This is a genomic window from Thermodesulforhabdaceae bacterium (assembly GCA_037482015.1).
Lineage (GTDB): Bacteria > Desulfobacterota > Syntrophobacteria > Syntrophobacterales > Thermodesulforhabdaceae > JAOACS01.
In genome coordinates, this window is sequence record JBBFKT010000009.1 from 1 (window position 1) to 57671 (window position 57671).

Here is a 57671-nt window from a genome sequence, read left to right on the forward strand (position 1 = left end):
CATAATTTCAATAAGTTAGACTTCCCAAAAGAGGCAAAAATGCCATTTTCGCCACAAAAAGTGGCGAACTTGGGTTAATGTAGTGTCAGAAGAATTATCTTTTATCCTTGGAAAAGCTACTCCATTGGAATAATATCACGCTGCTATGTTTATCAGAAAAGCTAGAAAAATAGACCGAACCACAGGGATCAGATACGTCTATTACCAGCTGGCCGAGAAGTAAAAAGTAAAGGCACGTTAACGCTCAAGCTCACCGGCGGGAGTGGAGCGAAGCGGAATCCCCGTCCGGTGCAACGTCTGGTTTGGCGTCTGATTCCGCCCATCTCTTATTGCTCAAAAATCCAAACGGGCTGAGAGCAGGTAGAAGCCAAAGCAAATCCCACCAGTTGAACCCAAGAGCCTCGATGCCACCAAATGACCAGTCTGCCCAGGCAACTGCAATGAAAAATAAGCCATAGGGTGCAAGCATTAGTTTCCAATACGGTGTTGACGGATGCCGCCATGGCGCATAGTAAAGCACTGCGACAACAGCAGCCCCGGTCAAAGCTATCCCAACGACACCCTGCGCAAATTTTTGCCGGTAAAAAAATAGGCCTGCCAGGATAAGAACCCAGATGAAACCTCCTGCCCAACCGGCAATCCATCCAGCCTTTTCCCCTGTTCTTTTTTTGGTCATAAGCGCCTCCCTGTGATATTACAACGTGCGGTTACCGACGTGCGCCATTGCGTGTTCTGCAAACTTTCAATAACCTCCTTCAAGGCGAACGGAAAACTGCATCCATTCTATCACCGGGCAACCGTTCGCTGTTGGCTGAAGTTTGAATTCAATAATAGTCAGCGCCCCCCGACCAAAACGCTGAATCTTGTCCACTTCTTCAGCCTCCACCGCATGGGTCACACCCGGTCCGCCAATACTTTTGCCGACTTCAGGAGAGAAGATAAATTCTCTCGGATTGGTAGGGCCAGCCTCAGCAAGATACTCCCTCATTGTGCACTCGGAAGGATTTTCGGACAGATGCCAGCCCTCAATATACCTTGGATTGGGGACAAAGTGAAAAGGCGGGGTCAGCCGTGCCAGGTTTTCATCTCGTCCATGTTCTTTGATGACAATTTCCCATCCGCCCTGCATGGGTTCAAGGACGAATACAAACTGCTCGCCGAATGGGCGCTCAAACCGTTCGCCTTGTGACACCTTACCTGTGAATGTTGTATGAAAGCGCGAATAGCGAATTTTATTTTTCAATTCATCCAGTGGCATCCTTTTCAGCTCAGATTGCTTTCCATTGATGCTGCCAATCACTTCCCCTTTTTCCACCTGAAGCCAATATTCTCCACAATGAGAAAGTGCCCAGCCATCTCCAGGCTTTGAACCTGGCCCATTGAGCGCTAAAATCCATTCACTCTCAGGCGGAAAACCCTCCAGCGTGGGGCGGCACTGCATTCCATCTCCCATCTGTACCACCATTTCTGAATCAAGCAATCCCCCTTTTAATGTTTCCAGAACGCGAACATCCATGGTCGGAGATTGCCTGGAATGATGGCGAATAATCCTGCCATGGATTATCAGAGGCGCATCCTTTGATACCGTGAGAAAAGGGCCGTTCCATGAGCAGGAACATGCATGGGCAGTAATAGGATACCAAAGACCGGCTCCAACCATGAGACACCATAGGGCTAATTTTTTCATCTCATGGCCTCCCTTGACCATCCAGATAGACAAATGTCTGTGATTCCAGATCGTCAGCGATGCAAGAAATAAGGGAATTGGTTGATAATCTGGCCTCGTCCAGCGCCTTCCGATACCGCTTTGCAAGGATTGGCCAGAGATCTTTTTCGTGTTTAGCCCGTGCGGCCTTATATCCCGCTCTGAGCCGATGGGCTTTGAAAAGGATAAGAAATGGGGCGATTGCTGTGCCGGAGTGTTTTTTTAGCCAATTGTCCGCAAAATTTGCCTCACTCACAGGACCTTCACTCATCCCTTCCCACTCAGCCATCAGGGGCACCGCATTGGCGAAAGCTTCCGCCTCTTTTCGAACATTCTGGCCAAGAATGGCAACCATCTGCTCGATGAGATTACGTCTTCTTACAAGCAAAGCTTTCTCGGGATTGGAAGGGGATCGAACGTCCAGAGATGAGGAAATTGGGTAATGGTCGCGAGATAATTCCGAAGGCAAGGCAGGCCTTCCTTCGGATAACTCGCTTGATTCAATTCCTTTGCCGGTCGCAGGCCAGTGAAAACAACATCTGAAAGCGAGGGGGCATTAGGCAGTTGCGTTTCAGCGCAGCCGCACCACCTGCTGCTCAAAACAGTCGCACAAACCGCAACACATAGATAAAGGAACAAAGATTTCATCAACTCCCCTGTCCTACATACACCACGCTCATACTTATGTCGCCCAATGATCAAGCTTAGCGGCGAGCGTTAGCCCGTCCGCTGGAGCGCTATGTTGGGCATTTACCCTTTTATTTTTCTTCGCTTCCGATAAAACGATATATGGCTGCACCAAGCAAACCGCCGACAATTGGTGCTACCCAAAAAAGCCAAAGCTGCGAAATTGCCCAATCACCCACAAACACCGCAACCCCGGTGCTACGAGCTGGATTCACAGATGTGTTTGTTACGGGAATGGAAATCAGATGGATGAGGGTCAGGCACAAGCCGATGGCAATAGGAGCAAGCCCCTGTGGCGCTCGTTTATCCGTGGCACCAAGAATGACAAGAAGAAACATCATGGTCATGACAACTTCGGTTATCAGTGCCGAAAGCATACTGTACCCACCGGGTGAATGAACTCCGTAACCATTTGAAGCAAACCCAGCAGAAAGCGTAAAGTCAGCCTTACCACTGGCAATGAGATACAAAACACCACCAGCTACAATGGCACCCAGAACTTGCGCAATAATGTAAGGTATTAATTCTTTAGCAGGAAATCGACCGCCAGCCCAGAGACCAAACGAGACAGCCGGATTGAGGTGGCATCCTGATATGTGCCCGATGGCGAAGGCCATCGTGAGCACAGTTAAACCAAAGGCCAGGGAAACACCAAGGAGACCAATACCGACATTAGGAAATGCAGCAGCCAACACAGCACTGCCACATCCACCAAGAACCAACCAAAATATACCAAAGAACTCTGCGACATACTTCTTCATGATTTTCTCCTTTGTTTGTGTTAATTACAATGCCCAACATTTGAGCTCATGAGCAGGGCATACGTGCGGATCTAGCGTAGCGGAATGCGTGCGGGTGAACTGTCTACTGGAGCGAGCTGTTCTGTTTCTGTTCCCCTATTTGGTTTACACTTTTTGCATGGATACCTGCCTTAAGATATCCTAATGACCTCTATATTCTTTTGTATGGATTGTCATTTACTAAGGACCCCACTCTCTAGCTTATTATATTAAACTTTATATTGACTCAGCCTCAACAGAAAAATGAATCTGTCATCGGTTCAAATTATCACAACCAGAAAACCGAAAATTATCCCCAAGGGAAGGAACATATGACTGACTGACGAACAAATATTGCTTCACTGGTTTGATGATCCAAATAAAATAATCGATCATACCCTTAGCTCCGCAAATGTCATAGTGGTAGTGTTGAGGCAAGCATGCAGCAATCGATTAAAAAGTTGGGATTCCCAAAATCTACGGTTAGTTTTGTAACAGAATTCTGCGAGGTATTTTCCAGAGTGTTTTGAACTTATTCCATGGTGTACACCTCTAAGTATCCCTTTGACGTTTTCTATCATGGTATGGACCCATGGAAGAAGCTTTGACGCTTGAGAACCTTTGCCTACTACAATCTTTTCATGGGCCTTGATCTTTTTACCCAGAATCCCATAAAAACACCAACCATCTGATCGCAGTCTGGTATCCAAATCCAAATTTTTCCACATGGTTTTTAAGATCTCCTCCCCACTAACCCTATTAACTAAAGACATCTTCACGTAACCTGTTCTATCACCTTTGTTTTCTACCGCAATAACCACTTTGCTCTTTCCAACCACTCATCTCCCTCGTTTCTCGGGTTTGGATGGACCAAGATAGCTGTCATCCATCTCCACAAGCCCTCCAAGCTTATAGCGACTATCCCTTTCCTCCATGGCCTTAATGATCTTATGTCCCATAACCTATACCGTCTTGCAACTCTTTATTTCTAACATCCTCCTGATAGACATCATCGAGATCCCGCTTTTTGGCCGAGACATAAGAAAAATCATCCAGAACCATTTCCTTAAAGGTATCCTTGTCTTGTGAAATATTGTCCCTGCCGTAACTGATACCTGATACTTACACCCCTTGCACTGATATAATTCTCTCGTACTATGATATGAGTATTCAGTATTCCCACATCTGGGACACTTATATCCATCTGGCCACCTGAGTCTAAATAGGTGCTCTTTACAAGCATCTTCAGTGGCAAACATCTCTTGAAACCTTATAATATCCATAGATTCTTGTTCCATGTAACTGGCTATCCTTTGTTTTTTTCCTTTATACTAAAAAGACAGACCTACAACAAAACAATCGAATACCCAATTTTCGAACACCCTCTTTTACCTATTGACACTTCAATAGATGGAGCATATAAAAATAACGAAATGATCGCGGGGTGGAGCAGTAAGGTAGCTCGTCGGGCTCATAACCCGAAGGTCGGAGGTTCAAATCCTCCCCCCGCTACCAAAAAGGGAAAGTTAAGCCAGTTAACATCGAGTTAACTGGCTTTTTTATTTTGTTCTATCGGTGCCAGTTTTAAGTAACTTTTCCAGAATCATGTAATCGGCTGGGGAAAGATTGTAATTTGATACTTCTTCCGGAAACACCCACTTGTAAGCTCCATGACTGTTAAGTTTAATATCTCCTGCTTTCCATACGCACCGATAAGCCTGGAGCTTTATAGATATATGGGGATAGGCATAAACTCCTTCAACAAGCAAATCACCTACATCAACAATAATATTCAGTTCTTCTTGAAGTTCACGCATGAGAGATATCTGTGGAGTTTCACCGGGTCGGACCTTACCTCCTGGAAATTCCCAGGTGTTAAACAGAGGATCATCAGGATTTGACCGTTGAGCGATAAGCACCTTGCCGTCTTTTTCAATTACCCCAGCAACTACCAGAACAACATCCAGCATGATTCTTCCCTCAAACATAAGCCAGATCTAAGACAACAATCCAGTAAATTATAATACCAACCCGTAAATTATAATACCAAACTCTGACTTGCCTAGAATTCACAAAATCGTCTTATCTACTAAAAAAAAAATTCACAAAATCCATTCAAAAAGGCTTGAATTCTAAAAATAATTAGTTTATGTATTGCACCAGGATGGCGTTGGTCGCCTTCTCCTAACCCCTCCTGGCCCTGTTCGGCTTTCCCCCTCCAGCCGGACAGGGTTTTAATATTTTAACGCTCAACATAGGCTACGGGAAAAATTGACGTCACTGGAGAATTTCCTACTGAATAAATTTCAAGAGGCGCCCGCTGATATACAGAATCCATAGCATTGCCAAACCAGGTGATGGTTTTGGTTACAGATGATTCATTGAGTCTGGAAAGAAAATTCAGCGCTTTTGAATTGGGGTTCCATACTATTCCAAAAAAGGAAGCTGTAGTAAGAGTAGATAAGCTTTCGACAAAAAATTCTCGAGCAACAGTGCCATTGCTATCTATATTGACGACCTTTGCTACTACAGCACCATTCCTTTGCACTTCCAAAACACCGCAGAGCCTTAAGTTGTTAACCATCCCAACACACACTTGCATTCCTAACGTCCCATTACTTCTTTCCAAAGCGTTTTGAAGGGCTACACCCCAAGAATTTGATTCAAAAAGAGTTTCAACTTTACACATATATCCATTTATAGAATCAACAAACTGATTTGTGGTGCAGTAAAAGTAACCTTCGTTAACATACGGGTTACCCGATTTGATTTGCCATAGATTGAGATCAACCGAACTTCCCGAAAAATTGTCATAAATTAATCCGACTTCGCCAAGATCGTAGATTTCTAGCAATGTTACACCATCATTCTTACCTTTTCCCGAGACAACCACTGTATAACTACCAGGCTCAAATAGCTGAATTATAGCTGATTCTCGAGGGTCAGATGGAGCTAGACCGGAACTCACAATTTCCGCTGAATTGGGGCTACTTGCCCAATCATCATTGCTAACCAAGAGATCACTTCCGCGATAAACTGAAATCACGGGATCGAGCAACTTTTTCTCAAAAACAGATGGAAGAGATGGACCTTGAACTCTTATCAACATCTTATGAGTTTTGTTATTTACCACAAATCCTTCAATGGTGACTTCGTTACCATCTCCAACCACGTAAGATCTAACTGAATAATTAAGAAGATCTACAGCAAAAACTGTTGTGACCTTCCCAAGTAAAAACGCTATTAACATCCCCAAAAAAACCAAAGATTTTCTCTTCATGGGAGCCTCCAAATAGGCTAGACGTTAACAAACCAGATCAAAAACCGAAACGATACTATATCGTTACGGTTCTTTTAGTTTGTACAATCACCAAAAACTTATAGGTAAAGAGGCAGGATAAGAATAAGAAAAGGCGAAATGAATTTATAACTGGTTATTAACTACAATTCCGGCACCATTCCCTGGAGTTCTTCCATACTAAAGACAGGACCGTCAGCGCATACAAATTTTTCTCCCATATTACATCGTCCACATATTCCAATTCCGCACTTCATCCTTTTTTCCAGAGTAGTGTAAATTTGCCAATCTTCAAAACCAAGCTCTCTCAAGCCAAAAAGTACAAATTTAATCATTATTGGAGGACCACACACAATAGCTATCCGATTGTTAGGAGATGGTGCTTCTTCGGACAATACTGTTGGAACAAAGCCCACCCGATGCGTCCAACCTGGAGCTTCAGCATCAACCGTCAACACAACATCAACACCTTTTTTTTGCCAGTTGGGGATTTCGTAGCGATAACACAAATCCTGAGGCGATCTGGCACCGTAAATAAGCGATATCTCGCCGTAATCCTTTCGATTTTCAAGCATAAAAAGAAGAAGAGTTCTTAAAGGTGCCATACCGATTCCACCGGCAATAAAAATAATATTTTTGGCCTGCATCGCTTCGTAGGGGAAACCGTTCCCAAGAGGACCTCTTACTCCCACAGGATCGCCGGGCACCAGTTGATGAATCTTTTGAGTCACCTCCCCTGCCCTCATAACACTAAACTGCAGATAATCTTTACAGGTTGGGGGAGAATTGATGACAAAGGTCGCTTCTCCCACACCAAAAACGGACAATTGAGCTACCTGACCTGGACGAAAATCAAAGGCTTGCATCTTTTCCGTATTCTCAAGCACTATCCGGAAGGTTTTAATAGTCGGTGTTTCCGTAATAACTTCAACAACCCTTCCCAATTCAGGAAGATAAGGATTAACTGCAGACGCAAGCATTGCTATGCACCTCCTTAACTCGTTCAACTGCGCTCCTGATATCTATTGAAACAGGACAGGATCTAATACATCTCCCACATCCGCAACAGGCAATGACTCCGCCATACCTCAAAGGAAAATAGCAAAATTTATGACCAAGCCGATTACGATATCGTTCAAGCTTTGTAGGTCTTGGATTATGTCCACTGGCCTCCTGAGTATACTGATGAAACATGCAGGAATCCCATGAACGCAAACGTTCCCCCTTAAGCCCCTGAATTTCATCAGTTATAGTAAAGCAATAGCAGGTAGGACATACATAAGTGCAAACACCACAACTCAAGCAAGATTCGGCAATATCGCGCCAGACTCCCATGTTTTGAAACTGACCCTTGACAGCTTCCACACTTCCCGAAACGTCCAGTGAACCAATTATTCTATTTTTAGCTTCTTCCTGAATACGCTGAGCATCCCGCGACTGCTCTTCAGAAGGGGGATCGCACTCACAAAGTGAAATCACTTCTTTAGCTCTGTCATTTAGACCTTCCAAGACAAAACCTTCACTTGTAGAAGTAATCCTAATATCGCTACCTTCCATATCTCCGGGGCCACCACCAACAGATGAACAGAAACAGGCATCATCGGCATCCTGACAGACCAAAGTGGCAAAAAGAGTGTTTTCTCTACGGCTTTTGTAATAAACATCCAAATAGAGCCCCCGCAGGAATACCCAGTCGCAAATCACAAATCCTCGAACATCGCAGGGACGAGCGCCAAATACTAGGGTCTTTTCCGCATTGATCGTTTCTTTTAGAATCAAATCCTGTTTGGAGGGATCATCAGAGTTTTTGACATATTCATATTGAAACAAGGTTTCCCCCTGAGGGAGAATTACGCTTTTAGGGGGCATAGTACTCTGGCGAGTAAAAAAAGGCTCACTCTCGATTGTAAAAGGTCTAAACTCGACCGTCCATCCATTACTCGAAGAAGAAAGAACGGGCACCCAGACTCTAAAATGCTTAGAGAGCCGCTCAAGCACCTCATTGAGTTTTTCTTGTGGGATAAAAATCTTTTCCTCGATCTTTTTTTTAGCTTTCTTCGCAGGCGTCATAGCGTCTTCACCCTGTCCATTTGCTATCTTTATATACCAGCTTCATGAGGGTTGAAAGTAAGTAGAGGCGGAACGGCTTGAGGATCAAGACCAGCCTCATAGGAAAAAAGACGAAGGTTTATCTCATTAAGCTTTTCTTTGATAAACATTACTGGAATCCCCACAGGGCATACTCGCTCACATTCTCCACATTCGGTGCACCTTCCCGCAAGATGAAGTGCATGAATGCTGTGAAAGATAAAAATATCTTTGATCGTGGGCCTTTGAGTAACCCACTTGGGATCTCGCCTTTCGGCAATACACCAGTCCTGACATATACAGAGAGGGCAAGCATTGCGACAGGCGTAACATCGAACACACCGGGAGAGAACATCTATCCAGAAATTCCGTCGTTCTTCAAGGGACTTTTGTTCAAATTGTGCTACATTTCTATAAAGTTCACTTTTATCGATCCGCGGAGTTACAGTTTCACCAATTAAAACATCGTAAATAACGGGGTTCGGATAAGCACATCTAAGACATCGCCGAAGTAAAACACTTTCAATCGACATTTGTTCTAAACCACCGGAGTGTTCAATTCTAAGAATTCCATCCTCAATGTGGGCGTTAAACACAGTCGTTGTATTGCCTATTTTCTTCATAACTAGTCGCCAGTCTATCGTGCCCTGGCAAGGAACACCTATTATCAAAAGTCTATCACGGTCTAAGAAATGCTCCTGAATAAGCGCCACAAGAGAGCGACTATCGCAACCTTTAACACATACTGCTACTTTTTTACCCTCGCCAGCTATAACAGCAGGGTTTTTTACAAGGTATCCAGTAAGGTTCTGAACGCAGAAAGGATTCCAGACGAGCCTGGAGATATCTTTTTCGCTACGGACAACAACAGGTTTTATCCGTAAAGGGTTAAACCCTCTTTCCCATCCTAATACCACATCAACCTGGGGCATAACATTACGTAACACTTCGTGGAGTTTCTCGGTAATTTCGTTCCACATAATTTTCAATAAGCCTCCACAGAATTCTCCGTTTTAGTTTTTGTTCCTACGCCAGGATTCCTGCCTAGCTCGTGAATTCGTTGAGAAAACTCCGTTACTACTTCCTGCCACCTTTGACCTTCCGACGCAGAAACCCAGGTATAATGAAAGCGATCAGCATCAATCCCCAAAAAAGGAAGAAACTCTTTTAGAACCTCAAGTCGCCTACGAGCATAGAAATTTCCTACAGCATAATGGCAATCTTTTGGATGACAACCAGAAACCAATACTCCATCTATTCCTGAAATCAGAGCTTTCAAAACAAAAAGCGGATCCATTCTTCCCGTGCATGGGATACGAATAACCCTTAAATCCGTTGGTTGCTTAAGTCTGGATACTCCAGCAGTGTCGGCTCCACCGTAAGAACACCAATTACACAAAAAACCAATGATCTTCATTTCGTTTGCTGATGTTGTGCTTTTTTCTTCCATAAAGCTCTTCCCTGAAAACTTAGCTTAGTATTGGCTGTTCTAAGCACATAGTTCTTCAATTTCCGCGAGAATCTGGTTATCGGTAGCATGTTGTAGCTGAATAGCCTTTGGTGGACATGTAGCATTACAGAGTCCACATCCCTGACATACTGTTGCAAGAACTTCTGCTTTTTTTATGCCACCTTTAAGTTCTTTCCAGCGGATTGCTCCATAGGGGCAGACTTCTATACACTTACCACAGGCGATACAGGCTCGCTCATTCACTGACGCCACCTGAGGACTTGTTTCTATGGTATCCCTTGCAAAAAGTGCTAGCACTTTTGAGGCCGCAGCGCTTCCCTGAGCAACCGAAGCAGGAATATCCTTTGGACCCTGGCAGGCTCCGGCAAGATAGATCCCAGCCGTGTTGGTTTCTACAGGTCTTAGCTTGGGATGATTTTCCATAAAGAAGCCATATTGATCGTAGGAAATATGCAACTTCTCAGCCAGTTCTCTCGCTCCTTTGCTGGCTTCAATGCCTGTAGCCAAAACCACCAGGTCAGCTTCTACCTCGATCTGAACCCCAAGCAAGGTATCCATACCTTGAACAACAAGTCTATCGCCTTTGGGATAAATCTTCCCTACTCTACCTCTGATATACTGCACACCGTATTCTTCCTGAGCCCTTCTTACAAACTCATCGTAATTTTTCCCTGGAGCTCGAATATCCATGTAAAAAACATAGCAACGAGAATCCGGAATATGATCCTTTGTGAGGATCGCCTGCTTGGCTATATACATACAACACACGCCGGAACAGTATGGTCTTCCTACAGAAGCATCTCTAGATCCAACGCATGCAATAAAAACAACATCTTTTGGCTCTTTCCCATCGGATGGCCGCTTGATGTGCCCTCCAAAGGGTCCCGATGCGCTCAGTATTCGTTCATACTGAATCCCGGTTATTACATCTCGATACTGTCCGGCACCATATTCTCCGTAAGCAGAGGGATCAAAAAGATCATAACCTGTTGCTACAATTATCGCTCCCACTTCTTCCGTCACAACTTCATCGGTCATATCATACCGGATAGCTTTAGCAGGGCAGACCTTAGAGCATATTCCACATTTTCCTTTGGTAAAATGAAGACAATACTTAGGATTTATGGTTGCTTTCTTAGGAATGGCTTGAGGGAAAGGAATGCTTATGGCACGGGTAAAAGAAAGCTCCTCGTTGAATTCGTCCAAAACCTTCCGTGATGGGCATTTCTCCATGCAGACTCCACAGCCCGTGCACGCCGTCCAATCCACATAGGTAGCTTTCTTACGGATTTTGACAGTAAAATTTCCTACGTATCCGGAAACCGATTCAATCTCACTGTAAGCATAGAGTGTTATATTTTCTTTTTGAGCAACATCCACCATTTTGGGTCCCAGGATACAGGATGAGCAATCTATGGTGGGGAAGGTCTTATCGAGTTGGGCCATTTTGCCGCCGATGGACGCTTTCCGTTCTACAAGCACCACCTGAAGTCCTGCATCAGCACAGTCCAGAGCTGCCTGTATGCCGGCAACTCCCCCTCCAATGATCATAACTCTCTTATTGATAGCTACTCGAGACGGGAAAAGAGGCTGATTGAAACGGAGCTTTGCCACAGCCATTCTCACAAGCTCGATAGCTTTCTTCGTGTTCGCTTCACGATCATTGCTGATCCAGGATACATGCTCACGAATATTCGCCATCTCGAACATGTATCGGTTAAGACCAGCTTTTTCTACCGCTCTGCGAAAGGTGGGTTCATGCATTCTGGGGGAACAGGCTGCAACCACCACCCCTTGTAGATTGTAAGCTTCTATAGCTCGCTGAATCTCCTGCTGCCCCGGCTCAGAACAGGTATATACGTAAGTTGTAGAGTAAACCACATCAGGAAGTCTTCTTGCTGCTTCAGCGACTCGTTCTGTATCTACCGTTGAGGCGATATTTGTTCCGCACTGACAGACAAAAACACCTATACGCATAGCATCTCTCTACACTTTTTTATGTTTGCTTTTCTAAGACAAAATTTTCTTTTCCCTTACGACTCATTTCAAACAGGAAGTTAGGCTTCACAGCCAGCCTATGTAAACCAAGCTTTTTAGGTTCTATCCCTAAAGCCAATCCTATTATCTGGGTAATATAAATAACTGGGATTTCGAAAGATTCTTTACGATAGCGTTCAACCTGTCCTTGACGCAGGTCAAGATTCTGCTGGCAAAGAGGACAAGCCACAGCAATAGCATCGGCTTTAAGATCTTGCGCCATTTTTAGAATCCGTCCTGTAAGTTTTCCCACAATGTCCTTTCTCAACACCCCGTAGGTCGCTCCGCAACACTCGGTTTTAAAAGGAAAGTGTGGAACTTTAGCACCGACCGCTCCTAATAATCGATCCATAGACGTGGGCTGTTCAGGATCGTCAAATTCGGCAAACTTAGGAGGACGAGTAAGAAGACATCCGTAATAAGGCACAACTGTTATGCCTTCCAAGGGGAAAACAACATTTCTCTCTATTTCATCAACGCCGATATCTTCTATTAAAAACTGAACTATTGAAACCGCCTTTATTCTGCCTTCGAAGGGCATGTTGAGGATGCGAAGGAAATCTTCTTTTTTGGTGGGATCTCGAAATGCCTCCAGAGATCCTTTAAGAGCCTTAAGGCAACCAGGACATGGAGTCATCACCTTATCAAATCCTACCGATTCAGCAATAGCAAGGTTTCTTCCAGAAAGAGCGGCAGAAAGAAGTGGTTCGTAGATGTGAGCGGGAGTTGATCCACAGCAGTTCCAGTCAGGGATTTCTCGAAGAGAGATTCCAAAAACTTTACAAATTTCCCGCACCGACTCATCAAATTCCTTAGCAGTTCCTTCAATTGAACAACCAGGGTAATAGGCTATTTCACGAAACATCTTTTTATCTTCCCCATTGCTCATAATGACGAAAAAGTCCTTAACCCAAATCTAGCCTTTATGAGCCATTTTTTGGTGTTGCCAGGATTCAAACCGATCGAATATAGCCGCAACTTCCTTTCGTCCTTTGATAATAGAAGGCAACAAATGAAGCTTTCTAGCTTTGAAGACCTTGGGAGCCAGCTCCATATCGTTTGTAAGGCGACCCGTTCGTAAATTCACGATAGGCAATAACCCTGTTTCGAAAACTCGTCCGAAAGTCTTTACCGACTTCAAAAATTCTTCGTAGAAAACCTCTACATCTTTAATGGATATGATTCCTTCTCTAAGGGACATCACTCGCAGGGCTTCCATCACTCGAGTAACCTCTATGTTGCACGGGCACCTTGTTGAACAGGCCGTACAAGCAGCACAAAGCCATATAGAACGAGACGAGAGAACAGCAGCCTTTTGACCAAGCTGAATAAGGCGCATAATCTGATTTACTGGATAGTCGTAAACGAAGGTATAATTACAGCTAGCACTGCAGTTCCCACATTGATAGCATTTGCTAATTTGCTGCCCGCTTTCTTCTTCAACCAGCCGAATAAAGTGCTCATCGAAGGTATTATTAAGCGTCAGAGTTCGTAGTCGTTCCATTGACATTATCCTTTTTCGTCTTAAGTGCTACTGCCATCATAGCCAAAGTCTATAAGAAGCTGCTGATATTCATACTTCAGGCGCTGATACATTCTGGCATTCTCAAGCGCAAAGGCGCACTGCTGAGCTATTGCCTGAGCAAACTCTACTTCATCTTCGGAAAAAGGTGGTCTTTCGCCTGCCATAACTCTAAGCACGCCTATTACTTTACCGCGCACCATAAGAGGTATGGACAGGATACGCCTGATGCCAGTCTCAACTACTTCCGCTCGATACTGGATGCGAGGATCAGTAAAAACGTCATCTATGATTACCGTCCGTCCCGCCATGTTTTCAGCGATGCTTCTGTGAGCATCTACAGGACCCTTGTGTAGAAACTCTTCGCTCAAACCGTAGGCTTGAGCCACGTAAAGCTGTTGAGTTTTTGGATCAAGGAGACGAACTACACAACCAATGGCATTAAGGAGTTCTGTTGTTTTCGTAACAACAAGATGAAGAACTTTGTTAACGTTAAGGGAAGAATTAATTGCGGCGCTTACTTCCTGGAAGCTTTTGAGATATTGACGTTCTTTTAGAATGCATCGATCTCGCTCAAGTTGCTGATAAAAAGCATAAATAACCATGGAAGCAAGAGTTTCAACCAGGAGCAGATCGTCTTTAGAAAATTCTCGAGGTGTTGGTGCAAAAAGCGCCACCATTCCCCGCATTTCCTGCCCTATTTCTATAGGGACAACACTAATAGCATGGATCCCTTCAATAAGAAGTTGTTCTTGTTCGGGAATTTCTTCTGCTTCCTTAACGTTAGGAAAACAGATGGTCATATCAGGAAGATGGAAACAAACGCTCTTTTTAGATTTGGACGGTTCCCCTAAAAGGAAATATTCGCTAAGTCCATAACTTCCTAAAATTTCGAGCTTTTCACTCCCGTTACGTCTTGCTTTAATAAAACATCCCCTTAAGCCCAAAGTTTCCGTTATTCTTTTAGAAACTAGATAGGCAACGCTATAGATATCAGCAAGATCACACAAAGATCGACTTACCTCTGAAACAAGGCTCAAGTAACCCTTCATAGAACCTTTCTCCTCTTTCTAAGAGAAGATCACCCAAAAGAGGGTTTCTTCTCATCTGTCTAGTTTCTCAACAGGTCTTGATACTCATTTTTACAAAGTAAAGCAAGAGACAATTTTACTTTTTACTTCAAGTTTTATATTCCCTTAAAGTGACAAATGTTTTTTAACTCACACTTTCTTTCTAACCCGAGATATAGGCTACATAAAAAGCCTTTCTTTATTCTCCTCCCTGATCGGAGTTGCGAATAAATTCTTCATGAAGTTGTCTAAGTTTTGTCTTCTCCTTCCAATCCTGATAGGTTTTCAGAATACACCGCTTTTGCCAAGCAGGATGAACAAGGTATAAACCGGTATGGGACATAAAATCGCTCAAAAGTTCTTCGAGAAGGCGCTTCACATCGCTCTCCGCGATAAAGTTTCTATCCTTTTCGTAAGAAAAAACATACTCATTCCCAAAGGCTTTAACAAACTCATCATAAGCGTCATCAGGATCATTATAACCATCAAAAAATTCTTTTTTAACCCCAATTGGCACCTCCACACGCAAGCACACATACCATCGATCCCCAGCCACATGCTTAGACTTATCGTAACAATAGACTCTTAAGCCATTTGACAAAGTCACAGTTTTCATCAAGCGAGGTTCACTCATGCACATCTCCTCCCGTTTAGTCTCTCGAACTAGTATTTCAATTCTATTGTCCAACCGGCTCCATTCTTCTATAATCCTTTACGCAGCTTCAGTCACCATAGTAAAACCATCAGTCAAGAAAGGATTTTATCATGTTTTTCCTGCCTTTCATGATCCTGTTCTTCTTCATCTTCATGTTTATACTCTTTGTGCTGTTTTTTCTTGTTAAATGGGGAATCATTTACATTGCCTTTGAGAAACTGGGCATATCGCCGGATTTGTTATTCCTGCTTTTATTTATCTCTATGATTGGAAGCGCTATAAATATTCCCGTGGGCAGAATACGCTCAGAATACGAGCAGGCCTATCCGGAAATAATATCATTTTTCGGCATTCGGTATCGTTTGCCACCCATCAGAAAACCACAAGAAACGATCGTAGCGATAAATGTGGGAGGAGCTCTTATACCGACTTTGCTTTCTCTGTATTTATGGAGTCAGACTCCAGCTTTTATCAATGTTCTTATAGCCACGGCTATTGTAACAATAGTTGTAAATAAGCTTGCTCGCCCAGTAGTTGGAGTAGGCATAGCTATTCCTATGTTTATACCACCCATAGTAGCCGCTCTTTGCGCCTTAATTCTATCTCCCGATTGGGCTCCAAAAACAGCTTACGTAAGCGGCACTATTGGAACTCTGTTAGGAGCCGATATTTTGAATCTTCCCAAAGTGAGAAAACTAGGTGCACCGGTTGTTTCAATCGGGGGAGCGGGAACTTTCGATGGAATCTTTCTCACGGGTATTATTGCTGTGCTCCTCGCTTGAAACTGATTCGGGAGCAAAAAGGGGAAGTAATCTTCTAGCGATCCTTTTCAATTCAGGATCTCGACAGGACTTGATAAATTTTTGAGCTTCCTCGGAAAGTTCATACTTCTTTGGCTTAGATTTTTTCCTTCTTTTAGGTTTAGAGATTTTTGAATTCTCCTGGTGAGTTAATACGCTTGATGGAGTCTCCTGAGGAAGTTCCCCCACCTTGAATACAATTTTTGTAACAGGTTCTAATCCAACTCGCTGATCATTAACCCGCTGAAGGATTTCTTCTTTATGGAGATCTAGGTGATGCTTCCATATGCTGTCGTAAACATGAACAGTTAAAACACCTTTCTTGAATTTCACCGGTCTCGCTCGCGAAGCCACCTGAGATCCCACCACACTTTCCCAATCACTCACAGGACTAGTCGGAAGGATCTTTCTTTCGGAAAGCACCTTTTGAATTATGAAACCAATCGGTTCCATCTTGGTCAAATCTCATTTACGAAGTGTATTACTGGCAGAAACTTTTATAATCTGCTCCAGCTTCTCGATTTTCTCGTTTAGCTTTGCAAGAAGATTTTGAATTTCTTCAATACCTCGAACCTGGGAAGTCTCCAACCTAGGCAGAACTTCGTCATAAACCAGGTTATCAAGGTGCATCAAATAAAGTTGAACAAATCGATTAGCAACAAAACCAAATCCTATAACCACAAGGCCGAAATAAAAAATATGAACGAAAATTCTGAAACTGGAAGAAAAGTATGTCCAGAGGTTATTAACCGCAGACTGGCCACTAACAATCGTTGTCGTGTATTTGTAAAACACAAACAGACTAAGAAACCACGATGTAAGAACCGAAACAGCGACAAAGAATTTTACCAGCTTCCATGGAAAAGTTAGCATACGGCGGTCGCCTTCTGCCAGAAATCGTTGCCGCTGATCAAAGAGCGCTATAGACGGCAGGCTATTTTGGCTTTTTGGGCTATTTGAAAGCAAGCAAGCAACACGTCTAAAGGGGTGAAGTAAAGTTCTGAAGCCGTCTGTAACGGGGACAGCGGTTATATGGTCAGTGTCGTTATATTTATTTATGGTTCGACTCACAAATAAGCACCCTAACCATTGAGAAAAAGCCCATAGTGCCTGTAAAGCTCCTGCTACGAGACCAGTGCCAAGGAAAAACATAATTAAAAACCCCCAGGGGGACTTTTGCCTTATCCAGGAAAAATCCCACCACAGGGTCTTTTTGCCTAACGAAAGCCAACCTAAATTGGACGTTGCCAGGAAATGTCCCAGCAAGGCACCAATAACAAAAGCGATGGTCAGTCCCAGAAGACCTTCAACCAGAAGGTAAGTATAGTAGCGTCGGATTGAAAAGTTCATTTCTTCTTTCCAGGCAGTTTTTAATTCTTTCTAGCACAAATCCAACAACCATAACATAAAGGGCGAAAAATTCTTTCGCCCTTTATATATCATGATAACCTTCTGGTTAAAAGGTATCTTTTAAGTTCAGCCTAGCTTGGCCTACTCTCTACCTGTCATCTCCTTTGGGATACGGCCTGTTTTAATACATTCTGACCTAAGTCTGCGTCCCACAATTCTTTCCACCATTCGTCCGATGTTCAACACACGATCGACATCGACACCAGTGTCAATCCCCATTTCATCCATCATCACAACCATATCTTCTGTGGACACGAGTCCAACAATAGAAGGATCTCGGTAATAATATTCTCCTGTTCCGCCCACTGGCACTCCATCCACAAAGTTTGCCGGCTGTCCTCCAATGCCTCCCATGGTGGATTCGAACCTGATAACACCAGCAAGAAGAGCTGCCAGCACATTAGCCAATCCCCAGCCTCTGGTGGTGTGGAAGTGAGCAATGTGTTTCATAGGATCTGGAATAGCATCAAGCAACATAGAAAAATACTCGTAAACTCTATCAGGTGAGGCGGAACCATCATGGTCAGCATGCTCAACGTCGTCTGCTCCCATATCTAGCCATCTTTTAGTAAATTCGATAGCCTTTTTCATTTCAGTGCGCCCAGTAATGGGACATCCCCATATGGTGCTGACTGTGCCGTTTATTTTCATTCCCGCATCTTTTACCTTCGGGAACCACTCTTCGCACATCTTCCAGTATTCGTCCAGCGTAGTACCGGAATTTACCTTATGATGAGCTTCACTCGTGGAAACCATGACCAGAATTCTATCCGGTCCCCATCCTTCCTGTCTTGCTTTTATAGCTCTTTCGATAGCTTGTTCTCGAATCGTAACGGTTGTAATTTCCACTTCCGGAAGCAAATGTTTAACTCTCTTGCTATTTCTTAGCCTCTTAAGAAGTTCCTCTGCATCCTTAAACTGAGGCATTCGCTTTGGATTACCAAGATTTGTCAACTCAATGTGTTTGAATCCTGCAAGAATGAGTTCTTCTGCAACCCAGAGCTTAGCATCGGTGGGGATGAATTTTTCTTCGTGCTGGAAGCCATCTCGAACGGTAATGTCCCCAATCACAACCTTTTTTGGATAATTCAACTTGGCCATAGTTTACCCTCCTAAAATCTAAGATTACCGAAAGACGGTTCGCCGATCGGTTTCAACAGGCTCACCTCAAAGGCGAAAGCGAGCCAATCTCTAATTTCTCTAAATTTTAAGACTCTATCGTTTAACAGGCGAGCACCACAGAAGAAGGGATGAGCTTCCCCATCGTATTTTTCGATCATCTTTTCTCTAAAAGCCTGCTTTTCTCCTTCTGTCATGGGGTTGCCTTCAGATTCTCTTTTACGCTCTTCGATCGACAGTAACACCTCCGCCGCCGATCTACCGCTCATAACCGATGTTCTAGCTCGCATTGTAGAAAAGAGAAAGTGGGGGCGATAGGCTCGACCACACATACCGTAGTTTGCAGCTCCATTATCGGGACCTATAACAAGTTGAATGCGAGGAACCTGAGCGCATGAAACCGCTCGCACCATATCAGCTCCGTATTTACCAATTCCCATGTGCTCCGATTCTGAACCAACCATGTAACCGGGCGAACTTTGGATGAACAAAAGGGGTATTTTCTCGTAGCTACATCGAATAATCCACTCTGTCGCTTTCCTTGCCGCTTCAACAAAGATAATACCAAGTCCATTTGCAGCGATTACTCCAACGGGAATACCTCTTATGCGAATCTTTCCCGTAACAATGTTATCGCCGCGGCCGGGAGCATAGTTTTTCTTGTATTCGACAAAATGGCTGTCATCCGCTATTGCCTGGATAAAAGCCCGCACATTGATGCCCTGATGAATTTTGGCAGGAAGAATTTCGTAAATAGTTTCAACAGGCACACGTGGAGGTGTCTCTTCATAGCGGTGAACGTGGATTTTTTGAGGCGGCTCCATCGAAAGAATTTCCCTTACTTTTTCAACAGCCTCATCCTGAGTGCGACAAAAGTAATCGGCACCACCAGAAATTTGAGTATGGACTCGAGCTCCACCCAAATCTTCTGCCGATATAACCTCTCCCGTTGCCGCTTTTACAAGGGGTGGTCCCCCAAGGAAGGAATAGGCAAGCTTATCTATCATTACCGCCTGACAAGCCATAAAGACTATGTAGGCTCCTCCTGCGGTGTTGCCTCCCGTGCTGAGGGTAATCTGCTTAAGTCCCTTAGCGGACATTCTCGCCATGTTGTAAAACATCGATCCAAAATGACCGTCATCGGGGAAGACATCCGCCTGCATGGGAAGGTAAGCTCCACCTGAATCGGCAATATACACGCAGTTTAAACCACACTGTTCAGCTATTGCTTGGGCTCTCATATGTTTTTTCAGAGTGATCGGGAAATAGGTGCCAGCCTTTACTCTACTGTCGTTTGCAATAATCATAGTCCAATTACCGTGGATCTTTCCAATGCCGGTCACAATACCACCACAGGGGACATCTTCCACATCGGGATAATTCATTCCAAATCCAGCTATAACTCCCAGTTCGTAAAACTCCGTTCCTTCGTCTATAAGCTTTTGTATGAGCTGGCGCACCGGTTGTTTGCCCTGCTTCGCAAGCCGCTGAACAGCAGCTTCTCCGCCGGGCCACATAGCCCGATACATTAACTCATCAAGCTTTAGCTCTTCCTCCTCCCAGAAGCGCCTGTTCTCAGCTCTTTCTTCCGGCGTCATATAGGATCACTCCTTTATACGGATAAAATTTTCGGCGTGAGCGACCGCATCTAAAAAATCTCTCACTTTAATTTCATAAGGAGATAGCATGCTGCATAGTAGCGCGTATCAGCAACAAAGGTGATAAGTGAGAGACTCAAAGCAAAAACTCAGCATATACTCACTACTTACCCTTATAAACCGGTTTCCGCTTTTCCTGAAAGGCTTTCAACCCTTCTAATCGGTCTTCAGTTGGAATCGTAATCCAGTATGCGTTTGATTCGATAGCAAGTCCTGTATGAATATCTACTTCAAGCCCGTAATTTATGGCGTATTTTGCCTGTTGGATAGCGATAGGACCAGTTTCACAAATCATAGCCGCCATAGAAAGACATTCTTCAATAAGTTTTTCTGGGGGACATATTTTATTGACTAGCCCAATCTGGAGAGCCTCCTGAGCATCCACGCGGCGACCGGTAAAAATCAACTCTTTAGCCTTGCCTCGACCCACAAGCCTGGGAAGACGCTGAGTGCCACCTGCTCCCGGGATAATAGCAAGACGGGTCTCTGTAAGTCCCATAGTTGCAGTGGTGGATGCGATGCGAATATCACAAGCAAGAGCCAGCTCAGTGCCGCCTCCAAGAGCAATACCATTCACGGCAGCAATAACCGGTTTGCTCATAAATTCAATGAAAGTAAAAAGATTCCTTATAGTGAAAATAAATTCTCTCACCTGATCTTCCGTGAGAGTAGCCCGTTCTTTCAGGTCAGCGCCAGCACAAAAAGCCTTATCCCCCGCCCCCGTAATGATCACTACTCGCACATCTCGATCAAAATGAAGAGCTTCCACTTTTTCCTTCAAAGCCCTCAACATAGGGAAATTAAAAGAGTTCATCACCTCGGGACGGTTTAGAGTAAGAATTACAACCTGATCTCTTCTTTCTTCCAACACTAAAGGTTGTTCCATCATTTGCCCCCTTCTTTTAACAATTGAAAAATCTTGGGCATAACGCTACTTCACATCAGAAAGAAGAATTAACGCTGAGCCTTTCTAGCAAAGGCTTCTCTTGTAAGTTCGCGAGCTACAATGATACGGCGGATTTCATTTGTTCCAGCGCCGATTTCGTAAAGTTTTGCATCTCGCCACAGATTTTGAACAGGGAACTCAAGACAGTAGCCATAACCGCCATGAATCTGAACAGCCTGATTACAAACCCATGTGGCGGTTTCCGAAGCAAAAAGAACTGCCGATGCAGCCATCTTGGTAAGTTCCGTTCCTTTACCACCTCGAGGAGATTTCTGAGCAAGATCGGCGGCACGATAGACAAGAAGCCTCGCTGCTTCGGTCCTGGCATACATATCAGCCAACTTCTGCTGGATCATCTGGAAATTTGCGATAAGCTGCCCGAATTGTTCTCGTTCTACAGCATACTGAATCGCATATTCCAGAGCCTGTTCAGCCATACCGATGCTTCCACCGGCGAGCACAATTCGTTCTACGTCAAGTCCGCTGGTCATAACATGAACTCCCATATTCTCCTGCCCCACAAGATTTTCCGCCGGAACTTCGCAGTTATCAAAAACCAACTCGCCTGTTGGCGATCCCCGCATGCCGCACTTTCGGATCTTTCTCGAAACAGAAAAACCGGGAAAATCTTTTTCTACAATAAAAGCTGAAATGCCCTTTGCTCCCAGTTCTGGTTGAGTCTTTGCATAAACAAGAAAGATATCCGCCACGGGACCATTGGTGATGAAGATCTTGGTGCCGTTAAGAATATATTTATCGCCCTTTTTAACCGCTCTAGTCCTGATGCTCATGGCATCTGAACCAGCGTTTGGTTCGGTTAGAGCAAGGGCTCCTATCTTTTCGCCTCGAATCATGGGAGGTAGATACTTTTCTTTGAGATACTCATTGGCGTTACGGTGAATGTTGTGAGCACAGAGATTGGAGTGAGCTGCATAAGTCATAGCAAGACCAGGAGCAAAACGGCTCATCTGCTCCACAACAAGCGTCTGAGTCAAAACGTCGCTTCCTAAACCACCATATTTTTCATCAATGGTTATTCCTAAAATGCCAATTTCTGCGCATTTCTTGAAGAAATCGGGTGGAAACCAATCTTCTTCGTCAACCTTCTCCTGAATAGGGGCAAGCTCTTTAAGAGCCCATTTATAAACCATGTCTCTCATCATCTTTTGTTCTTCGGTCAACTCGAAATCCATTTCATTTTCCTCCCTTTTCTGGAAACCTGTTCATCTAAAAGAACATCAAGATACCAAGCTTAGATTCGCCTTTAGACAGAAGGAAAAACCTAAAACCCGAAATACAATTGTCACTTAGATTTCTAAAAGAAAGCGGGTTGCCTGTCAATGATATAATCAAATTATTTTTGATAATCTAAAATCCCCAAAACAAGCTAAAGCTGAAATAAGGGGATTAGAAGAAAGGTTTGAATCGATGCAAACTAAGTCGGCTGAGGTTTTTTCAAAAAAAGGGACGCTGCCGAGTAAAGACAGTCCGTCCCAATTTTCATCGTCTTTTTTACCGCATTGTCGAGCAGTGCAGGAAGTCCACCTTTTTCATCTGGGCTAAACCCAAAAACTCTTTTCCAGACTGAACTATTTTCCATGCAAAGATATACGCACACATCTGGAGCAAAAGATCGAATCCGATCCAGCATAAACCGATAAAGTTTTACTCGAATGTCCACAAAATACCGCTTTTTCCCATCGGGGCTAGAAACAAATTCGCCGCTTATGAGTCTCCACCTGGGTTTATTGCTTAAAACTTTCTCTTTCAATTCCGGCATAAACCTGAAAGCTCCCAGGCTGATATAGACTATTCGATCCGGGGGAATATTTTCAAAAAGCCTTTTTACTGTGAAATCATATTCGTCCTCCCAACCCGGGAAGAAAAACAAGGGATCAAAGTGAAAACCAAGAAAATAACCCCAATCCAAACACTTAAGGGCCGCATCAAGGCGTTGATCAAGAGTAGCGGCTTTTTCTTCCTCGTGAATTGAAATGGATGGAGCGTTCAAAGACCAGCTAACTATGGTGTGTCCACTATGATCAAGGTGTTTCAGTCGATCAACGAAAAGGGTTTTTGTCTTGAGTTCCAGCACGGCATTGGGCTGGCGGGCAAAAAAAGGGACAACTTGTTCGGAATATCCAATCCAGGGATCGAGAAGAAGTGAATCCGTAAACTCCCCAGTTCCAACTCGAAATAACGTATTTCGGTGCTGGTTTAAAATTTTTCCCACTTCATCAAACATTTCATCTAAGTTCCCGAATATTTTAAGGTAAGGCTGGTTCAGGTAGGCTTGAAGAATGCAGTAGGTGCAATTTAGAGAACAATTTTCAGCAAAATGAAGAATGGTGTAACCACAACAGTGGTAGAATCTGGTAGCCGGGCAGGATCTCAAAAACCGTCCTTTAAACCTGACAACCAGCAAAGTTCTAGAAGGGTCTTTGGGTGTGATATATTTCCAGTCTAATTCGGAAGGGATAACGTGAAAATCGGCTGAAGGTAGAGTCTTATGCAGTTCTCTTAATAAGGGACTTTCAAGGACCGGCTCTTCTACAAAAATTTCATCGTAAGACTGGTTATTCTCGGTCGCCATAGCACATGATTTTCAGGACTTCCGGAGTGATTTTTTCGCTTATGGCTTTAAATTTAGTCATCAAATCTTCAGGCTTGGTGAAACTAATCTTAACCTCCCAATCGTCTCCCTCAAACTGGTCTGGCGGTGTAAAGACAACTCCTTGGGGAAGTTTAAGAGATTCGACAAACTGTCGGAAGCTGGCTTCTCTTGCGGCCAAATGTGGAAAAAGGCGATTTTTGAAAAAGTTTCTAATACGTTCGGTTTTCTGTCTGGCATTAAGAGTAGTGTCAAAGATAATAGACGTAATTTCTGAAGATGTTAGAACATCAGCCGGTGATATATTTTGCTGTCGAGCCATGTCTTCAAGATAATCCAGAATTTCCCGCTGAAGACTTACTGAACATTGAATCTGATTAAACATTCTGAGAACTTCCCTTTTTGACCTTTCATCCCAAAGAGACAGTCTTATAGCCACTTTATCATCAATGATTCCAGTGCGTATTGCCTGTCGAAAATCCTCCGATGCTGTAGCAATTGCTGTAAGACGTTTGTGTAAGTCAGGCTTAAGAGGTAACCTCAAGATCGGAAAGAATAACTGTTCTACTTCCCGAACTGAGTAAAACTGCAAGAGTTTTTTTACAATTACGGCCTTTTCTTCAAGATTAAGGGGTCTTTCTGAAATTTTTATCAGTATTCTTGCCCTGAGTAGGTCTTCTCTGGGGGTTGAAATTGGAAAAACGATGCAAGGAACATGTATAAGACTCTTATTTTTAGCCCACTCCCAGCGAACATAACCGTCAACAAGAGCGTAACAATCTGGTTGTTCTTCTAAAACCCACAGGTGAGCCTGAATTCCAGCCAATTCTAGTATTCCAGAAAGGCGGTTATCCGGCGGAGGGGCGATGTAAAAATAGTCGGAAAAAGCGATCTGACCTAGCGTTAAAAGCTTTATAGAAGAACCCTTCATCTAAGTTTGGCCAAGATCTTGTTAACCAGCGAACTGCAGGCTCTGGAAAGTGCTTGTAAATCTCCTTCTGTAATTTCATTTGCAGCAGCCATAATCTTGCCAGATTCTACATCAATCAGTCTTACATCGATTCTCATAGTGTTTCCTAAACGGCTAACCGATCCCGTAAGTATGGCTTCAGCTCCTACCATACGACCTATTTCGCGAGCTTTTCCTTCTTCTACAATCCCGGTCTGACCAAGTTCAAGTTCTTTCATAACCTTTTCAAGTAGACTTCGTTCCACGATACTAAAACGACCACTATCCACAGCTGCCGTTGTAAGGAATTCAGCTATCATGCGCCCCATGGGATCCTGACGTCCCGATCTTTCTAGAAAGTCCAGTTCAAGCACTGCAAGCTTTATAGGTTCTCTTTCCGGCTTTGTTGACTCTACCTGTTTAGATCCTGATGTTGATGAAGCCGTTTCCACTGGCCTGGATGATTCTACATCTTGGACAGGCTGTGCTTGAACAGTCTCTTTATCTTGAGAAAAAACCTTCTGAGACTCTTCGGATTTTATGGAACCGATGTTTACCAACTCAACTCGCCTGTTTTGAGCTCGTCCCCAGGATGTATCATTAGAAGCCACAGGTCTAGACGATCCAAAGCCTTTCGTTTCCAGTCGATTTGGGTCAATACTAAAACGCTCTACGAGGTATTTCTTAACACTTTCTGCACGCTTCATGGAAAGTTCAAGGTTATAGGCATCACTTCCAACGTTATCAGTGTGTCCTTCTATGAGTATCTTTGAATCTCTAAGGTTTGGGTCATTCAAAGCTCGAGCAATTTCTTCTAACTGGCGATGTGATTTTGGCGATATGTTTGCACTGTTCGTAGCAAAATGGATTTTTATAGGAATGCTTGGAGCTGCACTAACACCTCGGGTTTTTTTAGTAAGGGCTTCTGTAATGGCCTGAGCAGTTACAAGCTGGGATGATTCATCAGCATCACCAGGCTCCTCCGCTTGTTTTTCCTGAGGCTTAAGTTTAGTTTCGCAGTCTTTAAGATTTCCTTCAATCAAGGATACATAATTTGTCACATCAGGATATTTTTTCTGCACTTCCTTAGAACTCGCAAGATCGAGAAACCGCCGATAAGCTTTGATCGCTTCAGCGTATTGTTGCCTTTTCCTATAAATATCCCCAACACCGGCTAGAGGATGAGGAAAGTCTGGTTTTAATTCCGAAGCTTTACGATATGCGTTAAGGGCTTCATCTAGAAGGCCTTTTTCTTCAAGAGCAAGTCCCAGGTTGTTGTATGCTTCTTCCATATCGGGACAGACTTCTATCGCTTTTTTTAGAAGACGTATCCGCTCATCAATGTTTGTTACATTTAAACTCTCAATAAAGAGGCGTTTACCCTCATCACATCCTGCCCAGACAATATCAGACCAAAGCAAAAAGATTGCAAACAAACAAATTAAAATCGTCAGTCTGATACGGATTTTTATAGTTTTTTCCGAGACCGTTTTCAACATCCTCATATAAGTATAACCCTCTCTCTTAATTTAAGTTTTATCAACCAAAACAATTGGAAAGTCCGGGACATTATCTGGCATTTGAAAAATTGGAGTTTGATTTCCATTCGTCAATGTGGCCACTGTTTCCATTATGTGATAATAAAGCATGGCAACAGTAACCTTACCTGACTTAATAGTGGGCATCTTTCCCGAAAGACCTTCAATCAACGCTTTTGTGAAAGCACCATTACCCCATTCAGGAGCTTCAAAAGATTTTTGAGTTTTAGAAGAAGAAGCAAATACTACGACCCCGTTTTCCGCTCTTATAAGTTGATTAACCACCCCTGAAACATCGCTTGTAACTCCCACACCTACACCCCTTGTTTTTTTATCTTTTAGAATATTAGCTGAGTAACAGGCGTCTAAAAACAGAATAACCTTTCCATTTATTGAAGCCAAGGTTTCTTGAATTGAGTGAGCTGAGACGCCAGTTGCCATTAGTCTTTCCGGATCACCATTAACTGGCATGAAATAATAAACCTGGTTAAGATTATCAGTAAGCCCATGACCAGCAAGAAATATCATTGCAACATCTGTAGGTTTGGTACTTTTCCTTATCCATTCCAATCCATCCAAAATATTTTCCCTGGTTGCTTGTTCGTCCACAATAACTTTCGTAATAACATCCTTATATAGCCTTCCTTTTTGACTTTCTATTGTTTTAGCAAAATCCATAGCATCCTTTGCCGGGAAAATAAGTTGCATGTTTTCTTTTTGATATTTGCTAACTCCAACCGCCAGCACATACAAGTTGGGCATAATAATAAATTTACCGTCCTCTTTTGCCTTTTCCTCAAGAGGGGGCTTGGTTTCTAATGACCTAGATTTTTGAACCGCTTCAGTATCAGAAGGAACATCGGCTTTAGCAACTAGAGTCTCCTCAGGGGTTCCGTATCGCACTCTAACTATAGACGCTTCACTTGCTCCGTGTTTATTCATAGCGACTACAGATATTAGCGAATCCTGTGGAGGAATTGGCAGTGTAAGCTCTTGAACAACCTCCTTCCCAGCAGCCCACTCTCCTTCTTCAATTTTCGCAGGTCTTCCGTCAATCATTACCCTTATGGCTTTTACTGGTGCATCAGCCGAAGATTTCAAAGAAAGCTTAAGGTTTATTTCTTTTGCATCAGTCTTATAATCTTTGGGTGGACTTAAGATACGAACAACAGGAGGTAGAATCTCTGACGGTTTAACGATATCCTTATCGGCTTTCTTTCCCCATTCCTTTTCGGCATACTTTAGAGCTTCACGCTCATCCAGTGTTTTAAGTATAGCTAAAGACAAGTCTGGGCGATAATAAGTTGATCGGAATCTCGATATAGGGAAGAAATCAGCTTCCTTATTAGGACCACGATTAATATGCCATCCAATGTATTGTTCTGCTCCAGCGGAAGCGTCGTAATATCCGGAAGGAGTCCACAACACCCATTGTTCAGTGTGAGGAACAATAAAAAGGCTCAGCACTAAAGCGCCATCTCTTAACCTGTGCCATCTTATAGTGCCGTCGGTGTAGGCAGCTACAACAAGCCTTCTATCCTGAGAAATGTTAACTGCACGGACAGGGGAAGGCGTAGTGAATTTCCATTTCTGGGAACCGTTTCCATCAAAAAGTCTAAGAGACCAATCGCCTCCCAACACAAATCCTTGCATATCCGGGCTTATAGCCATACAGTAAATTCGCTCATTAGGATCTAAGGCTATAGGCTTATTCTTGAAAAGAGGCTTGTCGCTATTTTTCCAGTTTGTAATAGGAAGCCCTTTGGTTATCGGAGGCTTAAACGCATCAAGTTTTTTAGGGTTAATTTCCAAATACCGGTCGTTTATAGAAAAAAGGCCCTTATAATTTGATCCTGACCAGAAAAAACCAAAGGCTATTTCAGAACCATCAGAATTTATGAGAAATTCTTCTTGTTTGTCTCTAAAGTCAGCAGTAACCGGGGGGTTGAAAAATTTAATAGTGTCGTCTCTGCCTATTTTTCCTATGGAAGGATCACCTGAAACAAAAACTAGCTGATTATTGGGAAGGCTTCTTAAACTAAGAATTGTATCTCGACTGTCTGTAGAAATATCCTTAAAAGCCCCTTTGCCCCCGTTTTCCCAGCACCGAACAGGATTTATACCGTTTTGTAAGCTCCAGCGTCCGGCGGCACAGAGCCTACCATTGCTTAGCCAGGCAACACTACTCAGGTTTCCATTTGATATACCCTGAACCGATGGCGAAAATTCCAGTTTTAGATTATCCCCCGAAAAAACATCCACTTTGGGAGAATCCGTATAACCCACAGCAATAAGAGAACCGTTCTGATTGAAAGAAACAGAAAAGGGACCACGTCCTGGTGTTTTTTGCTTCGCAATAAGTGAAAAGTCTTTTCTATAAAGCCGTATAAAGCCATCATCAGAAACTGTTACAAGTCTTCCCTGGCGGTCAAAATCTACACCATAAACAGAACCACCATACTGGAAGTCTTCAAAAACAATACTGTAATCTTCAGCGTTGTAGATTCGTATGCCTTGATTCTTTGCAAGACCCACAGCAAGGTATTTACCATCGGGGGAATAGGCTAGATCCAGCACCGGCTGAGGAAGACCGCCAAGACGGCGTAACATAATCCCAGAATGCCAATCAAAAACATAAACAGAAAACTTCCCATCCCACTGTTTGCCTGTAAATCCGCCACAAGCAACCTGTTTTCCATCGGAAGACATAGCAACGGCGTAAATTTTTCCTTCGTTCCCTTCACCGATGGGGGGATGAAGCGTAGCTCGCAAATCACCGGTAGCACCATCCCAGACCTTTACTGTCTGGTCATAGGAAGCTGTAACAAGATAGGTTCCCAAAGGATCCGATTTTACTTTTCTAATACTTGCAGTATGAACAGGCGCCTGAATTTTCAAAACAGGTTCAGACGAAGACTGCGAAGGAGCCTGTTCAGCCAGGGAAATCCCAACAGCAGCAAAACAGGCAAAAAATAACCCAAATAACAAGGCTATTCTTCTGTTCACTAATAACTTAATTACTCTATTCATACCCCAATCACCCTATTATAGATTTTCAAGGTTTGATGAAGGTTTAGCCGTTCCCCCTTCTGGTGTTTCCTTGGGATGGGAAGGACCTGAAGGCTCGTGACGTCCTTCAATGGATGGGAGTTTTTCTTGCTTTTCCTCAGAAGAAAGGGATCTCCCCGATGGTTCCTTACTTTCCTTACTGATCAGGGATGATCCCTTTTGACAGTACTCCTGGTAAATCTCGCCAATAAGACTGTCAGACTGCTTTTCCAAGGCACTAATAACCGCTCTTGATGGCTCTAACCCAGCACTCTTTCCCGACCATACCTTTGACGAAATAGCTTGACCTGTTTTGGCATCAAGGAGTTTTAAACTGAGGGTCACATAAACTGACTTAAGATTTGTCTGGAGCCCTTCCATAGAGCGAACTCTAGCGGTAAGCTGGCCGGCCAAAAGAAGATCAGCACCAAGTTTTTCAGAAAGGGTCACCGCTCCAACTGTATCACCTCTAAGAATCAGTTGTTTTTCCTGTTCAGGGATTATTTTCTCCACCGTTGCCTGATCGATAATTTGAAGTCCACAGTTCAATAACTTTGATTCGAGCAAAGCTCCAACATCCTTCACAACTTCAGAAGTAACATCCGGGGAACCGCTTCCCAAAATCACAGCGACTTTTTTATTTAAAAGTTCAGCAGGACATTGCCCTTGACAATAACCTGCAACAACCAAACTAAAGAAAACTCCAACTGATATACACAGCCAGAAAATTATCTTATGCCCACCAAATCGAACCATATCGACCTCAGTTGACTAAAAACATGTTAGTTTATATTAACCCTATCACTCAAGCGGAACTTTTTCTACAGTATCGCTAGTAACCTCTTCCTTTTTAGTCTTGGGATCAATTTTGTATGTGCGAACTCTAACTGGTCTAACCTTTTTCCCACCAGGTTCTTCTATAATTTTACCCTGATCTACGGGTTCCGCAACTACCTTTTCAGTTTGATCTTCTTTAACAATAACAATGGGCTTATTTTGAAGTGCCGCTTCACGCATAGCCTGATTTCGTTTTTCGATAGCCCAGGCGGTCAAAGCTCCAAGAGCCGCACCAGCCACAGCACCAATAGCTGCTCCTTTTTTACCTCCCACCATGTATCCGATTAATCCACCAGTAAGGGCTCCCACAGCGCCTCCGGTAACTGCTGCCTGTTGTTGCTGTTGACCTTCGGGTGTGGTTGCGCATCCAACCGTCACCGAAATAAAAGCCACCACAACAATTAGAGAAACAATCCTTCTGAACACCATAAGCATACCTCCCATTTTACATGCTATTATTTCACCTAAAAGAAGCCCCGATACGTTCTACAAAAAAATTTATAAGTCCAAAACGCTTTTATATTTCTCTGTTAGTTCTGGACTTTTTATGACTTCTTTAACTCTTTCGGTGCTTACATTAACAAGTTGAGTTGGCACTCCTTCATCTATTTTTTCTTTTGAAAGGGCTCTTTCTTTTTCTACCTTAATTTTTACTATATCCCCCCGCTCTTCATGAATAACGAAGGTTTTTGTGCCGTATTTTTCGTTAAGCGATTTAAGAACAACTCCCTCGAGTATGTCTGAAAGATGCTCCCTAGGCCCAGCAAATTCTACTTCAAAAACAGTATCCCCATTAGCCAAAAATTCCCTAAATGTTACGTTCAAAACCGATCTTATTCCTAAGAGCTCTTTCTTAAGCATCTTAGCAAGCTCACGATCAGGAATACCTGAAAAAGTAAGAATTACATCGTGGGAAGGTCGCATAATATAATCTTTAAAGATATCCTGGCTAAAAACATCACCTACTCTTTTACCAACATCCATTATAGCTTCATCATCATCGTTATACATAACCCCTTGCTGGGGACGAAAATTTTCCGAAAATATAATTTCAGAGGAGTGGTTATCAACAGCTTCGATTGACCAGGCAGTAAGCAGAGTAGTTTGCACTTCAAGCCCGCTAGCTAATTTTACCTTTTGAGATTTTTTAATTTTTATAAGCCCGTTTATGGAAATATCACTTGGTTTTTTAGCTATTTGAGTAGCGGCTTCACGGGTAAGCCCCTGGGCAATTAGGAGCTTAGCTCTTTCCTGTTGTTCTCTAGAGGCTTCTTCTTCGGAGATAACTTTATATCCGAAGTTTTTCAGCCGATTTGCAATTTCTCTATTGCACACATCGCACGGAACCTTATCACCGTAAGAATCAGGCGATATTATATACAATCCTACAGAAAAAGTAGGATTGCCTTTTTCCTTTATTATGGCAACGCGTTCCATCTTAGAAAGAGACGAAAGAGCCTGACGTATGGGTGATGCTAAGACTTCAGCCTTTATCCACACATGGTAAAAACCATCGGGTTGAACACCACCATTTACTATGGTGATGATCTTTGTAATTGCTCCCTCGCTTTTAGAAATTACTTGATCTCTAACCAAAGTATAATTTTCTACAATGGTCTGTGAAGAAACATAGCACCCTACAGCTTTTTCGATAGCCTGTCGCTTAGCATCTCTTAATGCTTCATCGTAGGCTAAAGTCTTATCTTTGTAAAAATTAGGATCAGAAAGCCCTTCAGCAGATACAACAATTGTTGCAGGTTTTAAGGATGATTCTGCCGCACTGGCATCATCGGCGAACGGCACCACAGATAGATTTATCAATATGCAGATCCCAAGTATACTGAATAAAATTAAACTGCGTTTTAACATTACATTCTCTCCCACAACGTATTCAACTTTTCCCACCTTAAACTGGGGGCACGTAATTAAACCGCACCCCCAGAAAAGTATGGGCACATAAATAGAGTCTTATTCTTTCTTTTCAGGAAGAGGACTTACAGTAGGGGGAGATGACGGCACAGCCGGCGGCGCTGGCTTGCCTTTAAGTTCATTATCCGTTCCAGTAGGAACGGGCAACGAACGATACTCGGTTCTATCTATTTTCGTTCCTCCGGTAGCCCCTTGAGAGGTTTTAAGTTCATCTGTTTGAGCACCTCTACCTATAACTTCAACAACATTGGGTCCTTCGTATCTAATTCGCTGTCCGAGAATATCTTTAACTTTTCTCACATCAAGCTGAAGTCTCACAAAGGCATTACCAGATTCATCCCACCCCCAGCCTCTGTCTGGGCTATCTATGTCAACATTGGGAATGTAAGCTCCATAAACTGCTGCAAGAACCTTTGAACGGTTGATGTCTTTTGTGAGAATAAAGTTTTCCGCTTCGCTCACACTCATAATACGTTCACCCACAATTTTAGCAGCCATTTCGTCGTAAGCATTAAGAAGAGCAGCACGAAGAGCCATAAGAGGAGGTTTTGACTCAGGCGTCATTGTCCCAAATCCATAAGCATGAACTCTCACATTCTTAAAAGACATCCGCTCTCCTGCTACGTTTATAACATCCCCCAGATCTATGTAACCCGTGCAGAAGGCAATATCCTTATCCTTATCGTAAATCATTTTTTCCACGTGAATGCCCTTTATTAGGGCTCCAGCCTTTTCCTGGATCCTGTAAGCTGCTTCTTCTGTAAGTCCAAATTGACCTTCACTTTTCACCTTATAGCCGATGACCATTTCAACAATATTTCTTTTAAGATCCTGTTCTGCCATCTTTTCTGACATAAGCTGGCGATTACCAGCCCACAATGTGGAACATACGAAAAATCCAAAAACTACCAACACTAAACCCTTCAAAAGTAATTTTTTCATCGTTATTTTCCTCCCTGAGATTTACCTGATAACCATTGCCAAAATCTATCCCACCATCCAGATGTTTCCTCCTTAGGCGTTTCTTCTCTGGGGGGAGTTTCTACTTTTTCCTCTGAATTGGATACCTTACCTGGCGAACCGCTAATCTGTTGCTTTTCCTTTTCCAATTGACCAGCATCTTGGCTTTCGCTTTTCGGTGTCTCAAAGCGAAATTTTTCTGAAGAAACAACCCCTCCTGAAATATCAATAGTGCCCGTAGTCCAATAGGGAGAAGGGTTTCTCGGGCGAAAAATTTCCTGGAATTCCCTAGCCACTCTATCATCTTCTGTAGTTCTCACTTTAGACATATTAACTGAGTTCTTATCAGAATTAGAGGGGCTTGAATCAGGCGACCTGGAATAAACCTTAACATTATCAATTACAATATCTAAATCACCAGATGGCAGGGGCTTAACTCTAGCATTAAATTCAATCGTGCCATACTGAGGAAGCTTTCCCTCCTGCTTGAGTTTCATAACTATTTTTTCTGTAATTTGCTTTTTGTGTTTTGCCCATTCGTCCATAAGCTCTTTTTGATCAGCCGAAACTCCCCCAACCCAAGCAAGAGAAGAAAACCCCACCACCATTACGACCAAGAAAATCAACTTATTTACTCTGATTAGCAGATTCACTGCTTTTTCCCTCTCTATAATTTTGCATCCAAGCAAAAAGACTAAAACTCTTCAGGTCTAATAGCCTTACCACCTCCCTGGAATGTTTTAAGCTTTTTGACAGCGCCGCCAGGTTCAGTAGTTCCACTAGGAGGTCTGCCACCCGGACCGCAAATAGCCTTCGCTCGCTTCAATCCGTCCTGAGCAGGGTAAAAGTTGGAATTTATAGAAAGAGCTCGCTCAAACATCTCTTTAGCTTTAGGACACTGACGCTCTGCAAGATAAATTTCTCCCAATTTGGCATAAATTTCGGGTGAAACAGAACCAAGGTTTACAGCCATTTCGAGTTCTGGTTTTGCTTCCGGAAAACGATTCAGCTTAAACAAAAGAAGACCCAAGGCTTCATGTGATCCCAGATGTCGTGGATTAGTTCGAATGGCATCACGATAGGCGGCTTCTGCTTTGTCAAACATATTCTTCTTTTCATAAGCTTGTCCCAGATAGTAATAGGCTTCCGTATAATTCGGGTTCATACTTACGGCCGCCTGAAATTCAGAAATAGCACTGTCAAAATAGCCATCTTTAAAGTAGGAAAGTCCGCTCCTGAAGTGATCTTCTGCTGTAGGCATAGGAGGCGTTACGGGAGGCGGTGGTGGAGCACATGAAGCAAGCCATATAAGGCAAACCGCCATAAAAGTTAATTTTCCTAAACTAGTTCTCATCGCTTTCCTCCTTCTCATTATTTTTACTCCAAACTCGCTTAAGCACTTCCCACAAAAATACCCATCCCTGAAGCAGGATATATCCAACAAGCGGGAATATAAGTGCACCTACCCATATTCCCTGGTGCGTCAATGACACAGTGTATAGTAAAGAAACATTGGAAGGCGTAGCATTCCAAAGTCGTATAAGATCCACGAGAAGAACTAAAGGTGTAAAGCAAACAGCAACTATTGAGAGTTCTATACAAAAAAGATAAAAGATGAGAAACTTTAGAATAAGCCAATCAACAAATATAAGCGATTGGTTTTCGACATTAACATTCTTAAATTCAACTTCTATATTTTCGGGATAAATCATAATTGAAGACCATTGGTAGAATAAGAAAGCAGCAATAATTCCACAAAGTAAAACAGGCGGATTACCCATCAGAATACTCCATATTAACCCTCCCAGTAAGGAAACCAGACACAAGCCAAAAATCACCGATCCAATAGCAGTTCTTAGTAAGTCAGGCATAAACAGACTTTTCCGAAAGACTTGAACTTTTCCAATAAAATCAATCGAGTTTTTCCAGGTTAGAAATAGGAGAACATAAAGAATAACCAGAATAAATAGAACTAATACAGGATCTAATCGTCTTAATCGAACAGCAAAAGATAAAAGTAAAATTATATTTAGAAAAGATATTAGAATCCCGGCATAAAACAACAAGGGAGAAGATCTATAAAGGAGTGAGACCCAGATTTTTTCCTTTCGAACCATAAGCATAGAAAGTATGTGATATGCCTTTTGAATCACCGGATTATACCAGGCATCTTGCATCATTCACTCCAATAAGGGTAAATAATACGCATCACTTTACAGTGAACCTACATTTATTGATTTAATTTCTAACCAAAATAAACCATTAAGTCAATTCAAAAAGGGAGGGTGTTTGAAAACTCCCTTTATGGGATGGCAAAGTGATATAAGCCATAGAAAACGCAGGGATGATACTCAACTTGGAAGACCTTTTTAGACGTAGGTAGTTAAGAAAAGACTCAATATGTGATTCGCCAGATAAATGTAAGGCTATTCATGCGTCGCCCCTACAACTTGTGAGCCTATTGCCAGTACACCCCTGCATGGAAAAAATTCGAACACTCTTATTCAAAAAGAGGGGAATCAAGAACTCTCCTTTATCTGGACAGGCAGGAGCATGTTGAAAGGTGTCCCTAAATATATAGTTGATAATTCAAAACACTTTCAGTTTATCCGAAATTAGAACACTCTTTTTTGAATAAGGCTGTTATAATCAGTCAGTTAATTTTGGAGTAAGATATAAACATGCTCCAAAATTTTTTGCCTATTTTTTCGGAAATTCAGAAAAGTAATTACCCATTATCCTTTTACTTCCCACGAATCAGCCGACTTGAAATCCAGGACAACACAAGAATGTCCTTACAAGATCAAACTTCAACTAATTGCTCAGAACTCCAATTCCCAACCAGACGGTGGTTGATCTTAAGGTGATCTAAAATTCTTGCTACGACGAAATTCACCAGATCATCAATTGACGATGGTTTGTGATAAAAACCTGGCATCGCCGGTAGAATAACGGCCCCTAGTCTGGCACATCTTAGCATATTTTCAAGATGTCCTTCGTGAAGGGGTGTTTCCCTAGGAACCAGGACAAGAGTTCGTTTCTCCTTGAGACATACATCGGCGGTTCGATGGATTAGATTTCTCCCATTTCCCCAGGCGATGGCGCCCAAAGTTGCCATCGTGCATGGAGCAATAACCATAGCCTTCAATGGAGTTGATCCACTAGCAAACGGAGCCAAAAAATCATTCTCACCGTAGAAACGGACTCCAGGTGGTAAATCATCCTTTAGCGAAACACCGGTTTCAAGGTGGTAAACAAACAACCCCGCATCAGACGCCATAACCGTAAGTATTAGTTCATCCTGTTTTACAAGTTCTTTAATAAGCCTTTGAGCATAAGGCGCACCGCTGGCTCCCGTCACAGCCACAACAACATTATATTTCGTCACTGGATCCCTCCTCAAAAGACCTTTTAATGGCTTCACGAACAGTAACGCCCTCATGAACAACAAGAGTTATTGCTCGCAGGAATGCCTTAGGATGCTCATGCTGAAAAACGTTCCGCCCCACAGCCACACCACTTGCTCCCGCTTCTATTGCTCGCTCAACGCTTTCCAGAAACGCCACCGGGTCTTCCGCCTTACTACCGCCGGCAATTATCACCGGCACAGGCACGCTCTTTGTGATCCGCTCGAGATTTTTAAAAGACGAAGGCATGGCTGTCTTCACTATATCGGCTCCCAGTTCTGCTGCAAGTCTTACCGCATGAGCAATAGCCTTGTCATGCTCCGAACCTGCAGGTGCATACCGTCCCCTTACATAAATCATTACCAATAAAGGCATTTGCCATCGAGCACATTCACTACCAATAACTCCAAGATCTTTCAGCATATCCGGTTCAAAATCGTTGCCTAGATTAATATGACACGATACCCCGTCGGCTCCTCTGACGATTGCCTCCTCTACACTTCCAACAAGCACCTTATGGTGGACGCTTGTGCCAAGCTGAGTGCTACCCGAAAGATGCATAAATACTCCAGGAAGATAACCTGTCGTTTTCGCCAGAAGTTTCATCATCCCTTTGTGAAGAACCACAGTATCAGCACCGCCGTCGATCCCATACTGAAGACACTTTGTCATATCTTCAATCCCTAGCACCGGCCCACAAGTTACTCCATGATCCAGCGGAAAAACCACGACACGACCTGTGCGGGGATTTAGAATGCGCTTAAGTCTGAGCTTTCCTCCCAGATTCATACTGGCTCCTTTCCATGCTAAAAGGCATTTTCTCAGGGAGACCTTTCGGAAAAGTCATGGAAGGCAAATTGTCAAGCATCCCTTCCTGGTAGAGCAAGCCATAATAGCGGTTTAGTGCTTCAAGCATGTCACTACCAAGGTCATAGATAAGGTGTTGGAAGTAAAGCTTGAGTTCTTTTTTAGTCAGAAAAGTTGTTCGAGCGGCCTGTGAACACACAAGATCAAGATGTTTGGTTCCCCAGGCTTTGGCTTTAAGAAGACTTTCAACAGAGTTGGCAACCTTTTCAGATTCTAAATCCTTTCTGCACACCCACAAAGCAAATACAAAGGGAAGCCCTGTCCATTTATACCACAAATCTCCGAGATCCCACGTATAAGGGAAATTTCCGCGTTTTGCCCAGTATAGAGCTTCATCACCTATGGCAAGATAGGCATCAGGATATTCTTTGTGGCGAGTCTGCCAAAGCGGCCTTGCCATGCTCGCAAAAACACATCGAATTCGATATGCCCTGGAAAGCATAAGTTTCAGCAACGCAACAGATGTGTGGGACTGGGGAGTTAGATGAACAATTCGCCCATCCAGCTCATCCAAAGGAAATTTGGAAAACAAGAGCACACTTTTTACAGCTCCTCTGCATGAAATGCTTAAATCGGGAAGAACCCTATACCGATCAGAATGCCTGGCATACTCTACAGATGAAACCACACTCACATCTAGCTTTCCACAGGCCATTAACTCGTTAAGTTCCGCAGGGGAGCCATAAACAAAGGACAGACCATGTTTTATTGTTCCCTGCTCCAGAGGATAGTAAATAGGCAAGACATTCAGATAACCGATTCTCCCTACCTTTACTGTGCTGGAATCCATGAAAATGCTCCTTTCAGCCCGTTGTAGATAACTTCTTCTGAAAGTTCACCAGCGGGAATCCCGGGTGATATATTCACGGCAAGCACTCTTCCCTTAAAACCAACTTCCACGAATGGCGCCTTAGATTTCATGAAAAATCGATGTCCTTCCCCCGTCATAGCTTTAAGCACCAAATGAGGATCAAAAATCGAGAAGTGCTCCAGTAAAAACACTGCTTCTTCAAAAACATTAAGACTTGGGGAACTGGCAAGACTATCAGTTCCAAGAAGAAACGGAATGCGACGCTTCAGAATTTCCACTGGAGAGATATTCCCCACTCCAAGCTCATGATTGCTTCTTGGACACAAACAGACCATGCACCGTCTTTTACTTATTATGTCCCATTCGTCTTCACTCAGATGAACACAATGAACTAGAAGAGTCTGTTCATCAAGAATTCTAAGGTTGTCTAGATACCTTATAGGGGAAACACCAAGTGGTTGCCACTCGTCGTCCCACTTGCCAAGTTCTTCTAGAAATTCTTTCCAAGGTCCCTGTCCTTTCTCGATGAGCCTTCGCTCTCCCTCATTTTCCCCTACATGTATAGAGAAAACTCGTCCTCGCCTGCGACACCAATCCTTCGTTTTTTTTATGAGATAAGCCGACGTAGAATAGACAGCGTGGGAGACTATGCTGAATTGTCCTACCCAGGAATTTCCTTCATATCCGAAGATCGGGCGGCGCATTGTCCCAAAAACCTGCTTGATTAAACTTACCGTAAAACCAATCCATTCCCAAAAAAGATAACGCCAGGGCAAAGTTCTGGAATCAATATTCCTTGAAATTTTTACCAGAGGCACGTTGGAAACATCTCCCACTATTGTGGTGCCACTCCCAACACACGCTACTGCAGCATCAACAAAAGCCTTTTTGATTTCTTCCCACGATAAAGCACTTCGGCGCAGCGTAAGCTCACGAACCCAGGTGATGTAATCTCCTGACGGGATATTTCTATAAAGTCCGGATAAGGCGGAAAGTTCGAGATGAGTATGAGCGTTTACCAAACCAGGTATTATGGCTCTACCATCGAAATCTAGTACATTTCCTTTGCAGAAGCTACTTTTTCCACGATTTACATCTACCACCACACCTTGAGACAAATCCCACACAACGCAAGCATTTTCTATCCATCGTCCATCTTTACCAAGAACCCATGGAACTCTTACGGTAAGGAAGTTCTCAGTCGATCCACTCATAAGCCATTGTCCTTTGCTTGGGAACAAAGCCAGCTTCTCGGATGATGCGATGCATTTCCTCAAGAGACATTCTGAATCTTACTCCAGCCGCTGCAACCACATTTTCTTCAATCATGGTGGAACCAAAGTCGTTTGCACCAAAGAACAAAGCCGCTTGAGCCACATGAGGACCCATGGTGACCCAGGAAGCCTGAAGGTTGTCGAAGTTATCCAGGATAATACGGGAGATAGCAAGAAGCCTCAAATAGTCAATACTCATAGCCTGTTTGGTCTTGCCCTCTAGAGCAGTATTCCTGGGCTGAAAAGTCCATGGAATAAACGCCGTAAAGCCCCTTGTTTTATCCTGAAGCTCACGAAGCTTAATAAGGTGTTCAATACGATGTTCTGGCCTCTCCACATGTCCAAACATCATCGTGGCGGTGGTTCTAAGCCCCTGACGGTGAGCTTCTTCCATAACTGCAAGCCACTCTTCAGCAGTGCACTTACGAGGTGAAACCACACGGCGGACTTCATCAACCAGAATTTCAGCTCCCCCTCCCGGTATAGAATTGAGTCCAGATGCTTTAAGTCTTGAAATGACTTCCGAAATACTGAGCCGCTCTTTGTTAGCGAAAAAAACAATTTCAGGTGGAGAAAAGGCGTGAATATGAATCTTGGGAAAAGATGTTTTAATAAACGAGAGCATATCTTCGTAGAATGAAAGCGATAGATTTGGGTTATGACCTCCCTGAAGAAGTATTTGAGTCCCTCCAAGGCTTAGAGTTTCTTCGATTTTGCGATAGAGTTCCTCCTTTGTAATAACGTAAGCGTCTGGATCTTCGGAAGATCGGTAAAAGGCGCAAAACTTACACCCGGAGGCACACACATTGGTATAGTTTATATTGCGATCCACTACGTAGGTCACATAAGGATGCGGGTGTTTATTCAGGCGGATATTGTGAGCAAGTCTCCCAAGAGTAAAAAGATCTGCTTTGTTGTAAAGCACCAGGGCCTCATCTGAGAAAATGCGCTCTCCTTTTTCAACTCTATGAATAATATCTTCTAAGCTTCCATTGCTCTTTGAAACCCATGGTCGGCAATTTTTTGGTAGAGTTGTTTCTTCGGCTACACGGTTTTTAGAGCAGGACTCAAAAAATTTTCTGCCTTTATTATTGTGGAGATGTCGAAACAAACCATCGCGTTCAACCGGATCTAAACCTGCCGAACGGATGATTTCTTCAAGCTCTTCTCTTGTCAGGCACTCTTCTGATTCAGCTCCTGCCATGTGAGCTATTTTTTCTTCAACAACGGTTCCATCGAGATCGTCGGCACCGAAGTAAAGCGCAAGCTGAGCTAGTTTTACGGTGAGCATGATCCAGTAAGCTTTTATGTGAGGCACATTATCTAATAGGAGACGGCTCACGGCTATTGTTCTCAATATATCAACTCCTGTCGGGGAAGAAACAGTCTTTAAGGGCGAAAGCTTTGACTGGTAAGGAAGTAGAATAAAGCATGTAAAACCGCCAGTTTCGTCCTGAAGCTTTCGAATATCTAGAATATGATCGACTCGATCTTCGATCGATTCTATATGTCCAAAAAGCATTGTGGCATTGGTTTTAATGCCTCGTTTGTGAGCTAGACGATGGACTTCAAGCCATCTATCGCCGCTTATTTTATTCGGGCATATTTGCCGCCGCACACGATCTGCAAAGATTTCAGCCCCTCCACCGGGCATCATATCCAGACCGGCTTTACGAAATCGATCAAGTATCTCTTCTACTGATGCGTTCTCAAGTTTGGCTATATGATCGATTTCAACAGCAGTAAAAGCCTTGATAACAGCTTGCGGCCGAAGGCTTCTGGCAACACGTAGAATATCTTCGTAATAAGTCATGGGAAAATATGGATGACACCCGCCAACAATATGAATCTCTTTAACTACTGGAGAAGTTTCTTCTTCAAGCTTGCGACGTATTTCATCAATTGTAAATTCAAAAGCGCCTGGATGTCCTGGTGGTTTTCCGAAGGCGCAAAATCGACAGCCGTTAAGGCACACGTTGGAATAGTTTATATGGCGATTTACAACATAAAACACTTGATCGTCATGTAAATCGGTTTTTACTTTATGAGCCAGAGTTCCAAGGGTTAACAAATTGGCATGGCAAAAAAGTCGTATTCCGTCGTCTCGATTTAACCTCTCACCCGACTCGATCTTTTTAACGATGTCATCAATTAGATTTTCCATTGTAGGCATACCTCTTTACATTAAGGGAAAAATTTTTGTCTTCACTGTTCATTAGCACAGAAAACTCCTGTTTCACTTTCACAGGATTTGTTAAACATTCCGGCGCCGACGCTAGCGAGTCCTTTTTCCAGGATAGATATAAGTTGTTCGACTTTACGTGCGAGTTCTTCTCGCGGCGCTCTGTATATGCCCGCTTCCACGTCCCAAAAGGCGACAGTGTAAGCCTGTAGAAAGCGATCGAGCATGGAATCGATGAAAAAGACGACAAAGTCTATGTCCAGATCGTTACGCAATTCTCCTCTAGAAATGGCGTCATCCACAAGCGGTTTTAGATAATCTGCCGATAAAAGATGAACTTTTTTAAGCAACTCCTCTCTCAAAGGAAAATTCTCATGAAAGATCATCTTGAGATAAAGCCGGTATATATTGGGATGTTGTTCTACGAAATCGATTCCTGCCCAGAGAATGGATTTTACGCGCTGAAAAAAGGGTAGATTTTTCGTATTTTCCCGAACTCCCCTGAGTCTATTTTTAGCCAACTCCACAGCATAATCGAATATAAATGCGAAAAATTTTTCTTTCGAACCAAAGTATTGAAATATAGAACCCTTAGCTATCCCAAGACGACTTACTAAACGATTTATGCTAGCCTGGTGAAATCCATGATCGGCAAACTCTTCAATGGAAACCTGGATAATGCGTTCTTTTTTTTCTAAGGGCAACCGATCAAATACGTCACGATTAGGCTTGGTCATTAGAGGTCTCCCCGGTGTTTTTATAATTATGACCACATGGTCATTATAAGAAAGTCTCACACTATCAGTCAATCTAAATTGAGGATTTTTAAAAATTCTTCCTTTAGGCTCAATTAACCCAAGAAAAATTGTTTTCACAACTCAAAAAGCGGATAAGTATTTGCAAAATAGATCTAGACGAAAGAGGCTCATTAAGGATAAATGAGGAATCGAAAGGCAAGTTCTAGTTACGGGTGTTGTTAAGACTAATTGTGGATCGGTAACCATTGTTAAAAGCTACATAGGAGCAGGCTTTATTGAAGGTCTTCTACAAAAGAAAGCGTTTCTGGATATCACTTGCTGTCGGTTTCGCAATTATATGGTACATGTTCCACAAAGCTGATTTTAGCCTTATTTACAAAAACTTGAGAGACCTCAGCATACCATGGGCTACGATTTCCTTTATCTGCTCTGTGCTTAGTTATTGTTGCATCGCAGGAGTGCTTCACTGCCTTGTTGTCGCTTCAGGTCACTTCCTCAGACTTCGGGATATATTCAACATTTCTCTTATATCTACGGTGGCTAATTATGCTCTTCATGCGGCTGGCTTGAGTGGGCTAGCAATAAAGATCTATCTTATGCTGAGAAAAAACATTCCCCCGCCTCATACTCTTTCCATATCGATTGTCCACGGCTTTTTCACTGTGGCTATTGCAAAATTCTTCATAGTGGTTGGCATAGTAGTGTTTTACAGCCATTACACAATAGAAACGGCAAGAAAAGGATCAGTAGAATGGACAATTGCCTTTTTGGGAGCAGGGCTTTTTATAACTCTGGTCTGGGTAGGGCTTTTTATAGCCACAAAAACTGTTCGTCATGCTACCTGGAAGGGGTTCATGGCTCTCTATAACTTATTTAGTAGAAAGATCGCCTGGCTTGCCAAGAAAAAGGATCAACTGGAGACAGCCTTTGCAAGCTTTGATGAAAGCGTCAGTCTAATAGTTGCAGACGGCCGTCGGCTTGCTCAAGCCTCTGCTTATGCTATAATTGATTGGGTATTAATGTTCGAATGCATGAGAACAGCCTTTCTCGCCGTTCATTCTCACGTAAACTTTGACGTGCTGGTTATGGGTTTCTGCGTCAGCCTTTTCATTTCAAGTGTATCCATAGTACCAGGCGGAGTGGGCTTAATGGAAGGATCTATGGTAAGCGTGTTCTATTATTTCGGTGTCGAATATGAAAAAAGTCTCATAGCCGTCATGTTATACCGAGTTTTCTACTACTTTATCCCCTTTGTAACCGGTGCAATCCTGTTTCTTGTTCACTTCTATTCGCCTTCCGAAAAGCTAATGAATGAGTTAGACCAGATTTCAAAACATCGATAACCATAACTATGGCAGAAGAAACTATAATCACCGTATACGAATGTCGGTGGAACGATCGGGAAGTGTTTCCTCCTGAACCCTCTCATCCTGCCTACAAAGGCATGTATAGGGAAGGAAAATGGTGCTATTTTTTCTTTTCGGAAACGGCAGATGAATACTTCAATTTATGGCTTAAGACTCAAGCACGGCAATCTATTGAGAATTGCCAGAGACTTAGCTTCCCGCTCAGTTCATGGCAGGAATTTTCTAGCACGCTTAGAGTGGGAAGTTTTCTCATAGTTTCATCTTCATCGGCAGAAGTAGAAACAACAGGGAATACAATAAAACTTCTCCCATCAATTTCCTTTGGATCCGGGACCCATCCTTCAACTAAAGCATGTCTTATGGCTATGGAAAAAGTCTTTTCAGAGTCGAAGCCGGATGTGGTTATGGATCTGGGAACCGGTTCTGGAATACTAGCTTTTGGAGCATTACTCTTAGGGGCGAACAAAGTAATAGCATCCGACATTAGCCATCTTGCTATAAAAGAAGCTCGAAAAAACTCCTTTATCAACAACCTTCACGAAAAGCTTCAATTTATTGTCTCAGATGGTCTTTCAGCAGTGGATACAACCAAGATCTCTCTGGTGGTTATGAACCTTGAATGGCCATCTCTGGAAACCGTATTTCGAAACAGTTCATGGTGGTCCTGTGATCGAATCGTCGTTTGTGGTTTTCCTAGTTTCTGCTGGCAGCATCTTTTAAGGAGACTGGAATTAAGTCTTTTCTTCGTTGAAGATCTTTCGTGGGTAGAAGAATGGGGAGCAGCCATTATATCCCAACATCTGCCGCCCTATTCTTCTCCACAAGCGCAATCTTAAGCCACGGCTGCAACAGGGGATCTTTGAACTACAACCCCTTTTGCGGAAAGCACAACCTCGTTAACCTCTATTTTTCTACCGGCATCTTCCACTGCCTTTCTTACGACCCCTGTAAGTCCCGAACAGCAAGGAACCTCCATACGGAAAACCTCTATATGTTCGATTGACGGATGAGCCTTCAAGATGGAAGCAAGTTTTTGCCTATATTCTCCAAGGTCGTCAAACTTAGGACAACCAATGAGAAGCACTCCACCGCCAAAAGGTCCGAGAAACCTTTCATGAAACCGAGTGCAAGAAGCAGGAGCACAATCGGCAACAATAAATAGGCGATGATCATTAAAAAAGGGAGCATTCGGCGAAACAAGCCTTATCTTCACAGGCCAATTTTTTACCATCGAGGACGTCAGAGACTGAACATGACTCGAAGGACAACCACAGGGCAGTGTTTTGCTTGAACATTCCTGTATAGCTTGTTCTAGAGCTTTCTTAACTTTTAAATGTTTTTCGACTTCCTCAGGGTCAAAATCCTCAGCTTCTCGTTCAACTATTGTTATGGCTCCCTGAGGACATTGACCAATACAGGCGCCCAAACCGTCGCAATAGCTTTCCGAAATTAGTTTTGCTTTGCCATTTACTATAGCTATAGCTCCTTCAGCGCAAGCTATAGCGCATTGTCCACACCCGTCACAGCGTTCTTCATCTATCTCGATAATTTTTCTCATCACTTTCATAGTTAATCCCCTTTCTGGTGTTGTTATTGGCGATTATGGTTAATCACTTTTGATACAATCTTTTTTCCCAAGTCTGTAAAAAGCTCAGGCGGAGTAAGATGTGGCTGGCGTCTGAGTTCTTCTTCAAACCTGGCAATAGCAACAGCATCGGCGAATGCTGCTTCCGTTGAAGAAAGATCTTTCGGGGGTTTATTCTGGCTAAGTATGAGAGATTCAACCTCTTTTATGAGATCTTCTCTTGCACCAAGATTCATCAGAAGTTTTCCCGCCTCCTCGGCGCTTTCCTCCGGACCAGAGCTTTCTCCTCCAATTTCTGCCGGCAATTCATGAAGGTAGGCTGCAATAATCACAGCCGGATTATCAAGCCTGTATTCTCTGAAGATTTCTTCTGCATACCGAGCCGCTTTAATCGCACGTGATACAGCTCTGAAATTTTTTCCCAACCGCTTCTTAGCTTCTATTGCGACTCGATCCTTTAGAAAGGATTCTCGCTTTGCGATAAGCTCAGGCGAAAGGCTTCCAAGACATTCTTCTGCAAAACGACAATAGGCAGCGCATCCAAAATCCATCTTCGGATTGACAAATCGAAAACCACAGCGAGAGCAGCGTCTGGACGGCTCATCTTTAAAAAATTCCACTATGGTTCCACATTGAGGACAGGGAGCTTCAAATATTGCTTCTGTCCCCCAAAACCTGCTATCTTGTCCTGGGCACTTCATGGTAAAACTCCTTATGTTAGATCCATTCTCGTTCTCACATGTCACATTAATCATTGATTGAGGCAAACGCCTTGATTCAGATCAAAAACTTACTTATTTTCTTCGATCCCATGTGAAAAAGGATTTTTTAATGAAGTCGAAGCATCCAAAAATCGCTTTTCTTTCTTCTGAAATTAGTCCTCACACAGGATGGGGAAGATATACGAGGGAGTTTTGCCTAGCTCTCTATAAGAAAAAAATCCCCTTTGAACTTCATTTACCAGTAAACCTAAAAAATTCTAACCACAGAGAGGAAACCAGCTTACGAATATATTACACCCTTCCGCCTTTTGCTAAATCCTTCCGATGGAAGCCATGGTATCTAATTAACTTTATAAGACAATGCGCGAGGATAAACCTCGGTAGGACCCAATACGTCCACAGTCTTATCGAGTTTCCCTATAGTGTCACTGCCTTATTACATGCCGATTCTTCAAGGATTCCCTTTGGTCTGACACTGCACGGCACCTACAGTATTGCCCCACAAAGAACATTCCCTGACAGGATATTTTTCAGAAAGGCTCTCTCTAAAGCAAAGATTCTTGTCGCGGTCAGTCGCCATACGGCAAGACGAACTGAAGAAACTTTTGGGAAGAAATTGGAAATAGAAGTTATACATCCGGGAATAAACTCAGATTTTCTGGTATGGAACCCGTTACTCTTAAACACTGCTAAAGATCTACTCAGTGGTGTAAACATACCGTCTGATGCTCGCATTATCCTGAGTGTTGGGGCACTTAAGCCGAGAAAGGGCGTGGATATTCTCATAAAAGCCACGGCAAAAGTTATTAAATTCCTTCCTAATACTCATGTTTTGATAGCAGGACCTGGAAATCCCGCTCCCTACCAACACATCGCAAGAAATGAAGGCGTTGAAAAGCATGTTCATTTCCTGGGGGTTCTGGATGACATTTCTCTCAAGTCTCTGTATCACCGATGTGATGTATTTGCGTTGTTATCAAGAGAAGACGAAAAAGGGCGATTTGAAGGTTTCGGGCTTGTTTATCTAGAAGCATCTGCCTGCAGGAAAGCCGTCGTGGGAACTTTATGTGGAGGCATCCCAGAAGCGGTGGCAAATGGCGAAACAGGTATTCTGGTCCCTCCCGACGATCCCGATGCTGCAGCTGAAGCGATAATTTCCATTCTTGCAGATCGGGATCTTACCGCCAAATATGGGAACAATGGGCAGTTCTGGGCAAGTCGCTTTAGCTGGGACAAAACCGTTGATGATTTTATTAAACTCGTTGAGCAAAAAACCGGGCTTAACTTTGGTAATGTGAATCAGTAAATATCGATGTCACCCATGTTATAAAAAAACGTAGCCGAAAGAATTTCAGCCGGTGGAAGCCAATCCAAACCTTCATTGGTTACCATGCAAAGATCTATTGGGGTGGGACGAAAAATGACAGCCTTTGGGTTAAAGATCATTTGTTGTTTTAAAACCTCCGGTAGCCATACAATAGCTTCCGAAAAACTTAACTCACGAAGAAAATTCTCAAATATCGCTCTAGCTTCCAGGGGAGGTAAAAGATAGTCAACAATCCGTGGGGGATTGTTAGCTGCCGATTCAACGATAATCCATCCAATTGGCTTCCAAAAACGCTTTACGAGATAAAACTCGTAGGAAAACCAGGGATGATGCACATATCGCCAAGAAAGGAATTGTTCGTTTCTTTTGACCAAAATGGGATAAGCTCTTTGAAGTTTAATCCACAGAGAATTTACAACCGAGGGGATATTTTTAAACCGTTCAAAAGAAATGAACGACAACTTGCTAGCAAACCATCCTTTGGAGCAAGGAGTGATAACAACATCTTCCACTGACTTTATAAGCTTCAACCAGCCATATTTCTGACCAATCCTGGACGAAACAGGTCCTGGAAAGACATAGGGGAAAAAGCAAGGATGATAGCTTTTAATCAATCCCAAAAGCAGATGGATCATGTGAGTAAGAGTATTACGACCTCGCCATTCAGGATGAACCATAGCATCTACAAACTGGAATAAGGGCATAGATTGTCCAGAAAAAACACCTTCTGCAGGGACAGCAGCGACGTGAGCAACAACTTGCCCCGTTTCGGTAACAGCCTGCACCCCATAACAACGTCCAAACAAATCCTGTCTATACTTCCAATCAAAATCGGAACTCCTCACATGCTTCGAAAACACCAAGGAAAATAGCGAGGCTACGTCATGAAAATGAGACGAATCCAGAAAGCGAAAAGATAGTGATTCCATGAATATTACCTTAGTCCGTGTGGGAGGTAGGTGCAGAGCGGCTCTTCCGCCATAAAATTCCCGGTAGCCTCGTAGGCTCTCGCTCTACAACCTCCGCAAACTCTTATGTATTCACAGGAACCGCATTTTCCTTCGTAAAGGGAAAGGTCTCTCAGTCTTTTGAACACATCTGAGTTTTCCCATATTTCTCTGAAAGACTTCTTTCTAATGTTACCGCAGATCACCTCTAGATAACCACAGGGCTGAACATCGCCAAGGTGCGATACAAAGCAAAACCCTGTGCCGGCGAGGCATCCTCTTGTCATGGCATCAAGCCCGTATGTTTCAACGGTCACCTTTTCGCCCCTTTCGCGGGCTCGCTGTCTTAAAATACGGTAATAATGAGGAGCGCAGGTAGCTTTGAGCTGAAGCGGGGTCTTCCCCCTTTGCTCATAAAACCAGTTTAAGGTTTCCTCATAGGCTTCAGGGGGAATCTCTTGCCCTGCCATATCTCTTGCTCTACCCGTTGGAACAACTAGAAATATATGATGAGCCACAGCGCCAAGCGACATAGCAAGCTTGTGAATATCAGGAAGTTCTTCTCTATTCACAGCCGTAATGGTCGTGTTGATCTGAAAAGGAATCTCGTAAGCCTTCAATGTCTCAATCCCTTTTATGGCAGATTCAAAGGCTCCCTTCACCTGTCGGAAATTATCATGGCTTTCTTGAGTAGCACCATCAATGCTTATGCTGACGCGCTGCACCCCTGCCTTTTTCATCTCCTTAGCAACATCAGGCTTAACAAGCGTTCCGTTAGTCGCCATGGTTATTCTAAAGCCTTTTTCGTTGCCGTAAGAAGCGATCTGAAAAATATCGTTTCTAAGAAGCGGTTCTCCCCCGGTGAGAATAAGTATGGGCTTTGACACGGTAGCAATATCGTCGATAAGTTTCATGGCTTCATCTGTAGAAAGCTCGTCAGGATAAGGGGCATCGATGGAAGCGGCGCGACAGTGGATGCAAGAAAGGTTACAAGTTCTGGTAATCTCCCAGGCAACAAGGCGAAGGTTTGTTGACAATAATCTTTCTCCTTGCTTTTCCGAATTTGAATTACTCCGATGCCCATCATCAAAGCTAGATTTATATTCACTCATTATTTATCCTCGCTACAGCAATAACACATAATCACAATGCATTCTCACAAATCCAGTGATTTTAAAAAATTAGCCTATTTCATGGTGGAAATAAGGTTTAGAAATTCTACAACACACCAAAATCTTCATCAATTGCCAATTGATAGGGTTCGAAAACTTCTTATATGGAAAAGATTTTTAGAACACTCTCATTGCCAATCTTAAGGCTGTTTAAAAACGTTCCCCCATGAGAGTAATACTCGATGCGCTCACATTATTCATACTGTAAAATCCTGTAACCTTAATTTTTACGTCCATCGGTAATTCTGGGAATTTGCAACTAACTCAACAATATGTTTTACCTGGACAGATGCTTTAGCTTTAGAAACTCCGCTTGCTATTTGCAACATGCACCCTGGGCAAGCCGTCGAAACAATCTCTGCCCCAGTCTGAATAATATTGCCAATCTTTCGATCGCCAATGCGTTCAGAAATATCGCCATGTTTCAAAGCAAAACTACCTCCAAAGCCACAGCAAGAATCGGCTTCTGACATTTCCACGAATTCGTATTCCTGAAGGGAAGCAAGAATTTCTCTTGGTTCTTTCCATATCCCAAGAGACTTTCTAAGATGGCAAGGATCATGGTAGGTTACCTTGGTTTTGGAAGACTGATAAACGTTTCTGGATTTTTCAACATCCCTGGCAAAGCCCATAGCCAGAAACTGCACAATATCCATGAGCTTACCCGATAGAGTGTGCACTGCCTCTTTCACCGTTGATGATTCATCACTCATCACGGATGGCCATACTTTTTTTATGGTCATCGAACAGGTCGCACAGGCGGTCACAATTATATCTACTCTGCTGGAAAAAGCCTTTAGATTCTGGCGAACGAGCAACTTAAAGGTCTCAAGATCACCCAGAGAGAGCAGGAATACCGCAACATACCTGATCTTCCGGAGTGAAAAGCCACACCTGGTTAGTTTTCAAAACTTCAACCATCGATTCAGCCACCGATGGAAAAATGCGATCTACGAGGCATCCAATAAAAATGGCAACTCTTGGCTGTCCAGCTTTTTGGGAAATGTCCAGCAATTGAATTCGATCCTTAAAAGGTTTTTCTGCTAGAGGCATCAAATCCCGATTCTTAAAAAATGGTAAAGGGATCCTAGCATGCACAGTGCCAACACTAGAACTAACCTTTGAAACAGCGAGAGGCTGGCACAAAGCCAGAAAGTTCATTATATTTCGGAACCTTTCCGGTTCGGAAAAAATCTTTCTAAGAAACACTCGTTCCCAAATTGGAAGACCTTCGATATAAGAAAGTATTGATCTTGCCTTGAAAAATATTTCCAAGCATTTTACCCCACCAGGACAACTTGCTTCGCAGGCACCGCAAAGCAAGCATCTTTGAAGGCGTTTTAGCACGCCACGAGCATTTTCAAAAATCCCATCTTTCAAGGCATCTAGTAGAATGATTTTACCTCGGGCAACATCAGGCTCACGGTGAGTTTCACGGTAGATAGAGAACACAGATTGACACATTCCACAACGCATACAAATAGAAAGATCATTTTCCAGATTTTGTAACATCGATATGATTTTTGATGTCTTGTGGTTGGGCATGTTAAAAAGAAAAAAACTCTCTTTTGACTTTTCTCGAAGGAATTTTCAGGGTTCGCTTCAGTTCGTCCAGAACAAAACGCTGCATAGGCGGGGGACCACAAAGAAAGAATTGAGTGCCACGAAGATCGGTAATGTATTTTTCGAAAATAACTCCTCTTACGAAGCCTTCCTCCCAAAAGAATCCGTCGTCTTTAACCTCCCCTAACAATTCATCAGTTATGCGCTGTTCACTAAGAACATGGACTATTGTGAGCCAGGAAGAAGACTTAACCAACTGAGAAAGTTCTTCGTAAGCAATAATATCAGCCTTTGATTTATTGCCCCATATCAATGTAACTTTCACTGGAAGTGATTTCTTAGCTATATGGCGTATAATGCTTAAGAACGGGGTTACTCCCACCCCTCCCGCAATGCATATAAGGTGAGCATCTTTCTTAAAATTGGGAGTAAACACACCGTAGGGACCTTCACATAGGAATGGAGTTCCGGGGGCTACAGTTCTAAGATTTCTGGTAAAGGATCCCACGGCTTTTACTGTGCAGGATATTTTGCCTTCATCAGGAGCGGATGACAAAGTAAACGGATGAGGCTCGCTCCAGCCTAAAAACCCAGTATCATAACGAAATATTGCAAACTGACCAGGAAGCCAGTTCCCAAAACGCCCAGGACCTTCGTGGCGAACAAATGTATATGTGTTAGTATCATGAGTTTCTTCTTTGACCGATTCCAAAAACCATCGGCACTGGGCTTTCCTGGTAGCGATATAGGAAAGACGATATCCAAAAAGCACCACCCACGATATGCCCAAAACTGCCCACCCAATAGTCATCGGGAAGACTCTTATATCACGGCTTATTGCGATAGAGTGCAAAAGAGCAGCCGGAATTACAAGGTATAACATGGCGTGAACAGGTTTCCACAGCTTGAAGGGAAGGAAATACTGACCGGCTTTGGCAGCAAGAACCGCAAAAAGGAGTATTAGAACCGTCCATCGAGCTATCACCAGTGCATTATCCATTAGATTCCATGAGTAGGGATAAAACTGAACAACAAAATCCCACACATCTTCTAACCTTCCACCAACCAATTGGGAATACTTAAGAACTTTTAAACCTACGTGGACCAAAACAAAAAACACCACTATCGGTCCAAATTTCTTATGGAATCTAATGAGACTATCCAAACCGAAAGGTTTTTCAATGATAGGAAGCCTTACTCCAAAAGACATCATGAAAACCATAAGATAAATTGCAATGATACCAAACAGGTTGCCCACATCAGCTAATTTATCGATCCAATCTTCGGTTAATAATCTATCTTTGACAGAAAAAATCCATAGTGCACAAAAAAATCCCAAAAGGGACAACCAAATCAGGATCCAAATCCATCTAAGCAGTCTACTTCCTACCATTCATTTTTCTCCGCATTTTATACGGTCTTATACGGAATATAGACTTATCATCTCCTTTGCTCAAATTCTTCAACTGCTTTTCTAAAACCTTCCGGAACTCTCACCGGTTTCTTAGATGATCGGTCAATCATAACATTTACAATATGTCCATCGGCTATTAAGATATTGCCCCTAAAAAGCGCAAGGTTAAAGGTAAAACTTGAATTCCCTATGTTAGAGATTTTGGCGCCAACATCGAGTTCATCATCAAAGAAGGCTTCTCCACGGTAGCGGCACAAAGCTTCAACAGTAAAGAAGTCGTAGCCATCCTCCAGGAGTTTTTCATAGCTATATCCAATAGCTTTCATATAATCCGTTGTGCCTATATCAAAATAGACTAAGTAGTTTGCAAAATAGACATGTCCCTGGGCATCCGTATCGGCATAACGAACTCGGACTGTGGTTCTAAATAGGAAATCACCTTCTTTCATGGGACTCTACTCCCGAAAACTTTCATATCACCACATCCATATTATTCGTTATTTACAAGCCTATAAAGATCCTTACCAACTTTGAAGAAAGGCAATCGCTTTGGTTCCACCTCTATTAGTTCTCCTGTTCTTGGATTTCTTCCTTTGTAGCCATCGTAGGACTTAACCTTAAAGCTCCCAAAACCTCTTATTTCTATCCGATCACCCTTTACCAAAGCCTCTTCCAGCACATCGAAAGTGATATTAACTATAGTTTCTGCAAGCTTAAGGGGAATTCCTTCACTCTTAGCAAGAGTTGTAATCAATTGGCTTTTAGTCATAGTTTCCTCCAATTCTTACCTGGTTTTAACAGGTGTTATACAATCTTTGCCCCTCATGTAGGAACGAAGAGCTTCTGGAATTAAAACACTCCCATCTTTTTGTTGATAATTTTCCAGAACCGCTACAACTGTGCGTCCAACAGCTAATCCGGAGCCGTTCAAGGTATGGACGAGTTCTGTTTTTTTCTTGCCTTTTCTTTTAAAGCGAATATCCGCTCGCCTCGCCTGAAAATCCTCGAAATTGCTACAGGAAGAAATTTCTCTATAGGCATTCTGGCCTGGTAGCCAGACTTCTATGTCATAAGTTTTAGATGCGGAAAAACCAAGATCACCTGTGCAGAGACTAACAACCCTATAGTGAAGCCCCAGAGCTTGTAAAATAGCCTCGGCATTAGCAAGAAGAGATTCAAGCTCAGAGTAAGAATCTTCCGGCTTTACAATTTTGACGAGTTCAACCTTATTAAACTGATGTTGGCGTATGAGCCCTCTTGTGTCCTTTCCGTAAGATCCCGCTTCAGAACGAAAGCAAGGGGTATAGGCTGTGTAATATTTAGGAAGTTGATCTTCATCGAGAATTTCACCAGCATGAATATTGGTAACGGGAACCTCAGCAGTCGGTACAAGGTAATAATCCCAGCCTTCTAGCTTGAAAAGATCGCTTTTGAACTTAGGAAGCTGGCCTGTTCCTCTAAGGCTTGAACTGTTAACCATAAAGGGGGGAAGAACCTCTGTGTAACCATGCTTATCTGTATGCATATCGAGCATAAAGTTAATAAGAGCCCGTTCCAGTTCTGCACCAACTCCCCAATAGAGAGTAAACCTCGCTCCCGTCATTTTGGCTGCCCGTTCAAAATCAAGAATGCCAAGTTGCTCACCAATATCCCAATGAGGCTTGGGCTCAAAGTCAAAAGAGGGTTTCTCCCCCCAGACTTTTACTACAGGGTTATCTTTTTCATCTTTTCCAACCACAACCGATTCATGAGGCATATTGGGAATAAAGAGAAGAATCTCCTCGAGCCTCTTTTCAATTTCAGCCAATTCATCATCAAGCTCTTTGATACGTTGAGAAAGTTGTCGGGACTCTTCAAGGAGAGTCGCGGTGTCCTTACCTTCCTTCTTCAGCTTGGCAATTTCTTCGGATGCTTTGTTTCTTTCGTGTTTTAGTTGCTCAACTTCTCGAAGCTTTTCCCTTCTCTTGTCATCGAGTTGCTTAAACTGCGAAAGATCAAATTCCATCTGGCGATTTTTTAACATCTTATCAACTTTATCTATGTTCTCCCGCACAAACCTAATATCCAGCATCTCTAGATCTCCCTTATTGAAAGCTAGCTGAACCTAATGAAACTAATGAGTCTGGCTTTTCTCCGTTCCCGCCGGTGTTCCTGAAGGTTTTTCCACTTCGGCGCTTATAAATTCGATCGTATAATCGGACAACTCATCAATGGGTGGCAAGTTGTAGAAAATCACCATAAAGGGCACTTTATCACCCGGTTTGATTCTAACATTGGAAAGTGTATCTCCTTCACGGCGCATCATGCGTTCCTGTATTTTATCAACTGTTAGTTGGGCAAGTTCTTCTTTACTGAAAAGATTTCCTGCATAGAACCGCTGACTCATGAGAGCTTTACCGTTAGTTCCAATCAATTTGCCTTCCAGAAGCACAAAGCTTACGGGTGTTTTACCCCCATTGACAGCCTCTCCCTGAACCACAAGTATCTGTCCCACCTGGACATTCTCAATGAAAAATGCTTGAGTCTGTTGATTAAGCTTTACGGCAGGACCGACTAACGATTCTTGGGATGAGGGCTCTTGAGTTGGTGCTGTTTTTGGTTGTTTGCCCACAAATTTATAGAACACAACCCCGAGAAGAACAACAACCACCAACGCAACAAGGATAAGCTTATTAGTCGCAAAAGAGGAAGAAGTTCTGGCTCGTGCCTTTTTTTCAGCGGCGGGATGTTCTGCTTCAATTTGATCTGAAACATCTTCCCTTTCGATATCTTCTGAAGGCAAATAGTCTGTTATTTGAACATCTCTGGTTCCGCCCGTAATCTTTTCAATATCTTCCCCGAAGGAATCGTCTAAAACTATAACTTTTTCATCCTTTTTTACTTTTTCCTGTGGAGGGCTCAAATCTATAGTAAAAACATGGCGGCATTTAGAACACCTAACTTTTACTGAATCCTTTTTAATTTTCGATGGGTCGATCTTAAATTTAGTTCCACAGGATTCGCACGTAACTATCATGAGCATCTCCCTTGCTCGACATCAAATAAAGCACACTTCGTAAATGCCATCCAGATGACGATAACACTCTGAGTAATCTAAACCATACCCTACGAGAAAACCTTTCTCAACCTTAAAACCACAGTAATCTATCTCCACCGAACATTCCCGTCTTTCCATTTTGTCTATTAATACACAAACTTTCATAGACGAGGGGTCGCGCTGTTTAATATATTTTACCACCCAGTCCAGACTTAAGCCGGTATCAACAATGTCCTCAACCAAAATAACATCCTTACCTTCAATGGGAAGTTCTATGTCCTTAGTTACTCTAATAGTTCCGCTACTTTCATCCTGCAAACCGTAACTGGAAATCCTTATGAAATCAATTTTAACAGGTAAATTTATGAACCTCACTAAGTCAGCTAGAAACACAAAAGCACCCTTTAAGATTCCTATAACGATAAGCTCATCCTTACCCGAATATTCCTGATTAATCCTATCCGCCAGGTCTTTAATTCTTTCTTTTACTGTCTTCCCATCGATAATGCACTTAAGGGTATGAGGTTTCATGAGCTATTCTCCAAGAAAATTCCAAGACAATAATAGTATAAGCCACTATCCCCACTACGTTTTCACATTGAAAGAAAATCGTGAAAAAGTCAACAATACCTTTTTACTCCTGCTGAACAAGTGCGGGCGTAAAAAATGATTTCACCTGTATCTTCCGTAAAAACAACCGTTAACACCCCTTATTTCTTGCGTTTCAAGAAATGCTTTTTTAAAATAGCTATCTGTTAAAAACGTCCTGAAAAAGAACTATCCCATTATTGAAAGGAAAAAATATGAGAAAGCTAGATCAAACATTGGCACTGGTATGGTTGTTTCTCGTGTTTTCCCTTATCTACTCCGGTAATGCCTTAGGAGCTGACTCTTATGTAACTGATCGGGTCGATATCCAATTTCGCACAGGTCCTGGAACCAGCCACAAACTAATTGGCACTCTGACACCTGGTATATCGGTAGAGGTTAAAAAGGAACAGGGGGGATGGTGCCTGGTGGTTCCCAAAGAGGGACCATTTTCCGGAAAAGAAGGATGGGTCCACAAGCGTCATATAACTTCTTCTCCCCCAAGCACCAAGGACGTAGTTCAGCTTACGGAAGAAAATAAAAGCCTAAAGACGACAATCACCCAATACGAAAATGAAGTTGCATCACTAAAGCAAACTATAGCGTCAATGGAAAAAGCACTAGAAGAATCCAAAGCTCAATACACCAAACTCCAGACAGAAGCTGCCGACTTTCTTTCACTCAAGCAAACCCACGACTCTCTTCAGAAAAATATAGCATCTCTTAAGGAAGAGCGAGATAAGCTTCAGGAAGAAAGTCGCAGAGCAAAAAATTCCGAGCGAATCAAATGGTTTCTCACTGGTGCTGGAGTGCTTTTCTGCGGATGGGTTATAGGAATGATTATGGGACGCTTACAACGAAGGAGAAACTATATTTCTTACTGGAGATAACAACTAAGAACTCTTAATCCAGTTTGCCTCTTAAGGATAGCTTACCGTGATTAGATGTTTTGCAAACTTTACCTCGCTATTCTTGTGTAAGCCCGGAAATTGTGCACTCTTATATTACGCCAACCCAGATACTCAAGAATTTCTTGACTTTGCATCAGGAAAGATATAGTTAAAATGTGGCTTTTGAGAGCGGGCATAGCTCAGTTGGTAGAGCACAAGCTTCCCAAGCTTGGGGTCGCGGGTTCGAGGCCCGTTGCCCGCTCCAAAGTTCGTGGGAAAAACGCGAAAGTCCCTTATTGAGGGGGTGCTTCTCGGGAGTGCCTGCTTCGATTAGTGGACGGATCAGCTATGGGGAAAACGTTGTGGTAAACATGTAGCACAATAGTTGAACCTGAGAATGATCTTGGTCTGCTAAAGAAGTGGGCTCTTTGCCCACTTCTTTTTTTGTGGTGGGATAAAAAGTGGTGGACAAAAAGGAAAAAGAGTTGGTTGAGAAAATTAGATTAATGATCGAGCCTGTGGTAAGCTCAGAGGGTGTCGAGCTTCTTGACGTTGAGTTTCGTCGAGAGCCTCAGGGGTATGTGCTTAGAGTTTTCATAGATCATAAGGACGGTATAACTATAGAGGACTGCTCTCGAGTCAG

At 43.0% G+C, this 57671-nt stretch carries 57 protein-coding genes and 2 tRNA genes (1 of these 59 running past the window's edge); 8 read left to right on the forward strand and 51 right to left on the reverse strand.

Annotated elements, in window-relative coordinates; all coding sequences use genetic code 11:
• Positions 1-250: 250 nt before the first annotated feature.
• The 5 genes from WHS38_09675 to WHS38_09695 form a co-directional block, all read right to left on the reverse strand.
• A complete protein-coding gene (locus tag WHS38_09675; protein MEJ5301244.1) occupies positions 251-676 on the reverse strand; it encodes a hypothetical protein in 426 nt (141 codons plus the stop codon).
• A 66-nt stretch (positions 677-742) separates the two neighbouring features.
• Complete coding sequence (locus tag WHS38_09680; GenBank protein ID MEJ5301245.1) at positions 743-1687, reverse strand: hypothetical protein; 945 nt, start codon at positions 1685-1687, stop codon at positions 743-745.
• Between the two features lies 1 nt (position 1688).
• Positions 1689-2174 (reverse strand): hypothetical protein, encoded by a 486-nt coding sequence (locus tag WHS38_09685; GenBank protein ID MEJ5301246.1) that lies wholly within the window; start codon positions 2172-2174, stop codon positions 1689-1691.
• 289 nt (positions 2175-2463) lie between these two features.
• Positions 2464-3153 carry an aquaporin Z gene (aqpZ, locus tag WHS38_09690; GenBank protein ID MEJ5301247.1) on the reverse strand — a complete coding sequence of 230 codons (690 nt, stop codon included), beginning with the start codon at positions 3151-3153 and terminating at the stop codon, positions 2464-2466.
• A gap of 410 nt (positions 3154-3563) precedes the next feature.
• Positions 3564-4010 carry an IS1595 family transposase gene (locus WHS38_09695; protein ID MEJ5301248.1) on the reverse strand — a complete coding sequence of 149 codons (447 nt, stop codon included), beginning with the start codon at positions 4008-4010 and terminating at the stop codon, positions 3564-3566.
• Positions 4011-4609: 599 nt separating this feature from the next.
• On the opposite strand from WHS38_09695, the gene WHS38_09700 reads away from it, so the two are divergent.
• Positions 4610-4686, forward strand: a tRNA-Met gene (locus WHS38_09700).
• Between the two features lie 44 nt (positions 4687-4730).
• Here the strand turns inward: WHS38_09700 and WHS38_09705 are convergent.
• The 11 genes from WHS38_09705 to WHS38_09755 form a co-directional block, all read right to left on the reverse strand.
• The gene (locus WHS38_09705; GenBank protein ID MEJ5301249.1) at positions 4731-5141 is read right to left on the reverse strand and encodes a (deoxy)nucleoside triphosphate pyrophosphohydrolase; all 411 of its coding nucleotides are present in this window, start codon (positions 5139-5141) and stop codon (positions 4731-4733) included.
• 272 nt (positions 5142-5413) lie between these two features.
• Positions 5414-6451: a hypothetical protein gene (locus WHS38_09710; GenBank protein ID MEJ5301250.1), complete on the reverse strand. Its 1038-nt coding sequence runs from the start codon at positions 6449-6451 to the stop codon at positions 5414-5416.
• 161 nt (positions 6452-6612) lie between these two features.
• Positions 6613-7449, reverse strand: a complete 837-nt coding sequence (locus WHS38_09715) for an FAD/NAD(P)-binding protein (GenBank protein ID MEJ5301251.1) — start codon at positions 7447-7449, stop codon at positions 6613-6615.
• Positions 7430-8539 (reverse strand): 4Fe-4S dicluster domain-containing protein, encoded by a 1110-nt coding sequence (locus WHS38_09720; GenBank protein ID MEJ5301252.1) that lies wholly within the window; start codon positions 8537-8539, stop codon positions 7430-7432. Before WHS38_09720 ends, WHS38_09715 begins: the two co-directional genes overlap by 20 nt.
• A gap of 29 nt (positions 8540-8568) precedes the next feature.
• Complete coding sequence (locus WHS38_09725) at positions 8569-9537, reverse strand: 4Fe-4S dicluster domain-containing protein (protein ID MEJ5301253.1); 969 nt, start codon at positions 9535-9537, stop codon at positions 8569-8571.
• A gap of 5 nt (positions 9538-9542) precedes the next feature.
• A complete protein-coding gene (locus WHS38_09730; protein MEJ5301254.1) occupies positions 9543-10007 on the reverse strand; it encodes a hydrogenase iron-sulfur subunit in 465 nt (154 codons plus the stop codon).
• 39 nt (positions 10008-10046) lie between these two features.
• Complete coding sequence (locus tag WHS38_09735) at positions 10047-12005, reverse strand: CoB--CoM heterodisulfide reductase iron-sulfur subunit A family protein (protein MEJ5301255.1); 1959 nt, start codon at positions 12003-12005, stop codon at positions 10047-10049.
• Positions 12006-12024: 19 nt separating this feature from the next.
• Entirely contained in the window at positions 12025-12930 is a 906-nt protein-coding gene (locus WHS38_09740; protein MEJ5301256.1) for a CoB--CoM heterodisulfide reductase iron-sulfur subunit B family protein, read from the reverse strand.
• 51 nt (positions 12931-12981) lie between these two features.
• On the reverse strand, positions 12982-13569 hold the full coding sequence (locus tag WHS38_09745; protein ID MEJ5301257.1) for a 4Fe-4S dicluster domain-containing protein: 588 nt from the start codon (positions 13567-13569) through the stop codon (positions 12982-12984).
• A 20-nt stretch (positions 13570-13589) separates the two neighbouring features.
• Positions 13590-14639, reverse strand: coding sequence for a GAF domain-containing protein (locus tag WHS38_09750; GenBank protein ID MEJ5301258.1), 1050 nt, complete (start codon positions 14637-14639; stop codon positions 13590-13592).
• 217 nt (positions 14640-14856) lie between these two features.
• Complete coding sequence (locus WHS38_09755; GenBank protein MEJ5301259.1) at positions 14857-15291, reverse strand: hypothetical protein; 435 nt, start codon at positions 15289-15291, stop codon at positions 14857-14859.
• A gap of 131 nt (positions 15292-15422) precedes the next feature.
• Here WHS38_09755 and WHS38_09760 point away from each other — a divergent pair, with 131 nt between their 5' ends.
• Positions 15423-16094, forward strand: coding sequence for a DUF1614 domain-containing protein (locus tag WHS38_09760; protein ID MEJ5301260.1), 672 nt, complete (start codon positions 15423-15425; stop codon positions 16092-16094).
• On the opposite strand, the gene WHS38_09765 is transcribed toward WHS38_09760, so the two are convergent.
• The 23 genes from WHS38_09765 to WHS38_09875 all read right to left on the reverse strand — a co-directional run bounded on the left by WHS38_09765 (position 16026) and on the right by WHS38_09875 (position 42395).
• Entirely contained in the window at positions 16026-16565 is a 540-nt protein-coding gene (locus WHS38_09765) for a DUF721 domain-containing protein (GenBank protein ID MEJ5301261.1), read from the reverse strand. The genes WHS38_09760 and WHS38_09765 overlap by 69 nt on opposite strands.
• Before the next feature lie 12 nt (positions 16566-16577).
• Entirely contained in the window at positions 16578-17462 is an 885-nt protein-coding gene (locus WHS38_09770; GenBank protein ID MEJ5301262.1) for a hypothetical protein, read from the reverse strand.
• A 141-nt stretch (positions 17463-17603) separates the two neighbouring features.
• Positions 17604-18623, reverse strand: coding sequence for a hypothetical protein (locus WHS38_09775; GenBank protein ID MEJ5301263.1), 1020 nt, complete (start codon positions 18621-18623; stop codon positions 17604-17606).
• Positions 18624-18634: 11 nt separating this feature from the next.
• Positions 18635-20239, reverse strand: coding sequence for a carboxyl transferase domain-containing protein (locus WHS38_09780; GenBank protein ID MEJ5301264.1), 1605 nt, complete (start codon positions 20237-20239; stop codon positions 18635-18637).
• 163 nt (positions 20240-20402) lie between these two features.
• Positions 20403-21188, reverse strand: coding sequence for an enoyl-CoA hydratase (locus WHS38_09785; GenBank protein ID MEJ5301265.1), 786 nt, complete (start codon positions 21186-21188; stop codon positions 20403-20405).
• Positions 21189-21253: 65 nt separating this feature from the next.
• On the reverse strand, positions 21254-22438 hold the full coding sequence (locus WHS38_09790) for an acyl-CoA dehydrogenase family protein (protein ID MEJ5301266.1): 1185 nt from the start codon (positions 22436-22438) through the stop codon (positions 21254-21256).
• 242 nt (positions 22439-22680) lie between these two features.
• Positions 22681-23838 carry a spore photoproduct lyase family protein gene (locus tag WHS38_09795; protein ID MEJ5301267.1) on the reverse strand — a complete coding sequence of 386 codons (1158 nt, stop codon included), beginning with the start codon at positions 23836-23838 and terminating at the stop codon, positions 22681-22683.
• Complete coding sequence (locus tag WHS38_09800; protein MEJ5301268.1) at positions 23822-24787, reverse strand: hypothetical protein; 966 nt, start codon at positions 24785-24787, stop codon at positions 23822-23824. Before WHS38_09800 ends, WHS38_09795 begins: the two co-directional genes overlap by 17 nt.
• Positions 24784-26310, reverse strand: a complete 1527-nt coding sequence (locus WHS38_09805; GenBank protein ID MEJ5301269.1) for a FlgO family outer membrane protein — start codon at positions 26308-26310, stop codon at positions 24784-24786. The genes WHS38_09800 and WHS38_09805 overlap by 4 nt, the downstream gene beginning before the upstream one ends.
• A gap of 24 nt (positions 26311-26334) precedes the next feature.
• Positions 26335-29373: a caspase family protein gene (locus tag WHS38_09810; GenBank protein ID MEJ5301270.1), complete on the reverse strand. Its 3039-nt coding sequence runs from the start codon at positions 29371-29373 to the stop codon at positions 26335-26337.
• Positions 29374-29388: 15 nt separating this feature from the next.
• On the reverse strand, positions 29389-30147 hold the full coding sequence (locus tag WHS38_09815) for a hypothetical protein (GenBank protein MEJ5301271.1): 759 nt from the start codon (positions 30145-30147) through the stop codon (positions 29389-29391).
• Positions 30148-30192: 45 nt separating this feature from the next.
• Complete coding sequence (locus tag WHS38_09820) at positions 30193-30657, reverse strand: glycine zipper domain-containing protein (protein MEJ5301272.1); 465 nt, start codon at positions 30655-30657, stop codon at positions 30193-30195.
• A gap of 69 nt (positions 30658-30726) precedes the next feature.
• Positions 30727-32097 carry a hypothetical protein gene (locus WHS38_09825; protein MEJ5301273.1) on the reverse strand — a complete coding sequence of 457 codons (1371 nt, stop codon included), beginning with the start codon at positions 32095-32097 and terminating at the stop codon, positions 30727-30729.
• Between the two features lie 99 nt (positions 32098-32196).
• Positions 32197-33099 (reverse strand): hypothetical protein, encoded by a 903-nt coding sequence (locus WHS38_09830; protein MEJ5301274.1) that lies wholly within the window; start codon positions 33097-33099, stop codon positions 32197-32199.
• 2 nt (positions 33100-33101) lie between these two features.
• The gene (locus WHS38_09835; protein ID MEJ5301275.1) at positions 33102-33770 is read right to left on the reverse strand and encodes a hypothetical protein; all 669 of its coding nucleotides are present in this window, start codon (positions 33768-33770) and stop codon (positions 33102-33104) included.
• Positions 33771-33811: 41 nt separating this feature from the next.
• Complete coding sequence (locus WHS38_09840) at positions 33812-34471, reverse strand: tetratricopeptide repeat protein (GenBank protein ID MEJ5301276.1); 660 nt, start codon at positions 34469-34471, stop codon at positions 33812-33814.
• The gene (locus tag WHS38_09845; GenBank protein ID MEJ5301277.1) at positions 34461-35297 is read right to left on the reverse strand and encodes a hypothetical protein; all 837 of its coding nucleotides are present in this window, start codon (positions 35295-35297) and stop codon (positions 34461-34463) included. Before WHS38_09845 ends, WHS38_09840 begins: the two co-directional genes overlap by 11 nt.
• Positions 35298-35920: 623 nt before the next feature.
• Positions 35921-36505, reverse strand: a complete 585-nt coding sequence (locus WHS38_09850; protein ID MEJ5301278.1) for a UbiX family flavin prenyltransferase — start codon at positions 36503-36505, stop codon at positions 35921-35923.
• Complete coding sequence (locus WHS38_09855; GenBank protein ID MEJ5301279.1) at positions 36492-37313, reverse strand: 2-amino-3,7-dideoxy-D-threo-hept-6-ulosonate synthase; 822 nt, start codon at positions 37311-37313, stop codon at positions 36492-36494. Before WHS38_09855 ends, WHS38_09850 begins: the two co-directional genes overlap by 14 nt.
• Positions 37285-38181: a menaquinone biosynthesis protein gene (locus WHS38_09860; protein MEJ5301280.1), complete on the reverse strand. Its 897-nt coding sequence runs from the start codon at positions 38179-38181 to the stop codon at positions 37285-37287. Before WHS38_09860 ends, WHS38_09855 begins: the two co-directional genes overlap by 29 nt.
• Positions 38163-39416: an amidohydrolase family protein gene (locus WHS38_09865; protein MEJ5301281.1), complete on the reverse strand. Its 1254-nt coding sequence runs from the start codon at positions 39414-39416 to the stop codon at positions 38163-38165. The genes WHS38_09860 and WHS38_09865 overlap by 19 nt, the downstream gene beginning before the upstream one ends.
• A complete protein-coding gene (gene mqnC, locus WHS38_09870; GenBank protein ID MEJ5301282.1) occupies positions 39400-41640 on the reverse strand; it encodes a cyclic dehypoxanthinyl futalosine synthase in 2241 nt (746 codons plus the stop codon). Before mqnC ends, WHS38_09865 begins: the two co-directional genes overlap by 17 nt.
• A 41-nt stretch (positions 41641-41681) precedes the next feature.
• Positions 41682-42395 (reverse strand): TetR/AcrR family transcriptional regulator, encoded by a 714-nt coding sequence (locus WHS38_09875; protein ID MEJ5301283.1) that lies wholly within the window; start codon positions 42393-42395, stop codon positions 41682-41684.
• Positions 42396-42691: 296 nt separating this feature from the next.
• On the opposite strand from WHS38_09875, the gene WHS38_09880 reads away from it, so the two are divergent.
• Positions 42692-43759 carry a lysylphosphatidylglycerol synthase transmembrane domain-containing protein gene (locus WHS38_09880; protein MEJ5301284.1) on the forward strand — a complete coding sequence of 356 codons (1068 nt, stop codon included), beginning with the start codon at positions 42692-42694 and terminating at the stop codon, positions 43757-43759.
• Between the two features lie 8 nt (positions 43760-43767).
• Positions 43768-44619 carry a 50S ribosomal protein L11 methyltransferase gene (locus tag WHS38_09885; protein MEJ5301285.1) on the forward strand — a complete coding sequence of 284 codons (852 nt, stop codon included), beginning with the start codon at positions 43768-43770 and terminating at the stop codon, positions 44617-44619.
• On the opposite strand, the gene WHS38_09890 is transcribed toward WHS38_09885, so the two are convergent.
• Together WHS38_09890 and WHS38_09895 are read right to left on the reverse strand one after the other, a co-directional pair.
• Positions 44616-45350 carry a 4Fe-4S binding protein gene (locus WHS38_09890; protein ID MEJ5301286.1) on the reverse strand — a complete coding sequence of 245 codons (735 nt, stop codon included), beginning with the start codon at positions 45348-45350 and terminating at the stop codon, positions 44616-44618. The genes WHS38_09885 and WHS38_09890 overlap by 4 nt on opposite strands.
• A 23-nt stretch (positions 45351-45373) precedes the next feature.
• Positions 45374-46069: a hypothetical protein gene (locus WHS38_09895; GenBank protein MEJ5301287.1), complete on the reverse strand. Its 696-nt coding sequence runs from the start codon at positions 46067-46069 to the stop codon at positions 45374-45376.
• 130 nt (positions 46070-46199) lie between these two features.
• Between WHS38_09895 and WHS38_09900 the strand changes: the two genes are divergently transcribed.
• The gene (locus WHS38_09900) at positions 46200-47396 is read left to right on the forward strand and encodes a glycosyltransferase family 4 protein (protein MEJ5301288.1); all 1197 of its coding nucleotides are present in this window, start codon (positions 46200-46202) and stop codon (positions 47394-47396) included.
• Here the strand turns inward: WHS38_09900 and WHS38_09905 are convergent.
• From WHS38_09905 to hpt, 10 genes are all read right to left on the reverse strand, one after another.
• Positions 47390-48346 carry a GNAT family N-acetyltransferase gene (locus WHS38_09905; protein ID MEJ5301289.1) on the reverse strand — a complete coding sequence of 319 codons (957 nt, stop codon included), beginning with the start codon at positions 48344-48346 and terminating at the stop codon, positions 47390-47392. The genes WHS38_09900 and WHS38_09905 overlap by 7 nt on opposite strands.
• Positions 48347-48351: 5 nt before the next feature.
• On the reverse strand, positions 48352-49476 hold the full coding sequence (gene ahbD / locus WHS38_09910; protein ID MEJ5301290.1) for a heme b synthase: 1125 nt from the start codon (positions 49474-49476) through the stop codon (positions 48352-48354).
• A 287-nt stretch (positions 49477-49763) separates the two neighbouring features.
• Positions 49764-50354, reverse strand: a complete 591-nt coding sequence (locus WHS38_09915; GenBank protein MEJ5301291.1) for a heterodisulfide reductase-related iron-sulfur binding cluster — start codon at positions 50352-50354, stop codon at positions 49764-49766.
• A gap of 16 nt (positions 50355-50370) precedes the next feature.
• The gene (locus tag WHS38_09920; protein ID MEJ5301292.1) at positions 50371-51081 is read right to left on the reverse strand and encodes a (Fe-S)-binding protein; all 711 of its coding nucleotides are present in this window, start codon (positions 51079-51081) and stop codon (positions 50371-50373) included.
• A 1-nt stretch (position 51082) separates the two neighbouring features.
• On the reverse strand, positions 51083-52492 hold the full coding sequence (locus WHS38_09925) for a ferric reductase-like transmembrane domain-containing protein (GenBank protein MEJ5301293.1): 1410 nt from the start codon (positions 52490-52492) through the stop codon (positions 51083-51085).
• A 47-nt stretch (positions 52493-52539) separates the two neighbouring features.
• Entirely contained in the window at positions 52540-52962 is a 423-nt protein-coding gene (locus WHS38_09930) for a thioesterase family protein (protein MEJ5301294.1), read from the reverse strand.
• Between the two features lie 41 nt (positions 52963-53003).
• Entirely contained in the window at positions 53004-53282 is a 279-nt protein-coding gene (locus WHS38_09935; protein ID MEJ5301295.1) for an HU family DNA-binding protein, read from the reverse strand.
• A gap of 15 nt (positions 53283-53297) precedes the next feature.
• Entirely contained in the window at positions 53298-54584 is a 1287-nt protein-coding gene (serS, locus tag WHS38_09940; protein MEJ5301296.1) for a serine--tRNA ligase, read from the reverse strand.
• 42 nt (positions 54585-54626) lie between these two features.
• The gene (locus WHS38_09945; protein ID MEJ5301297.1) at positions 54627-55529 is read right to left on the reverse strand and encodes a DUF3426 domain-containing protein; all 903 of its coding nucleotides are present in this window, start codon (positions 55527-55529) and stop codon (positions 54627-54629) included.
• A 21-nt stretch (positions 55530-55550) separates the two neighbouring features.
• The gene (gene hpt / locus WHS38_09950) at positions 55551-56081 is read right to left on the reverse strand and encodes a hypoxanthine phosphoribosyltransferase (GenBank protein ID MEJ5301298.1); all 531 of its coding nucleotides are present in this window, start codon (positions 56079-56081) and stop codon (positions 55551-55553) included.
• Between the two features lie 272 nt (positions 56082-56353).
• Here hpt and WHS38_09955 point away from each other — a divergent pair, with 272 nt between their 5' ends.
• The 3 genes from WHS38_09955 to rimP all read left to right on the forward strand — a co-directional run.
• Positions 56354-57028: a TIGR04211 family SH3 domain-containing protein gene (locus WHS38_09955; GenBank protein MEJ5301299.1), complete on the forward strand. Its 675-nt coding sequence runs from the start codon at positions 56354-56356 to the stop codon at positions 57026-57028.
• A gap of 189 nt (positions 57029-57217) precedes the next feature.
• Positions 57218-57293, forward strand: a tRNA-Gly gene (locus WHS38_09960).
• A gap of 196 nt (positions 57294-57489) precedes the next feature.
• Positions 57490-57671, forward strand: the start of a protein-coding gene (gene rimP / locus WHS38_09965; protein ID MEJ5301300.1) for a ribosome maturation factor RimP. It continues 343 nt past the right edge of the window; 182 of the gene's 525 nt are visible here — the first part of the coding sequence; its start codon is at positions 57490-57492; its stop codon lies off the right edge, out of view.

Bases quoted from the DNA above. Each gene is read 5' to 3' on its own strand.
- WHS38_09820 (MEJ5301272.1), bottom strand. From the start codon at position 30,657: ATGGTGTTCAGAAGGATTGTTTCTCTAATTGTTGTGGTGGCTTTTATT.
- WHS38_09860 (MEJ5301280.1), bottom strand. From the start codon at position 38,181: ATGGATTCCAGCACAGTAAAGGTAGGGAGAATCGGTTATCTGAATGTC.
- WHS38_09680 (MEJ5301245.1), bottom strand. From the start codon at position 1,687: ATGAAAAAATTAGCCCTATGGTGTCTCATGGTTGGAGCCGGTCTTTGG.
- WHS38_09830 (MEJ5301274.1), bottom strand. From the start codon at position 33,099: ATGAAAAAATTACTTTTGAAGGGTTTAGTGTTGGTAGTTTTTGGATTT.
- WHS38_09925 (MEJ5301293.1), bottom strand. From the start codon at position 52,492: ATGGTAGGAAGTAGACTGCTTAGATGGATTTGGATCCTGATTTGGTTG.
- WHS38_09945 (MEJ5301297.1), bottom strand. From the start codon at position 55,529: ATGATAGTTACGTGCGAATCCTGTGGAACTAAATTTAAGATCGACCCA.
- WHS38_09705 (MEJ5301249.1), bottom strand. From the start codon at position 5,141: ATGCTGGATGTTGTTCTGGTAGTTGCTGGGGTAATTGAAAAAGACGGC.
- WHS38_09760 (MEJ5301260.1), top strand. From the start codon at position 15,423: ATGTTTTTCCTGCCTTTCATGATCCTGTTCTTCTTCATCTTCATGTTT.
- aqpZ (MEJ5301247.1), bottom strand. From the start codon at position 3,153: ATGAAGAAGTATGTCGCAGAGTTCTTTGGTATATTTTGGTTGGTTCTT.
- WHS38_09770 (MEJ5301262.1), bottom strand. From the start codon at position 17,462: ATGAACTTTTCAATCCGACGCTACTATACTTACCTTCTGGTTGAAGGT.
- WHS38_09765 (MEJ5301261.1), bottom strand. From the start codon at position 16,565: ATGGAACCGATTGGTTTCATAATTCAAAAGGTGCTTTCCGAAAGAAAG.
- WHS38_09890 (MEJ5301286.1), bottom strand. From the start codon at position 45,350: ATGAAAGTGATGAGAAAAATTATCGAGATAGATGAAGAACGCTGTGAC.
- WHS38_09735 (MEJ5301255.1), bottom strand. From the start codon at position 12,005: ATGCGTATAGGTGTTTTTGTCTGTCAGTGCGGAACAAATATCGCCTCA.
- WHS38_09745 (MEJ5301257.1), bottom strand. From the start codon at position 13,569: ATGGAACGACTACGAACTCTGACGCTTAATAATACCTTCGATGAGCAC.
- WHS38_09725 (MEJ5301253.1), bottom strand. From the start codon at position 9,537: ATGTGGAACGAAATTACCGAGAAACTCCACGAAGTGTTACGTAATGTT.
- WHS38_09710 (MEJ5301250.1), bottom strand. From the start codon at position 6,451: ATGAAGAGAAAATCTTTGGTTTTTTTGGGGATGTTAATAGCGTTTTTA.
- WHS38_09775 (MEJ5301263.1), bottom strand. From the start codon at position 18,623: ATGGCCAAGTTGAATTATCCAAAAAAGGTTGTGATTGGGGACATTACC.
- WHS38_09730 (MEJ5301254.1), bottom strand. From the start codon at position 10,007: ATGGAAGAAAAAAGCACAACATCAGCAAACGAAATGAAGATCATTGGT.
- WHS38_09905 (MEJ5301289.1), bottom strand. From the start codon at position 48,346: ATGGAATCACTATCTTTTCGCTTTCTGGATTCGTCTCATTTTCATGAC.
- WHS38_09875 (MEJ5301283.1), bottom strand. From the start codon at position 42,395: ATGACCAAGCCTAATCGTGACGTATTTGATCGGTTGCCCTTAGAAAAA.
- WHS38_09845 (MEJ5301277.1), bottom strand. From the start codon at position 35,297: ATGATGCAAGATGCCTGGTATAATCCGGTGATTCAAAAGGCATATCAC.
- WHS38_09920 (MEJ5301292.1), bottom strand. From the start codon at position 51,081: ATGCCCAACCACAAGACATCAAAAATCATATCGATGTTACAAAATCTG.
- WHS38_09755 (MEJ5301259.1), bottom strand. From the start codon at position 15,291: ATGAGTGAACCTCGCTTGATGAAAACTGTGACTTTGTCAAATGGCTTA.
- mqnC (MEJ5301282.1), bottom strand. From the start codon at position 41,640: ATGGAAAATCTAATTGATGACATCGTTAAAAAGATCGAGTCGGGTGAG.
- WHS38_09930 (MEJ5301294.1), bottom strand. From the start codon at position 52,962: ATGAAAGAAGGTGATTTCCTATTTAGAACCACAGTCCGAGTTCGTTAT.
- WHS38_09825 (MEJ5301273.1), bottom strand. From the start codon at position 32,097: ATGTTAAAACGCAGTTTAATTTTATTCAGTATACTTGGGATCTGCATA.
- WHS38_09750 (MEJ5301258.1), bottom strand. From the start codon at position 14,639: ATGAAGGGTTACTTGAGCCTTGTTTCAGAGGTAAGTCGATCTTTGTGT.
- WHS38_09780 (MEJ5301264.1), bottom strand. From the start codon at position 20,239: ATGACGCCGGAAGAAAGAGCTGAGAACAGGCGCTTCTGGGAGGAGGAA.
- WHS38_09885 (MEJ5301285.1), top strand. From the start codon at position 43,768: ATGGCAGAAGAAACTATAATCACCGTATACGAATGTCGGTGGAACGAT.
- WHS38_09955 (MEJ5301299.1), top strand. From the start codon at position 56,354: ATGAGAAAGCTAGATCAAACATTGGCACTGGTATGGTTGTTTCTCGTG.
- ahbD (MEJ5301290.1), bottom strand. From the start codon at position 49,476: ATGAGTGAATATAAATCTAGCTTTGATGATGGGCATCGGAGTAATTCA.
- hpt (MEJ5301298.1), bottom strand. From the start codon at position 56,081: ATGAAACCTCATACCCTTAAGTGCATTATCGATGGGAAGACAGTAAAA.
- WHS38_09840 (MEJ5301276.1), bottom strand. From the start codon at position 34,471: ATGAGAACTAGTTTAGGAAAATTAACTTTTATGGCGGTTTGCCTTATA.
- WHS38_09855 (MEJ5301279.1), bottom strand. From the start codon at position 37,313: ATGAATCTGGGAGGAAAGCTCAGACTTAAGCGCATTCTAAATCCCCGC.
- WHS38_09675 (MEJ5301244.1), bottom strand. From the start codon at position 676: ATGACCAAAAAAAGAACAGGGGAAAAGGCTGGATGGATTGCCGGTTGG.
- WHS38_09900 (MEJ5301288.1), top strand. From the start codon at position 46,200: ATGAAGTCGAAGCATCCAAAAATCGCTTTTCTTTCTTCTGAAATTAGT.
- WHS38_09790 (MEJ5301266.1), bottom strand. From the start codon at position 22,438: ATGGATTTCGAGTTGACCGAAGAACAAAAGATGATGAGAGACATGGTT.
- WHS38_09715 (MEJ5301251.1), bottom strand. From the start codon at position 7,449: ATGCTTGCGTCTGCAGTTAATCCTTATCTTCCTGAATTGGGAAGGGTT.
- serS (MEJ5301296.1), bottom strand. From the start codon at position 54,584: ATGCTGGATATTAGGTTTGTGCGGGAGAACATAGATAAAGTTGATAAG.
- WHS38_09895 (MEJ5301287.1), bottom strand. From the start codon at position 46,069: ATGAAGTGCCCAGGACAAGATAGCAGGTTTTGGGGGACAGAAGCAATA.
- WHS38_09865 (MEJ5301281.1), bottom strand. From the start codon at position 39,416: ATGAGTGGATCGACTGAGAACTTCCTTACCGTAAGAGTTCCATGGGTT.
- WHS38_09810 (MEJ5301270.1), bottom strand. From the start codon at position 29,373: ATGAATAGAGTAATTAAGTTATTAGTGAACAGAAGAATAGCCTTGTTA.
- WHS38_09795 (MEJ5301267.1), bottom strand. From the start codon at position 23,838: ATGGCGACCGAGAATAACCAGTCTTACGATGAAATTTTTGTAGAAGAG.
- WHS38_09740 (MEJ5301256.1), bottom strand. From the start codon at position 12,930: ATGTTTCGTGAAATAGCCTATTACCCTGGTTGTTCAATTGAAGGAACT.
- WHS38_09785 (MEJ5301265.1), bottom strand. From the start codon at position 21,188: ATGATGGAACAACCTTTAGTGTTGGAAGAAAGAAGAGATCAGGTTGTA.
- WHS38_09805 (MEJ5301269.1), bottom strand. From the start codon at position 26,310: ATGAGGATGTTGAAAACGGTCTCGGAAAAAACTATAAAAATCCGTATC.
- WHS38_09815 (MEJ5301271.1), bottom strand. From the start codon at position 30,147: ATGGTTCGATTTGGTGGGCATAAGATAATTTTCTGGCTGTGTATATCA.
- WHS38_09720 (MEJ5301252.1), bottom strand. From the start codon at position 8,539: ATGACGCCTGCGAAGAAAGCTAAAAAAAAGATCGAGGAAAAGATTTTT.
- WHS38_09935 (MEJ5301295.1), bottom strand. From the start codon at position 53,282: ATGACTAAAAGCCAATTGATTACAACTCTTGCTAAGAGTGAAGGAATT.
- WHS38_09800 (MEJ5301268.1), bottom strand. From the start codon at position 24,787: ATGAAGGGTTCTTCTATAAAGCTTTTAACGCTAGGTCAGATCGCTTTT.